Raw genomic sequence first — 55,393 nt, forward strand, 5'->3', positions numbered from 1 at the left:
TGACGTGAGGGGTGACCATCGCGGCCCAGCGGGCGGCGGTCTCGAGGTCCGGCGCGTCCAGGGCGACGGCGATCGGGGCGGGCGTCACGGTGGTCTCTCCTCGTGCGGGTGCGAGCGTCAAAGGGAACTCTCTTCGTGCAGGTGCCGGGCGGCGCTGCCCGGTGGGCGGTGGGCGAGGCCGACGGCGTCGGCCAGCCGCTGGAAGCCGCGTGCGCGCAGCAGGTCCTCGAGTTCGCGCTCGATGCGCAGGCACGCGTACGGGTCGTGGAACAGCGCGGTGCCGACGCCGACGGCGCAGGCTCCGGCGAGGATGAGCTGGAAGGCGTCGGCGCCGGTCATGACGCCGCCGACGCCGATGATGGGCGTGCCGGGCAGGGCGGAGTGGACCTGCCACACGCACCGTACGGCCAGCGGCAGGATGGCCGGGCCCGACAGCCCGCCGGTCACCGCGGCGAGGGCGGGCTTGAGCGTGACGGTGTCGATGCTCATCCCGAGCGGGTTGTTGATCATGGACAGGGCGTCGGCCCCGGCGTCCACGCAGGCGCGGGCGACGGCGGCGATGTCGGCCACGTCGGGCGCCAGCTTGGCGATGACGGGCACGTCGTAGCGCATCACCGAGCGCACGGAGGCGATGACCTCGGCCGCCGCGCCGCCTTCGCGGGCGAAGACGCGGCCGCGGTCCTCGATGTTGGGGCAGGACAGGTTGACCTCGACGGCGGTGACGCCGGGCGCGTCGGCGAGCCTGCGGGCCAGGGCGGCGTACTCGGCGACGGTGCCGCCGCCGATGGAGACGATGGTCTTGATGCCGCGCTGGGCCAGCCAGGGCAGTTCGCGTTCCAGGAAGGCGTCGACGCCGGGGCCCTGGAGGCCGACGGCGTTGAGCAGGCCGGCGGGCGTCTCGGCCATGCGTGGCGTGGGGCGTCCGGCGCGGGGCGCCATGGTGATGGAGCGGGTGACGAGCGCGCCGAGCCGGTGGAGGTCGAAGAACTGGGCGAGTTCGCGCCCGGAGGCGGCGCAGCCGGCCGCGGTGGTGATGGGGTTCGCTAGCTCGACATGTCCCAGAAAAGTCCGCATATCAACTGACATGTCGGGCTCCACCCCCGGGCGCGCCCAACGCGTCGAACGGGATCGTTCCCACGTCCTCGAAGCGCACGCGCTCCCCCCTGAACACCGGCCCCTCCGCGCACGCCCGCGTCATCCTCGTCACCCCGTCGTCGCCGATGACCGGCAGCACGCAGGTCATGCAGATGCCGATCCCGCACGCCATCGCCTCCTCCACCGCCACCTGCACCGGGATGTCGGCCTCCATGGCGACGGCGGTGACCGCGCGCAGCGTCTGCATCGGCCCGCAGGCGTAGACGACGTCGGCGCGGGTGCCGGCCACGACCGCTGGCAGCGCGTCGCTGACCGTGCCGCGCACGCCCAGCGAGCCGTCCTCGGTGGTGAGCGTGACCGTGGCCCGCTCGGCCATCCGCCTGGCCCGCATCGCGCCGAACACCCGGTCGGCCGAGGCCGCCCCGAGCACGAAGTCGACCCGGCAGCCCCGCTCGGCCAGCGCGTCGGCGAGCGGGAACAGTACGGCGGAGCCGTACTCGGAACCGACGAGCACGCAGTGGACGGGGTCGCGCGGCAGCGGGAACGGCCGCCCGAGCGGTCCCACGAGGTCGATCGTGTCGCGGGCGCGGCGCTCGGCGAGCCAGGCGGTGCCCGGCCCGCCGGCGCTGAAGACCAGCTCGACGGTGCCGCCGTACTCCGGCTTGACGTCGTGCACGTAGAAGGCGCGGCGCGTCACCATCGCGGTGTTCGCGCCGCCGACCGACACGGACACGAAGTGGCCGGGGCGGAAGCGCTCGGCGATGCCGGGCGCCACCACGGTCAGCGCATGATAGGCGTCGACCCGGCGCGTCGTCAGCACCGTGCCCGTCACCTGCACCGGAGTGCCGGCCAGTGTCGCTCACCTCCCGCGGGGGCTCACCCCCGAAGCGCTCGTGCGTGCTCCTGGAGGGACCGTACGCCAACATCGCCCCGCACCTTGGCCTGGATGCCCGCGGCGGCCGCGGCGAGTCCTTGGACCGTGGTGATGCACGGGATGCCGCGCAGCACCGCGGCGGTGCGGATGTCGTAGCCGTCCAGGCGCGGCCCGGACTGGCCTGGGCTGCCGAACGGGGTGTTGACGATCAGGTCCACCTCACCGTCCAGGATGCGCTGGACGATCGTGGGCTCACCTCCGGGTCCCGTGCCGTCGCTCTGCTTGCGCACGATCTTGGCATGGACACCGTTGCGGCGCAGCACCTCGGCGGTGCCCTCCGTGGCGAGGATCTCGAATCCGAGGTCGGCCAGCGCCCGCACCGGGAAGATCATCGCCCGCTTGTCGCGGTTGGCCACCGAGACGAACGCGCGGCCCTTGACGGGCAGTTCGCCGTACGCGGCGGCCTGCGACTTGGCGAAGGCGATGCCGAAGAACTCGTCGATGCCCATGACCTCGCCGGTCGAGCGCATCTCCGGGCCGAGCACGGTGTCGACGCCCCTGAACCGGTTGAACGGCAGCACCGCCTCCTTGACCGCGATCGAGGCGTCCAGCGGCAGCGTGCCGCCGTCGCCCTCGGCCGGCAGCATGCCCTCGTCGCGCAGTTCCTTCAGCGTGGCGCCGAGCATGACGCGGGCCGCCGCCTTCGCCAGCGGCACCGCCGTCGCCTTGGACACGAACGGCACGGTACGGCTGGCGCGCGGGTTGGCCTCCAGGACGTAGAGCACGCCGGCCGACATCGCGTACTGGACGTTGAGCAGCCCGCGCACCCCGACGCCGCGGGCGATGCCCTCGGTGGCGGCGCGGATGCGCTTGATGTCGGCCCCGCCGAGCGTGATCGGCGGCAGCGCGCACGCCGAGTCGCCGGAATGGATGCCGGCCTCCTCGATGTGCTCCATGACGCCGCCGAGGTAGAGCTCGTGGCCGTCGAAGAGCGCGTCCACGTCGATCTCGATGGCCTCGTCCAGGAACTTGTCGACCAGCACCGGGTGCCCGCCCTCCTGGGCCGACATGTAGGTGGTGAGGGTCTCGTCGTCGTAGACGATCGCCATGCCGGCCCCGCCCAGCACGTACGAGGGCCGCACCAGCACCGGGTAGCCGATCTCCTCGGCCACCGCCAGCGCCTCCGCCACGGTGGTGGCGGTGCCGTGCTTGGGCGCGGGCAGGTTCGCCTCGGCCAGGACGCGCCCGAACGCGCCGCGTTCCTCCGCCAGGTGGATCGACTCGGGAGAGGTGCCGACGACGGGCACGCCCGCGTCCTTGAGCGCCTGCGCGAGGCCCAGCGGCGTCTGCCCGCCGAGCTGTACGATGACGCCCGCGACCGGGCCGGTCTGCTGCTCGGCGTGGACGACCTCCAGGACGTCCTCCAGCGTCAGCGGCTCGAAGTAGAGCCGGTCGGAGGTGTCGTAGTCGGTCGAGACGGTCTCCGGGTTGCAGTTGACCATGACGGTCTCGAACCCGGCCCTGGACAGCTCGAAGCTGGCGTGCACGCAGGCGTAGTCGAACTCGATGCCCTGGCCGATGCGGTTGGGCCCGGAGCCGAGGATGAGGACCTTGGACCGCTCGCCGTAGGGGACCTCGTTCTCCTCGTCGTAGGTCGAGTAGAGGTAGGGCGTGGTCGCGGCGAACTCGGCCGCGCAGGTGTCGACGGTGTTGTAGACCGGGCGCAGGCCGAGCGCGTGGCGCAGGTCGCGCACGCGCGTCTCGTCGAGGCCGCGGATCTCGCCGATCTGGACGTCGGAGAAGCCGTGCCCCTTGGCCCGCTCCAGCGTCTCGCGGGTGAGCTCGGGCGCGGCGGCCAGCGCCGTCGCCTCCTCCTGCAGCAGGAAGAGCTGGTCGATGAACCACGGGTCCACGCGGGTGGCCTCGAAGAGCTCCTCCGCCGTGGCGCCCGCCCTGATGGCCTGCTGCATCGTGCGCAGCCGTCCGTCATGGGGGGTACGGCACGCGTCCAGCAGTTCCGCCTTGCCGGTGTACTCCCCGACCCAGGAGAACGACGAGCCCTTCTTCTCCAGCGACCGCAGCGCCTTCTGCAGCGCCTCGGTGAAGGAGCGGCCGATGGCCATGGCCTCGCCCACGGACTTCATGTGCGTGGTGAGCGTCTGGTCGGCCCCGCGGAACTTCTCGAAGGCGAAGCGCGGCACCTTGACCACGATGTAGTCGAGCGTCGGCTCGAAGGAGGCCGGGGTGACCCGGGTGATGTCGTTGGGGATCTCGTCGAGCGTGTAGCCGATGGCCAGCTTCGCGGCGATCTTCGCGATCGGGAAGCCGGTGGCCTTGGAGGCCAGGGCGCTCGACCGGGACACGCGCGGGTTCATCTCGATGACGATCATGCGGCCGCTGGCCGGGTCGACGGCGAACTGGATGTTGCAGCCGCCGGTGTCGACGCCGACCTCGCGGATGACCGCGATGGCCACGTCGCGCATGTTCTGGTACTCGCGGTCGGTGAGGGTCAGCGCGGGCGCGACGGTGACGCTGTCGCCGGTGTGGACGCCCATCGGGTCGATGTTCTCGATGGAGCAGACGATGACCACGTTGTCGTGCTTGTCGCGCATGACCTCGAGCTCGTACTCCTTCCAGCCGAGGATGGACTCCTCCAGGAGCACTTCGGTGGTCGGCGAGGCGTCGAGCCCGGCTCCGGCGATGCGGCGCAGGTCGGACTCGTCGTAGGCGAAGCCGGAGCCGACGCCGCCCATGGTGAACGAGGGCCGCACCACCAGCGGGTAGCCGAGCGTCCCCGCGGCGGCCAGGCAGTCGTCCATGGTGTGGCAGATCACCGACTCGGCGCTGGAGGCGTTGAGCCCCTGCTCGCGGGCGACCTTGGCGACGATCTCCTTGAACCGCTCGCGGTTCTCCCCCGCCTGGATCGCGTCGAAGTCGGCGCCGATCAGCTCGACCTCGTAGCGCTCCAGTACGCCCGCCTCGTGCAGGGCAACCGCGGTGTTGAGCGCGGTCTGCCCGCCGAGCGTCGGCAGCAGCGCGTCGGGCCGCTCCTTGGCGATGATCTTCTCGACGAACTCGGGGGTGATCGGCTCGACGTAGGTGGCGTCGGCGAACTCCGGGTCCGTCATGATCGTCGCGGGGTTCGAGTTGACCAGGATCACCCGGAACCCCTCTGCCCGCAGCACGCGGCAGGCCTGGGTGCCGGAGTAGTCGAACTCGCACGCCTGCCCGATCACGATCGGCCCCGAGCCGATGACCAAGACCGATTGGATGTCTGTTCTCTTAGGCACGCTGCATGACCTCGCAGAACTCGTCGAAGAGGTACGCGGCGTCATGCGGGCCCGCCGCGGCTTCCGGGTGGTACTGCACGCTGAAGGCGCGCCCGTCGAGCAGGCGCAGTCCTTCCACGCAACGGTCGTTGAGATTGACGTGACTGACCTCTGCCGGGCCGTACGGGGTGTCGAAGGCGCCGTCGAGCGGCGCCTCCACCGCGAAGCCGTGGTTGTGCGCGGAGATCTCCACTTTTCCGGTACGCACGTCCTGGACCGGCTGGTTCACCCCGCGGTGACCGTAGGCCAGCTTGTAGGTGCCGAGCCCGAGCGCGCGGCCGAACAGCTGGTTGCCGAAGCAGATGCCGAAGAACGGCACCCGCGCCTCCAGCACCCGCTTCAGCGCGCCGACGTCGGCGGTGGCGGGGTCGCCCGGCCCGTTGGAGAAGAAGACTCCGTCCGGCTCGACGGCCATGATCTGCTCGAAGGTGGCGGTCGCGGGCAGCACGTGCACCTCGCAGCCGCGCTCCGCCATGCGGTGCGGCGTCATGCCCTTGATGCCCAGGTCGACGGCGGCCACGGTGAACCGCTTCTCGCCCTGGGCGGGGATCACGTAGGTCTCACCGGTGGAGACCTGCTCGGCCAGGGAGGCTCCGGTCATCTGCGGGGCCTGCCGTACGCGCTCGACGAGCTCCTCGACCGGGACGGTGGGCGCGCTGAAGACGCCCGCCCGCATCGCGCCGCGCTCGCGCAGGTGGCGGGTGAGCGCGCGGGTGCCGCGCAGGGCGATGCCGACCACGCCCTGCTCCTTGAGGTAGGCGTCGAGGGAGCGGTCGGCGCGCCAGTTGGAGACCACGCGGGACGGCTCACGCACGACATATCCGGCGACCCACACCTTCGACGACTCGGGGTCCTCGTCGTTGACGCCGGTGTTGCCGATGTGCGGGGCGGTCATCGCGACGATCTGCCGGTGGTAGGAGGGGTCGGTGAGGGTCTCCTGGTAGCCGGTCATGCCGGTGTTGAAGACCATCTCGCCGAACGTCTCACCCTCGGCGCCGTAGGGGGTTCCATGGAAGACACGACCGTCCTCCAGGACAAGCACCGCGTTCACATGTGGCTCCCTGTGGTCGTGCGGAACGTCCTCGCTTCGCTGCGGTTTTCCGCCCCCATCCCCGGCTCCCTCCGGTCGCGCACAGGTAGAAACGTCCTCGCTTCGCTGCGGTTTTCCACCTGTGTCAAACCAGCTTCCCTTCCAGAACGGTGGGCTTGCCCCGGAGGAAGGTGGCGACGACCCGGCCCGGGAGGGTCATCCCCTCGTACGGGGTGTTGCGGCTCTTGGAGGCGAAGGCGCGCGGGTCGACCTCGGTGCGGGCGCCCGGGTCGTACAGGGTGATGTTGGCCGGGGCGCCGGCCTCGATCGGGTTGCCGTGGCCGGACAGGCGGCCGATCTCGGCGGGCTTGAGCGACATGCGCTCGGCCACGCCCGCCCAGTCGAGCAGGCCCGTGTCGACCATGGCCTCCTGGACGACGCTGAGCGCGGTCTCCAGGCCGATCATGCCCATGGCCGCCGCCGCCCACTCGGTCTCCTTGTCCTCGACCGGGTGCGGCGCGTGGTCGGTGGCGACGACGTCGATGGTGCCGTCGGCCAGGGCCGCGCGCAGCGCCTCGACGTCGGCGCGGGTACGCAGCGGCGGGTTGACCTTGTAGATCGGGTTGTAGGAGCCGTTGGGCGACTCCTCGACCAGTTCGTCGGTCAGCAGCAGGTGGTGCGGGGTGACCTCGGCGGTGACGTTCCAGCCCTTGGACTTGGCCCAGCGCAGGATCTCCACCGAACCGGCGGTGGAGACGTGGCAGATGTGCAGGCGGGAGCCGACGTGCGCGGCGAGCAGGCAGTCGCGGGCGATGATCGCCTCCTCGGCCACGGCGGGCCAGCCGGCCAGGCCGAGGCGGCCGGAGATGACGCCCTCGTTCATCTGGGCGCCGCCGGTGAGGCGGGGCTCCTGGGCGTGCTGGGCGACGACGCCGTCGAAGGCCTTGACGTACTCCAGCGCGCGGCGCATGAGCACCGCGTCGTCGACGCAGTGGCCGTCGTCGGAGAAGACCCGCACGCGGGCGGCGGAGTCGGCCATGGCGCCGAGCTCGGCCAGTTGCCTGCCCTCCAGGCCGACGGTGACGGCGCCCACGGGCTGCACGTCGCAGTAGCCGCCCTCCTGGCCGAGCCGGTAGACCTGCTCGACGACGCCGGCGGTGTCGGCGACGGGCGAGGTGTTGGCCATGGCGTGCACGGCGGTGTAGCCGCCGCGGGCGGCCGACTGGGTGCCGGTCAGGACGGTCTCGGCGTCCTCGCGGCCGGGCTCGCGCAGGTGGGTGTGCAGGTCGACCAGGCCGGGCAGCGCGATCGCGCCGCGGCCGTCGACGATCTCCTCGGTGCCCTGCAGCCCGGTGCCGATCTCGGTGATGGTTCCGCCGGAGACGCGAATGTCGGCGGGCTCGCCGCCCAGGACGCGGACGTTGCGAATGATCATGCGGACTCTCCCCCGAGGAGCAGGTACAGGACGGCCATGCGGGTGGTCACGCCGTTGGCGACCTGCTCGACGATGGTCGAGCGCGGGGAGTCCGCCACGTCGGCGGCGATCTCCATGCCCCGGTTCATCGGGCCGGGGTGCATCACGATGGCGTCGTCCGGCATCTTGGCGAAGCGGTCGCGGTCCAGGCCGTAGCGCCGGGAGTACTCGCGCTCGCTGGGGAAGTAGGCGGCGTTCATCCGCTCCTTCTGCACGCGGAGCATCATGACCACGTCCGACTTGGGCAGCACCGCGTCGAGGTCGTAGGAGACCTCGCAGGGCCAGGTGCCGACCGAGACCGGCAGCAGCGTGGGCGGGGCGACCAGCGTCACGTCGGCGCCGAGCGTGGCCAGCAGCAGCACGTTCGAGCGGGCCACGCGCGAGTGGAGCACGTCGCCCACGATGGTGATCTTGCGGCCTTCCAGCGAGCCGAGTCGGCGGCGCATGGAGAAGGCGTCGAGCAGGGCCTGCGTGGGGTGCTCGTGGGTGCCGTCGCCGGCGTTGACGACGCTGCCGCGCACCCAGTTGGCCAGGCGGTGCGGCGCGCCGGAGGCGCCGTGGCGGATGACGACCGCGTCGGCGCCCATAGCCTCCAGGGTCAGCGCGGTGTCCTTGAGCGACTCGCCCTTGGAGACGCTGGAGCCCTTGGCGGAGAAGTTGATGACGTCGGCCGACAGGCGCTTGGCCGCGGCCTCGAAGCTGATGCGGGTGCGGGTGGAGTCCTCGAAGAACAGGTTGACCACGGTACGGCCGCGCAGCGTCGGCAGCTTCTTGATGGACCGTTCCGAGACGGCCGCCAGTTCCTCGGCGGTGTCGAGGATGAGCAGCGCGTCGTCCTTGGACAGGTCCGCGGCGGAAATGAGGTGCTTGTTCACTTGATCAACTCCACTGCGTCGCGCCCGTCGATCTCGTCGAGGAAGACCTTGACCTTCTCGCTCTTGGCGGTCGGCAGGTTCTTCCCGACGTAGTCGGCGCGGATGGGGAGCTCGCGGTGACCCCTGTCGACCAGCGTGGCGAGCTGCACGGCCGTCGGGCGGCCCAGGTCGTTGAGCGCGTCGAGCGCGGCGCGGACGGTGCGGCCGGAGTAGAGCACGTCGTCGACGAGCACGACGGTCCTGCCGTCGACGCCGTCCGGCGGAAGCTCGGTGTGGCCGAGGGGGCGGGCGGGCTTGAGCCGCAGATCGTCGCGGTACATCGTGATGTCGATCGAGCCGACGGGGATCTTCACGCCTTCGAACTGCTCGATCCGCTCACCGAGCCGGCGGGCCAGAGTCACGCCGCGGGTCGGGATGCCGAGGAGGACGACGCCGTCGGCGCCCTTGGTGCGCTCGAGGATCTCGTGCGCGATTCGGGTCAGCGCCCGGTGGATGTCCGGGCCTTCGAGAACGGCCCTTGATTCGGACATGGGAAATCATCACCACCTTCCCCGCCTCACGGGACGGGACTTAAAAGGGTGTCGGTCGGGACACACAGTACCAGGCGCCACCAGCCACGATGCGGCGCCCCCTCGGCGCGTTAGCCTGATCGCGCACACCATGTAGTCGGGGGGGTCACATTGGGTGCTCAGCTACGCCTGATCAGGCAGCGGATCAAGTCCGTGAAGTCGACCGCGAAGATCACACGAGCTCAGGAGTTGATCGCCTCGTCGCGGGTGGGCAAGGCCCGCGACCGCGCCGACGCGGCGCAGCCGTACGCGCGGGAGATCTCCGCGGCGGTCTCGGCGCTCGTCAGCCACCACATGAAGATGAACCACGCGCTGCTGAACGAGCGGCCGGACACCTCGCGGGTGGCGGTGCTGGTGCTGACCAGCGACCGGGGGTTCGCCGGCGGCTACAACCACAACGTCATCAAGAACGGCCAGGCCCTGCACGCCATGTTCGAGGCGCAGGGCAAGGAGCCGGTCTTCTATGTGGTGGGCCGCAAGGGGGTCGACTGGTTCCGCTTCCGCGGCCGGGAGATGGCCGGGCACTGGGCGGGGATGAGCGGGCAGCCGGGTTACGACACCGCCGCCGAGATCGGCAAGACGCTCATCTCGGCGTTCGACATGCCGACCAGGGACGGCGGCGTGGGCGAGGTGCACGTGGTCTACACGGAGTTCGTCACGATGCTGACGCAGGCGCCGCGCGTCACCAGAATCCTGCCACTGCAGGTGGAGGAGGTCGAGGGCGAGGCGGGGACGGCCTCGGGGCCGCCCAAGGCGCCCTACGAGTTCGATCCCTCGCCGGAGGCGGTGCTGGACGAGATGCTGCAGAAGTACGTGCGCTCGCGGATCTGGTACATGCTGTTGTCGTCGGCGGCGGCCGAGCACGCGGCCCGCCGTACCGCGATGATGGCGGCGACCGAGAACGCGCACGAACTCATCGAGAAGCTCACGCGCGAGGCCAACGAGGCGCGGCAGGCGGAGATCACGACGGAGATCACCGAGATCGTCGGCGGCGCGGAGGCGCTCAAGCACTCCTGACGGATTTGGCACAATCGGACAAAGCATTATAAAACCTCCTTCAAGGTCTCTTGGGGGAGGTTTCATCATGGCGCTGTCCGCGCGCGAGCAAACGGTCCTGGACGCGATCGCCCGCCAGATCGCGGTGGAGGACCCGGCGCTGGTCAAGGACCTCTCCGAGCACGGCAGCGGGGTCGTGACCGCCGAGCGCATCCCCCAGGCCTGGGACGCCTGGCCCGTGGCGCTGATCGCACTCTGCCTCGCGGTCTTCACGGTCGTGCTGCTGCTGAGCGGTTCACCGTCCGATCTGCCGCACGCCGTGATCAGGTAATTTCCGGACAAGGCCCCGTGTCAGCACTCTGAGTGCCGGGCACGTCACCGTGAGTCGCACGCGTTCCGCCTGCGGCTTTCCGCGGACCGACGTGCACGGGGGCACCGCATGGGGGAACCACGACCGCCCGAGGGCGGTGTCACGACCGCGATTCCCACCGAGACCGCTCCCGGCTCCGGCGGGCTCGGGCTCGGCTCGGCCATCGCGCTCATCATCGGCAACGTCGTCGGCACCGGGATCTTCCTGCTGCCGGCCTCGCTGGCCGCCTTCGGCACCGTCAGCCTCGTCGCCATGGTCGTGGTCACGATCGGCGCCATCGCCATGGCCATGGTCTTCGGCAAGCTCGGCGAGCGCATCCCCGCCGGCGGTGGCCCCTACGCCTACGCGCGCAGCGCCTTCGGCGAGTTCGCCGGCTTCTGGAACGCCTGGTCGTTCTGGCTGACGGCGTGGATCGGCAACGCCGCGATCGCCGTCGCCTGGGTCGGCTACGTCCAGTACTTCGCCCAGCAGGTATTCGGCCTGGACTGGAACGGCGTGCCCATCGCCATCGGGCTGGTCGGCCTGTGGATCCCGGCGGTCGTCAACCTGATGGGCGCCAGGAACATGGCCGCCTTCCAGCTCGTCACCACGATCCTGAAGTTCGCCCCGCTGCTGTTCGTCGGCGTCATCGGGCTCTTCTTCATCCAGGGCGCCAACTTCGGCGCGTTCAACGCCACCGACGGCAACTGGGTCGGCGCCATCTCGATGGCGGGCGCCGTCGCCCTGTTCATCTACTCCGGCGTCGAGAGCGTGTCCATCGCCGCCGAGAAGATCAGGAACCCCGAGCGCAACATCGGCAGGGCCAGCGTCATCGGCGTGCTCGCCTGCGCGGTACTCTACATCCTGAGCACCGTCGCCGTCATGGGCACCGTGCCGCACGAGCGCCTGGTCAACTCCACGGCGCCGTTCGCCGACGCGCTCAACAACATGTTCGGCGGCTCGGCCGGCGGCATCCTCATGGCCGCCTGCGCGATCGTCTCCGGCATCGGCGCGCTGAACGGCTGGACCATGCTGGTGGCCGAGATGCCGCTGGCCGCGGCCAAGGACGGCATGTTCCCGCCGGTCTTCGGCAGGGTCTCGCGCCGGGGCGTACCGGCCGCGGGCATTCTGGCCGGCACCATCCTGACCTCGGTGATGCTGCTGGTCGGCTACGCCTCGGAGAACGCCTTCAACACCATCGTGCTGCTGGCCTCCTTCACCACGGTCATCCCGTACTTCTTCTCCGCCGCCGCCCAGATCTTCTGGCTGGCCACCGGAGGGCGCCTGGTCGACAAGCGCCGCCTGGCCAGGGACATGATCATCGCGGTGATCGCGCTGCTGTTCGCGTTCTGGATGGCCTTCGGCTCCGGCGCCGAGGCGGTGCTCGGCGGGACGCTCATGCTCCTCGTGGGTGTTCCGGTCTACATCTGGGTCAAGTCCAAGAGGGGCGAGTACGGCCCGCGTGACGCCCGCGTTTCCTGAGGGGATAGAGAAGAAATGACCTTTCACGTCGATTCCGAGGTGGGCAGGCTCCACCAGGTGATGCTGCACAAGCCCGAGCTGGCCCTGAAGCGCCTCACACCCACCAACAAGGACGAGTTCCTCTTCGACGACGTCCTGTGGGTGCAGCGGGCGCTGGAGGAGCACGAGGAGTGGCAGCAGGTCCTGCGCGACCGCGGCATCACCGTCTACATGCTGGCCGACCTCCTGCGCGAGACCCTCGACATCCCCGAGGCGCGCAAGCACGTGCTGGAGCACGTGGTCGACGAGCGCTGGATCGGCCCGCTGGCCGTGGACGCCGTGCGCAACGTCCTGGACGCCATGCCCTCGGCCGAGCTCCAGCAGTTCCTCACCGGCGGCATCACCAAGGGCGAGCTGATGGAGCGCGGGGTCGACCCCAAGAGCGTCGCCTACCACGTGCTGGACGAGTCCGACTTCGTCCTGCCGCCGCTGCCCAACCACCTGTTCACCCGCGACACCTCCTGCTGGATCTACAACGGCGTCTCGATCAACGCCATGAAGAAGAAGGCCCGCCAGGCCGAGACGATCAACCTGGAGGCCGTCTACCGCTACCACCCGGTCTTCGCCGCCGGGTTCCGCCGCCCCGAGGCGGGCGGCTTCAACGTGTGGATGCCCGGCACCGCGGTCGCCCCGGCCACGATGGAGGGCGGGGACGTGCTGGTCATCGGGCGCGGGGCCGTACTCATCGGCATGAGCGAGCGCACCCAGCCGCAGGCGGTCGAGATGCTCGCGCGCAACCTCTTCAAGCACAACGGCGCCAAGAAGATCGTGGCGCTCAACATGCCGAAGGCCCGCGCCTTCATGCACCTCGACACGGTGATGACCAACGTGGACGTCGGCGTGTTCACCAAGTACGCCGGCCTCGGCATGCTGCCCTCCTACACGATCGAGCCCGGCGACAACGACAAGGAGCTCAAGGTCACCGACCACCGCCCCGAGGACATGCACAAGGCGATCGCCCGCGCCCTGGACCTGGACGACATCAAGGTCCTGACCGCCCACCAGGACGTCTACGCCGCCGAGCGGGAGCAGTGGGACGACGGCTGCAACGTGCTGGCCATCGAGCCCGGCGTGGTCGTCGCCTACGAGCGCAACACCACCACCAACAACTTCCTCCGCTCGGAGGGCATCGAAGTGATCACCATCAGGGGCAGCGAGCTCGGCAGGGGGCGCGGTGGCCCGCGCTGCATGAGCTGCCCGCTGGAACGCGACGGCATCTGACCTTTCAGGTTCTCGGGGGGAACTTCATGGCATTCAACCTGCGCGGGCGCAGCTTTCTCAAAGAACTGGACTTCACGCCAGAGGAGTTCGGGTTCCTGCTGCGCCTGGCGGCCGACCTGAAGGCGGCCAAGTACGCCGGCGTCGAACAGCAGCGGCTCAAGGGCAAGAACATCGCCCTGATCTTCGAGAAGTCCTCGACCCGCACCCGGTGCGCGTTCGAGGTGGCCGCCCACGACCAGGGCGCGCACGTCACCTACCTGGACCCGTCCGGCTCGCAGATGGGGCACAAGGAGTCGGTCAAGGACACCGCCCGGGTGCTCGGCCGGATGTTCGACGGCATCGAGTACCGGGGCAGCGCCCAGTCCAACGTGGAGGAGCTGGCCCTGTACTCGGGCGTACCGGTGTGGAACGGGCTCACCGACGAGTGGCATCCCACGCAGATGCTCGCCGACATGCTCACCATGAAGGAGCACAGCGACAAGCCGCTGCACGACATCTCCTTCGCCTACCTCGGCGACGCCCGCAACAACATGGGCAACTCGCTGCTGGTCACCGGCGCGATGTTCGGCATGGACGTACGGCTGGTCGCCCCCAAGGCGCTGCAGCCCGACCGGCAGATGGTCGTCAAGCCGGCCAAGGACCTCGCCAAGCAGACCGGGGCCACGGTCACCATCACCGACGACGTGGCCAAGGGCGTCAAGGGCGTCGACTACCTCTACACCGACGTCTGGGTGTCGATGGGCGAGCCCAAGGAGGTCTGGGACGAGCGGATCAAGCTGCTGAAGCCGTACCAGATCAACGACAAGGTGGTGAAGGCCACCGGCAACCCCAAGGTGAAGTTCATGCACTGTCTGCCGGCCTTCCACAACCGGGAGACGAAGGTCGGCGAGGACATCTACGAGAAGACCGGCCTGGACGCGCTGGAGGTGACCGAGAGCGTCTTCGAGTCGCCGCGCTCGATCGTCTTCGACGAGGCCGAGAACCGCCTGCACACGATCAAGGCCATCATGGTGGCCACCCTCGGGGACTGACCGCGATGCGCGTCATCGTCGCCCTCGGGGGCAACGCGCTGCTCAAGCGCGGGGACCGGCCGGACGCCGACACCCAGATCGCCAACGTCAACATCGCGGTGAAGACGCTGGCCAAGCTGGCGGAAGAGCACGAGCTGATCATCACCCACGGCAACGGCCCCCAGGTCGGGATGCTGGCGCTGGAGAGCGCCGCCGACACCAGCCTGACCCGGGCCTACTCCTTCGACACGCTCGGCGCCGAGACCCAGGGCATGATCGGCTACTGGATGCTGCAGGCCCTGCAGAACGCCCTGCCCGGCCGGCAGGTCATGGCGCTGGTCACCCAGACGCTCGTCTCGGCGGTCGACCCGGCCTTCGACAACCCGACCAAGTTCGTCGGCCAGGTCTACGAGCAGGCCGAGGCCGAGAAGCTGGCCAGGGAGAACGGCTGGGTGGTCCGGCAGGACGGCCCGTACTGGCGCCGCGTGGTGCCTTCTCCCGCGCCGCAGCGCGTGGTGGAGACCCGGCTGATCCGCAAGGCCGTACGCGACGGCGTCGTGGTGGTCTGCGCGGGCGGCGGCGGCATCCCGGTCGTCCGCGACGCCCAGGGCCGGCTGTCGGGGGTCGAGGCCGTCATCGACAAGGACCTGACCGCGTCGATGCTGGCCGAGGCGCTGGACTGCGACGCGTTCCTGATCCTCACCGACGTGCCGAGGGTCATGAAGGACTTCGGCACGCCGCAGCAGAGCGAGATCGGGCATACCACTCCGTACGAACTGCGCTCCATCGACTTCCCCGCCGGCTCGATGGGGCCGAAGGTGGAAGCCGTGTGCAGGTTCGTGGAGACCACAGGTGACATGGCCGCGATCGGCAAACTCGACCAGGCCGTCGAGATCCTCAAGGGGAAGGCGGGCACGATCATCACGCCGAGCGCCACCTGGCCGTTGACGAGCACGCTTTAGTCGCATCGGGGCCGGTGGCCCCTTCTTTGGGGAGGTGCCGGTGGCACTGACACAGTTGTTCCGCATCAAGCCGACGGACGAGATCGTCTCGGAGGCCGGCCGGGGCGAGGGCGGCGAGCTACGGCGCACGATGGGCCTGTGGCAGCTGACCCTCTTCAGCGTCGGCGCCACGCTCGGCACGGGCATCTTCGTCATCCTCGGCCAGGCCGTGCCGAAGGCGGGCCCGGCGGTGGTGCTGGCGTTCGTGCTGGCCGCCATCACGGCCCTGTTCTCCGCGCTGAGCTACGCCGAGCTGGCCGGGACCATCCCGGTGTCCGGCTCGTCCTACTCCTACGCCTACGCCACGCTCGGCGAGATCGTGGCCTGGGTCTGCGGCTGGTGTCTCATGCTGGAGTACGCCGTGTCGGTCGCGGCCGTGGCCGTCGGCTGGGGCGAGTACCTCAACACGTTCCTGCAGGGGCTGTTCGGCTGGCAGCTGCCCGCCGCGATCACCCACTCCCCCGGCGACAAGGGCGGCGTCGTCAACGTGACCGCCATCCTCATCGTGCTGCTGGCCACCTGGCTGCTGCTCGGCGGCTCCTCCGAGTCGGCCACCGCCAACGTGGTCTTCGTGCTCATCAAGGTCGCGGTGCTGGCGTTCTTCTGCGTGGTGGCGTTCACCGCCTTCCAGTCGAAGAACTTCACCCCGTTCGCCCCGCTGGGCGTCCTGGGCATCACCGCCGCCGCCTCGCAGGTCTTCTTCTCCTATATCGGCTTCGACGCCGCCTCCACCGCCGGTGAGGAGGCCAAGAACCCCAAGCGCGACCTGCCGCTGGCGATCATCTTCTCCCTGGTGATCGTGACGGCGATCTACGTCCTGGTCGCGGTGGCCGCCATCGGCGCCATGCCGTGGACCGACTTCGACCCCGAGAACACCGAGGCCAGCCTCGCCGTCATCGTCGACATGGCCACCGGCGCCACCTGGCCGGGCCTGGTCGTCTCCTTCGGCGCCGTCATCGCCATCGCCAGCGTCGTGCTCACCGTCATGTACGGCCAGACCCGCATCCTGTTCGCGATGTCGCGCGACGGGCTGATCCCCAAGGTGTTCCAGAAGGTCAACCCGCGCCGCCAGGTCCCGGTCGCCAACACGCTGATCGTGACGTTGTTCATCAGCGTCCTGGCCGGGCTCATCCCGCTCGGGCAACTGGCCGAGGCCACCAGCATCGGCACCCTGTTCGCGTTCGCGATCGTCAACGTCGGCGTGATCGTGCTCCGCCGTACCCGGCCCGACCTGCCGCGCAACTTCAAGACGCCGCTGTTCCCGATCACGCCGATCCTCGGCGTGATCATGTGCGTGGTCGTGATGGCGGGCCTGCAGGGCGTCACGTGGCTGGCGTTCGCGCTGTGGATGGCCGTCGGTTTCATCTGCTATTTCCTGTACGGCTACCGCCACTCCAGGCTCCGCACGGAGGTGCCCCGATGAAGATCGAGAACGTGCTGACCGGCTTCATCGCCGAGCCCCGTGGACGTGACGGGCTGGCGCTCGCCGTACTCCTGGCCAGGCAGGCCAGGGCGAAACTGACGGTCGCGACCGTGCAGCCGCCCGCCTGGAACACGCCGGGACCCGCCAAGGCCGACGAGAGCGCCTGGCGCGCCTACCTGCGCGAGCAGTCGGACGCGACGCTGGAGCAGGCCCGCGAGCTGGCCGGTGACGAGGCGGACTACGTCGTCCACACCAACAAGGGCAGCGGGCGCGGCCTGGTGGAGCTGGCCCGCAAGCGCGAGGCGGACGTGGTCGTGATCGGCTCGGCGCCCTCGGGCGCCAAGGGCCGCATCTCCCTGGGCAGCACCGCCGACCAGTTGCTGCACTCCTCGTCGGTCCCGGTACTGCTGGCGCCCAAGGGCTGGTCGGAGGAGCCTCCGGCCGAGTTCGAACGCCTCACGGTCGCCTACCGGCGCGGTCCAGGCTGCGACCACGCGGTCGCCGAGGCGGCGCGGGCGGCGGTGAGCCTGGACGTGCCGCTGCGGCTGGTCACGCTGGTCCTCAGCAGCGGCAGGAAGGCGAAGATCGAGCAGGAGATGTCCGAACGGCTGCGCGAGCAGGCGGCGGCGGACCTGAAGGCGGCCGCGCGCGGGCAGCGCCGCAGGCTGCAGGTGGACGTGGAGATCCTGGAGGGCAGGAACGTGGCCCAGGCCCTGGGCGCGGCCACGTGGCTGGACGGCGAGCTGATCATCTGCGCGTCAAGTAGTTCCGGGCCGCTGCGCCGGGTCTTTCTGGGCGACACCTCCATCAAAATCGTCAAGGCTGCGACATGCCCCGTGATGATCCTGACTCGAGAGCCATAGCTGGATATCCCTCGTCAAACTATGACGAAGTACTGTTATCAACGGGACAAGAGGTGCGTTTGAGGCGATCCATACCGGACCGGATTCGGCATCTTTTTTCCAATCAGCTTGACCTTCGGCTTAACCCCCTTTACCGTCACTGTGCGTAACCACTTTGCGCGGCGTTCTGGGGTAAACCCGGGGCCATGGCTACCGATGGTGCCGAGCTTGGCACCAGACCCCCCGGTGGCCGGGTCAATCGTCGCAAAGGCGCACAATCTACTGAGAGCAGTACATAACACGAGCCGGGGGGCCACAACGATGCCGTCTGAGTACGCAAAGTCGCTGGGTGCACGACTCCGCGCGATCCGCACCCAGCAGGGGCTTTCCCTGCACGGAGTCGAGGAGAAGTCGCGCGGACGCTGGAAAGCCGTGGTCGTAGGCTCCTATGAGCGCGGCGACCGGGCCGTCACGGTGCAGAAGCTTGCCGAGCTTGCCGACTTCTACGGGGTACCGGTGTCCGAGCTGCTGCCGGGCGGCGCCGCCCCCAGCCCTCTCGGCCCGACACCCAAGCTTGTGATCGACCTCGAGCGTCTGGCCACGCTGCCGAAGGAGAAGGCCGGGGCACTCGCCCGGTACGCGGCGACGATCCAGTCGCAGCGCGGTGACTACAACGGCAAGGTGCTCTCGATCCGGCAGGAGGACCTGCGCTCCCTTGCCGTGATCTATGACAAGTCGCCGAGTGAGCTGACCGAGGAACTGATCAGCTGGGGCGTACTCGACGCCGAGGCCCGGCGGGCGGTCGAGTCGTTCTGACCTAGTTCGTGAGGAGGGCGCGCCTGAACACCTCAGGCGCGCCTTTCGCGCTTCCCCGGGCCTTTGTGGTGTCCGTGTGGTCCTGCGGGGTCTCAGCGGCTCTTCAGGCGTCGCATCCAGCAGGAACCCGCACGCTCGCGGACACGCAGGCTCAGGGACACATCGCCCTGACCCACAGACCCTGTAGGGCACGCCTCGGCGAAGCGCACAAGCTCGGCGGCAGGGCGCTCGGCCTCGGTCGGGACTTTAGGACCACATCGGTCGAGGCGCACAGGCTTGCCGGCGGCACTTGGGTCGTGAGGGTGCCGTGTGATTGGGCTGGTTGTGCGCTTGGCCGGTCAACGGGGCGCCGTTGCGGCGGGTACCACGTCCGACGTGAGAAGCGATCCCCACGATCGGCGCCCGCTCACGACGGCGGGTGGCGTGGGGGCGGCTGTGCCGTAACGGATGAAAACCTCGACACCCACCGACGCTGCCAGGGGGTTTCGACGGCGCGGGGATGATGGTGGGCGCGGGTCCAGGCGATCGCGTCGGCGGGGGCGAGGCCGGACAGCACAGCCAGGCACGACAGGACCGTGCCGGTGCGGCCCACTCCGCCCCCACAGGCGACCTCGGCACGTTCGCCCGCCTGGAGCCGTTCGTGCAGGGCTCGGATCAGGCGGACCGCTTCGCCCGTGTCGCGTGGCAGCAGGAAGTCCGGCCAGTCGATCCAGTCGTGTGGCCAGGTGTGTTCGTGCTTGCGTCGCAGCTTGGAGGTGCCGAGATAGAGGCCGTAGCCGGGGTCCGGCCCCTCGGGTGCGGGGTTACGCAGCCCGCGCCCACGCACCCAGCCCCCGTCCGGCAGTCGGATCGCGCCGGTGAGTCGATCGTTCATCCGGCGACGATAGACCCGGCCCGGCCGTGGCGGCCCGTCCCGGACGCTGCGGCCGGTGCGGTCAACGACATCGGTGACCGCACCGACCAGGCATGAAGATGCTCACCCCAGGCCAGATCGGCCCACAGCGAAACCACCGAGCCCTGCCCGGCACACCAGGCTTCGGCCACATCCGCCAACCGTCACCGCATGCCCAGCGCGGCGTCGCCTGCCCGATGGTGTGCCGTCACCGGGCAGGCTACGCCTCCTGATGGCGGGCGGTCGCCGCCAGGCGCCAGGTGCCGGATGATGCGCTGTGGCCAGCGGGCAGACGGTGCCGGATGGCGTGCTGTCGCCGCCGGGTGGTGCGCTGTCGTTGGGCAGGGTCGCAGGTGATGAGGGTGGTCGCTGGTGCCTCTGGGCATGCGACTGCCGCCCTGCGCGGGGCGCTGTTGTCCTGGGCGGCTTGGGTGGGCGGTGGGTGGCTCGTTGGTCAGGCGATCCGCTTAGCCGGGGATTGTCGCCTGGGGCAGGTGTGGGCGCCCGGGGCGGACCGGGGCGCGCTGGGGTGGTGGTTGGGGGGTGCCCCCTCGCCGGTAGTGGGAGCCGGCATGGGGGAAGGCCATGCCGTGGTGGCTCGTGCTAGCCGGCGAGGGGGATGTCCATGGGGAGTTGGGGCTGGGCGGGGACGCCCAGGAGGGACTCGGCCGTGGTGACGAACGTCTCGGCCTCGGCCAGGAGTTCGTCGGCGTCGGCCGAGGTGATGCCGCGGACCACGCCCGCCTCGGCAGCGGCGCGCTTGGCGGCGCTCTGCGCGAAGTAGGCGGCCCACGGGGCAAGGTCGGGTTCGGCTTCGGGCAGGAGCTCCCAGGCGCTGCGCAGGCGGCGTCTGCGGCCCTCCATCGGCCTCGGGTGGGCGGCCAGGATCGCGGCGGACGCTCTCAGCGCCGCCATGTGGGCCGCCACATATCGTGTCGCCGGGGTGCGGGCCGTCATCGCCTCAGCCAGGCAGGCACGTGCATCCGCCAGGTGTGCCCGCACCGCGGGCGACAGCCGGGGGCCGGTGTTGTCTGTCTGCCGTCGGGACATCTTGCGCGCCTCCTTGGGGTTATGGGGGCTGCCGGCGTTTCCACCGGTGGTGCTAACAATTTCAGAGCCCACCGACATTTCCGCCGGGCGGCCGGACGAGGAGCTTCCCCTCACCCCGTCCGGCCGGGACGCGCCCACTCGTCTCCGCCGACGACGAGGACACGCCCTTCGCCCGTGGACCCTGATCGCGGACCTCCGCCATGGGGGAGGCGGTTCGCCCGCGACCAGGACCTGCAGACGCGAGCCGCGAGCCCCGCGTCCAGCATCGAACATAATTTCGATCACCTTGGATGTCAACCGATTCTGCGAACACGGGTTCGATCAGCGACCGGCGGAGGCGGTCACACTGGGGGATCGTGCTCTTTCCGGCCCACAGCCCAACCACGAGGCGGGATCCGCCCTTCAGGGGTTCACCCCACAGGGTCGAAGAACTGCACTGCGCACGGCGAAGAAGAGCCGCGCCACAACCTTCTAAGCACGTCACCCGCGAGCCGGCCGGCCACGAACGCCCGAGCGAAGCACCGCGCCAAGGGTGGATCTTCGGGAGCAACAACCGTTGGTGATCGTTTGCCCGGGGTTGGGGAACGCTTTACCGGACGTAGGGGTGAGACCCGGAGGATCTGGCACGCAATTACCGACAATAGGAGCATTGCGTGCGATTCCCCCTTCGAGGCGCGGTCATCGCCGCGGCCATAGCCTTCCTCAGCGGGACCCAAGCCTTCGCCGATACGCGGGCCGCCGAACCCCCTACGACGGACTCGGCCTCCGGCCGCAGGTCCGTCGACGTGCAGTTGCTGTCCCTCACGGATTTCCACGGCTACATCCGTCCCCACGCCGACGCCGGCAACGGCACCATCAAGGACGCCCAGGGCAACACCATCGTGGTGGGCGGCGCGCCGTACATCGCGACGCATCTGAACAACCTGCGCCAGGGCAGGCGCAACACCGTCACCTTCACCACGGGAGACAGCTTCAGCGGCTGGCCGCCGGAGGTGGCCAGGCTGGCCGACGAGCCGACGATCGAGTTCCTGAACAAGATCGGCGTGGACTTCTCGGCCGTGGGCAACCATGAGCTGGACATCTCGCTGGAGTTCCTGCGCGACCACATGGGCCGTGGCAAGTGCTTCGGGCAGCGCGGCCTGGACAGCTGTTTCACCGACTCCGACGGGCGCCGTTTCCGCGGCGCGCGCTTCGACTTCTCCGCGGCCAACGTGACGCGCAAGGGCAGCACGCGGCCGGTGCTCAAGCCCTATGTGATCAAGTACTTCCAGGGCGTGCCGGTCGGGTTCATCAACCTGACGACCACGACGACGGTGGACGGCTCGACCTCGTTCCAGCCGTCGCTGGACAACCTGCCGCTGGTGGAGACGGCCGACAAGTACGTGGCCGAGCTCAAGCGGCGCGGCGTCGAGGCGATCGTGGCCAACGTCCACGAGGGCGGTACGGCCGGCGACGTCTACGACAGGTGCAACGCCAACCCCACCGGCCCGGTCATCGACTTCGCCCGGCAGGCCTCCGCCGAGATCGACGCGATCGTGACGGGCCACTGGCACGCGCCGTTCAACTGCTCGATCCCCGACCCGGAGGGCAACCCGCGCCCGGTCGTCGAGGCCGCCTTCCACGGCAAGCTGATCAACGAGATCAACCTGAAGATCGACCGCCGCACCCGCGAGGTGATCCGCTCGGCCACGGTCTCCACGAACCACCCGGTCACCAGGGACGTCCCCGCCGACCCGGCGATGGTCAAGCTGGTCGACCACTGGGTTGCCGCCGAGAAGGGCGTCTCCGCCCGCCAGGTCGGTACGATCACCGGCGACCTGACCAGGACCCGCGACGCCGACGGCGAGAGCACGCTCGGCAACGTGCTCGCCGACGCCGAGCGCGCCGACAGTGCCGACGCCGACCTGGCCATGGTGGCGGTGGCGCCGGTGAAGGGCTCGAACTCGTTGCGCGGCGACCTGCGCTTCGCCAAGGGCGCGGATCCGGCCGACGGTGACGGCAAGGTGCTGTTCGGCGAGGCGTGGAACACCTGGGGCTACGCCAACCCGGTGGTCACCGCGACCGTCAAGGGCAGCCAGATCGACCAGGCGCTTGAGCAGCAGTGGCAGACGCAGCCCAACGGGACAGTGCGCTTCGCCCCGCTGGCCGTATCAGGAAATGTCCGCTTCTCGTATGACGTGAGCAAGCCGGTCGGCGAGCGCGTCGAGAACGTGCTCATCGACGGCAAGCCGCTCGACCCGGCCCGCGGCTACCGACTCGCCACCCTGGCCTACACCCTGATCGGCGCCGACGGTTACAGCGCCTTCGCCGGGTACACCGACGCGGTCCGCGGCAGCCGGGACTACGAGGCCTTCCGCGCTTTCCTCGCGAAGGGCCCCGTCTCCCCGCCCGCCCTGGACCGCGCCGTCGCCGTGAACGCCGCTTCCTGACTCGTGCTCAGACGCTGATCGCGCCCGAAGGGCACTGCTGTACGGCCCGCCGTACCAGAGCCTCCTGCCCTTCCGGAACGGGTGAGACGAGCACCACGACGGTGCCCTCCTCCTCGCTCTGGTCGAACACCTCGGGCGCGGTCAGCGCGCACATGCCGGCTCCGATGCAGACGTCCGTGTCCGCTTTGATCTCCATACCTACCTCTCTACCAGGTCACGGGGAGGCGGTGCACACCATAGATGGCCATGTCCGAGCGCATCGGCACCTCCGAGGGCGCGCACGCCAGCCGTAGCCCGGGGAAGCGCCGCAGCAGCGCGGGGAAGGCGATGCGCATCTCGATCCTGGCCAGTTGCTGGCCGAGGCACTGGTGGATGCCGTGCCCGAAGGTCAGGTGGCCGGCGGTGGCGCGGGTGAGGTCGAGCCGGTCGGGCGCCTCGAAGTGGGCGGGGTCGCGGTTGGCCGAGGACAGCGAGATCGTGACCGACTCCCCCGCCTTGATCCGGTGGCCCTCGATCTCGACGTCCTCCAGCGCCGCCCTGATCGGGCCGGCGTGGATGATCGTGAGGTAGCGGAGCAGTTCCTCGACCCCGTTGTCCACCGCCGACGGGTCGTCGCGCATGAGCGCGAGCTGGACGGGGTTGGTGAGCAGGGCGTAGGTGCCGAGGCCGAGCATGTTCGCGGTGGTCTCGTGGCCGGCGATGAGCAGCAGGAACGCCACGCCGAGCAGTTCGTCGTCCTCCAGGTCGAGCAGCCCGCTGAGCAGCGCCTCGTCGGGCTGGGCGCGCTTCTTCGCGATGAGCCCGTACAGGTAGCCGGCCAGATCCTGGTAGGCGGCGATCAGCGCGTCGGCCTCGCCGTCGAACGACAGCAGCGTGGCCGAGTCGCGCTGGAAGGTCTCCCTGTCCTCATACGGCACGCCGAGCAGCTCGCAGATGACCAGCGACGGAATCGGCAGCGCGAAGTCCTTGACCAGGTCGGCCGGCGCCGTCATGGCGTCGAGCCGCTCCTCGGTGATCTCGGCGATCCGCGGCTCCAGCCCCTTCATCCGCCGGACCGTGAACTGGCCGGTCAGCAGCTTGCGGAAGCGGGTGTGGTCGGGCGGGTCCATCCGCAGGAACATCCCCGGCTGCGGCTTGCTGTCCGGCATCTGCTTCTTGAACTTCTCCGCGATCGCCGCTCGCGACGGGATGGCCTGGTGCTGGAGCTCCATGCGGTTGCTGAAACGGTTGTCGGCGAGGATGGCGCGGGCGGCGCCGTATCCGGTGACGAGCCAGCCCTCGTGGCCGTCCGGGTAGGTCATGCGGTGCACGGAACCCTGCTCGCGCAGGACGCCGAACTCGTCGGGCGGGTCGAGCGGCCGCTGCCGCCGCATGGGAAAGGTTGTCATGAGTCCAGAAAACCTCAATTGATGTAATTTTTCAATGGATGCAAATCATAAGGCAGTGTAGAGTTTCGCCATGACGGGGCTACGCGAGCGCAAGAAGGTGCGCACCAGGCACGCGCTGATCGAGGCTGCGCTCCGGCTCTTCGCCGAGAAGGGCTACGAGGAGACCACGCTGGCCGAGATCGCCGCGGCGGCCGACGTGTCGACACGCACGTTCTTCAGCTACTTCGACAGCAAGGAAGACGTGCTCTTCCATGACGGCGGCCTGCGGCTGGAGACCGTGCTCGACATGGTCAGGCAGCGCCGCCCCGGCGAGCCGATCGGCGAGCTTCTGCTGCGGGTGACCGAGACCAGCCTGAACTGGACCGCCAAGGAGGACCTCGCGCTCGACCTGAGCCCCGAGCGGGCCCACCTGATCATGAGCGTGCCCGCCCTGCAGGCCAAGGCGCTGCACCTGCTGTTCGACAGCCAGCTGCGGCTGGCCAAGGCGCTGCACGAGGCCTACGCGGACGAGCTCGACCTCCTGGAGGCGGCCACGATCGTCGGCTCGCTGGTGGGGGCGGCCAAGCTGACTGTGATGGCGGCCATGGACCGGGGCGACTCGCTGGAGGAGGTCTGGCAGGCCGCCCGCACCGCCGCCGCCGTGACCATCAGCCGGTTGAGCTAACCGGGGCCCAGGCCGATGAGGGCCATGATCGTGACCGCCGCCGCGGCGCGCGCCCACGACTCGGGGGGCAGCGGCTCGACGATCAGCGGGCAGCCGCCCGCCGCGCCGAACGCCTGCGGACCGTAGGCGGCGCGCAGATCCCTCTCCAGTACGCCCACGCTGTCCCCGGTGACCACGACCTTCTCGGGCCCGAACATGTTGACCATGGCCGCGATGCCCCGCCCCACCGCCCGTCCGGCCGCGGCGAACGACTCCAGCGCCGCCCGCTCGCCCGCCTGAGCCAGGGCGATGGCGCCGGGCAGGTCCAGGGCGGCCCGACCGGTCGCGGCGCGGATCCGGGCCACGACGGCGGGCTCGGCGGCGATCGCCTGGACGCAGCCCCGGCCGCCGCAGTGGCAGCGCGGGCCGGCGTCGTCCACCGGGACGTGGCCGATCTCGCCGGCCACGCCGTACCCTCCCTCGACCAGCGTGCCGTTGACCACGAGCCCGCAGCCGACCCCCTCGCCCACCGTCACCAGCGCGAACGAGCGGGTGCCCGCTCCCTCCCCGAACCACTGCTCGGCGACGGTCAGCGCCCTCACGTCGTTCTCGACGGTGGCCGGCAGGCCGGTCGCCTCGCGCACGAGCGCCGCGAGCGGCACGTCGCGCCAGCCCGGGTACGGCCCGCGCCGCACCGTGCCGGAGCGCCGGTCCACCTCCCCCGGCACCGCCACCCCCACCCGCCGCACCAGGGCGCCGGGCGCGCCCACGACGGCGACGGCACGGGCGATGGCGGCGACCGCGGCGGCCACGTCCGCGCCGGGCAGGGGAACCCGGTGCGCCGCCCGCACCCCGGCCCGCAGGTCCGCCAGCACCACGACCAGTTCCCCCGCCCGCAGCCACACCCCGGCGAAGAACTCCCGATCGGCCCGTACGGCCAGCGGCGCCGCCGGCCGCCCCGACCCGGCCAAGGCCGGCCCGACGGGCAGTTCGTCCAGGTATCCGGCGGCCAGGATGGGCCTGACCACCTTGGTGACGGCCGCCGTCGACAATCCCGTGACCCGCGACACCTCGGTCCTGGAGATCGGCCCGCGGGTGAGCACGGTGGCGAAGACGGCGGTGGCCGCGGGCGTCAGCGTGACGCGGTCCATGCGACTCAGACCCGCACCGGCAGGCCCGTCTCGATGGACGTGTTGGCCGCGATGCCGATTCCGGCGGCGCGGATGCCGTCGGTGTAGTCGGCGCGGCGGCCGAGCGGGTCGGGGGCCGGGGTGCCGAACAGGTCGTCGAGCAGGAGCCGGTCGCCGCCGCCGTGCCCGCCGGAGCCGGTCGGGATCTCGATCTCCTCGGCGGGTTCCCAGTGGCGCTGCAGGACGAGGCGCTCGCCGCGTACCCGGCCCTCGGTGAGCCGTCTGGCGCCCTTGCCGAGCTTGGCGGCCGAGTCCGGGTCGGCCCATTCGCGTTCGACGACGTCGAGTTCGATCCGGCCGAGCGTGCCGTTGAGCGCGACCCGGTAGCCCTCCCAGGGCGCGTGCGCGTGCAGCGAGTAGGTCAGCAGCGCCCGGGAGTCGTAGCGGACGAGCACCGCCATGTTGTCCTCGATGGTGACGCCGGGGGCGAAGACGTCCTGGTCGCGGTGGTAGCCGTCCTCGTGCTCGGCCTGGAGGTAGAGGGTTTCGAGGCGGGGGTCGGCGGCGAGGTCGATGGAGAAGCGGTCGGCGCCGATGAGGCCGGAGTCCCGGCTGCGGGGCGGGCGCGGGCCGGGAGCGTTGGCGGGGCCGTAGAAGCGCAGGTCGCCTTGCGCGTAGACGGTCCGCGGATCGGCGGCCAGCCACCAGTTGACCAGGTCGAAGTGGTGGCCGGACTTGTGCACGAGCAGGCCGCCGGAGTTGGCCTTGTCGCGGTGCCAGCGGCGGAAGTAGTCGGCGCCGTGCATGGTGTCGAGCAGCCATTCGAAGTGCACGGAGGTGACCTCGCCGATGGCGCCCTCGGCGAGCAGGCGCTTGACCGCGGAGTTGCGCGGCGAGTAGCGGTAGTTGAAGGTGATCGTCACGTCGCCGGCGGCCTTGGCGATGGCCCGGCAGCCCTCGGCCGTGGTGGCGAGGGGCTTCTCGACGATGACGGCGCAGCCGCGCTCCAGGGCGGCGACGGCGTAGACGTGGTGGGTGCGGTCGGGGCTGGTGACGATGACGACGTCGGGGCGCGCCCGGTCGAGCATCTGGCCGAAGTCCCGGTAGGCGGGCACGTCGGCGCCGTAGGAGGCCATGCGGGAGGCGTTGGTGTCGCAGAAGGCGACCAGGTCGCCCGTGTGGCTCCAGTCGCCCCTCAGGGCGTTGACGTACATCCCGGCGCGGTGTCCGAGTCCGACGATGGCGTAGCGGCGGGTCAAGGCTGCTCCTTGCGCAGGCGGATGAGGGCGCTGGCGTAGTCGTCGCTGGGGAAGGGGGGCAGCAGGCCGCGTGAGGTCAGCAGCACGCCGTGGTGGACGGCGCCGGTGTCCTCGTCGCGGTAGCGGGCGTCGGGGTCGAGCCCGGAAAGGCGCAGGGGCACGCCGGGCGCGCCGAACGCGCCGCGGCGCCTGAAGGCGAGCACGACGACCCGGTCGCCGAGCGTGTACTGCACGGCCTCGCGCAGCCGGTGCAGCTCGCCGTGCTGGACGACCGGGCGGATGTCCTTGTAGACGGCGACCAGCTCGGCGGCCTCGTCGAGCTCCCGCTCGCTCCAGTTCGGCAGGTCGCCGCCGAGTCCGAGCACGCCGGCCATGGCCACGTGGAAGCGGAAGGCGAGCGGCACGCGCCGGCCGGTGATCGGGTTGGGGCTGTCGGTGACCCAGGCGGCCATGGCGCCGGCCGGGTAGATCTGGGTGAAGCCGTGCTGGATGGACAGGCGGTCGGCGGCGTCGGTGTTGTCGGAGGTCCAGACCTGGTCGGTGCGGGCCATGATGCCGAGGTCGGTACGCCCGCCGCCGCCCGAGCAGGCCTCCACGCGCAGGTGCGGATGGTCGGCGCGCAGCCGGTCGAGGATGGAGTAGACGGCCCGCACGTGGCCGACCAGCAGGTCGCCCGGGCCGGCCTGGGTGAAGGTGCGGTTGCAGTCCCACTTGAGGAAGTCGATGGCGTGCTCGCTGACCAGCCGGTGCAGCCACTTGTGCGCCCAGTCGGCCACCTCGGGGCGGGAGAAGTCGAGCAGGAGCTGGTGGCGCAGCTCGGTGCGCGGCCGTCCCGGCATGTGCACGACCCAGTCGGGGTGCTCGCGGTAGAGGTCGCTGTCGGGGTTGACCATCTCGGGCTCCACCCACAGCCCGAACTTCATGCCGAGCCGGTGAACCTCCTCGACGAGCGGCGTCAGCCCGTGCGGGAAACGTTCGGGATTGGGCCACCAGTCGCCGAGCCCGGCCCGGTCGCTGGTGCGCCCGCCGAACCAGGCGTCGTCCATGACGAACACCTCCGCGCCGACCCGGGCGGCCAGCGCCGCCATGCGCTTCTGGCTCTCCTCGCCGACGTGGAAGCCGACGGCCTCCCACGAGTTGTAGAGCAGGGGCCGCAGCTCGCCGGCGGCCGGACGGACGTGCTCGTTGACATACCGATGCCAGGTACGGCTGGCGCCCCCGAACCCGCCGTCGGAGTAGAGCCCGGCGAAGACCGGCGTGCTCCACGCGGTCCCCTGCCAGGACACCCCTTCGTGGCCGAACCCGCCGGTCCAGCCGGTGCGCCCGGAAGGGGTCCGGCCGAGCGTGACGCGCCAGCTCCCGCTCCAGGCCAGGGCGGCGCTCCAGACCTCGCCGTGCTCCTCGCCCGCCTCGCCGGCGTCCACCATGACCCAGGGGTTGGCCTGGTGGCTGGTGATGCCGCGCCGGCTGGTCAGCACGGTCTCGCCGACGGGCAGCTCCACGCGGCGCACGGAGTTCTCGGCGGCCCATCCGCCGCTGGCGTGGCTGAGCCGGTATCCGGGCAGCGGGGGCAGGTTCCAGGCGGCCGAGTCGCAGCGCAGCAGCGTGACGGGCTCCTCCGAGCGGATCTCCGTCCAGCGCTCGACGACGTCGCAGCCCGCGCGCACGCGGTAGTGCAGCGCCACCTCCACCGGGTGGGCGCGGTCGCGCATCAGGATCGTCAGGTGGCCGTCCTCGATCTCGTGCCCGGTGTGCTGCCACTCGACGCCGGTGTCGCCGTTGGCGAAGCGGATCTGCAGGGAGGCAGCGCCGTAGCGGGCGCCGGCCTCGGTGAGGAGTTCCTCGGCCACGCCGGACTCGTCGAAACTGCTGGCCCTGAACGGCACGGCCCCGGGCAGCCCGGCGGCCTGCTCGGGTGTGAGCCTCGGCCCCCAGTGCAGGCAGGCGGGCACGTCGTCGTCGGTGAGCCCGATGACGTAGCTGGTGCGTGGAGTGGTGAGCGACCAGCGGCGTCGCGCGGGATCGAAAGCGATGAGGCTCATGATCTGGAGCCTAGGCACGGCCTCTCGCGAATTCAATTCTTGACGAAGTTAATTACTGCTACTATGCGGCCATGCTGGATCCCTCGCGCGGGCGGGCGGCGACGATCACGAGCCCGGCCTCCGCCACCGTCTTCACCATGGTCCTGACGCAGGGTCCGGTCTCCCGCGTGGAGATCGCCAGGCGCACCGGCCTGTCGTCGGCGGCCGTCACCAAGGCGGCCAGGCCGTTCATCGACGCGGGATATCTCTTCGAGATGGCGGCCACCGAGCGTACCGGCCCCGGCGCGGGCCGCCCGGCCAGCCCCCTGGCCATCCACCCCGACCGGGAGTTCTTCGTCGGGGTGAAGATCACCGACGACGACCTCATCGGCGTCGTCACCGACCTGCGCGCCCAGGTCGTCGAGGAGGCCCACCGGCCGCTGACCGCGCGCACGCCCGAGCACGTGGTGACGGAGCTCAAAGCGCTCGCCGACGAACTGCTCGGCCGCGCGCCCGGCTACCGCGAGCGCTGCCACTCCCTCGGCCTGGCCATCTCCGGCGACGTCGACAAGAACACCGGGCTGGTGCGCTACTCCCCCTTCCTGCGCTGGCACGAGGTGCCGCTCGGCGAGCTGGCCGGGGCCGCGACCGGCCTGACCGTCACCGTGGAGAACGACGTCAAGGCGCTCACCGTGGCAGAGCACTGGTTCGGCGAAGGCGTGGGCGCCTCGTCGTTCGCGCTGGTCACGGTCGGGCTCGGCATCGGCTGCGCGGTCGTCGTGGACGATCGCCTGGTGGCCGGGGCGCGCGGCGTGGCCGGCGAGATCGGGCACGTGCCGGTCGGCGGCGACAGCCCTCCGTGCCACTGCGGCGGTCACGGCTGCGTGGAGGCCATCGCGGGCACTCCGGCCGTCGTCGCGGCGGCCCGCGCGGCGCTGGGCGACGACACGCTGACGCTCGACGGCGCCATGGCCGCGGCGCGCTCGGGCTCACCGGCCGCCATGGCGGTCTTCGCCCGCGCGGGCGAGGCGATCGGACGGGCGATGGCGGCCATGGCCAACCTCATCGGCCCAGAGCGCATCATCGTCAGCGGCGACATGCCGGGCCTGGCCGCCTACGAGCTGTTCGAGGACCAGCTCCGCACGGCCTTCACCCAGCAGGCCTTCGGCGCGGCGGCCGACTGCCGCCTGATCCTGCGGCCCTCGCCGTTCGAGCAGTGGGCCCGCGGCGCCGCCGCGGTGGCCATCCAGACCCTCTTCACCCTCCAGGAGAGATGAGTGACCGCGACCATCTGGCAGCCCCACGACACCGCCGCGGCCTCGGGCGTGGTGGAGATCCCCCTGGGCCTCGGCGGCCTGGTGGCCCAGGCGAGCGCGGTGGCGGCGGACGCCGCCGGCGCGCCCGTCGAGCTGGCGTGGGAGGTCGTGCCCACCGGCGACGGCGTGGTGGAGGTGCGGGTGACACCCGGGGCGCCGGCGGCGGTGCGCGTGGCGTGGCGGGTGCCGTGCGTGGACGTGACCGCGTTCTGGGTGCCCGACAGCGGCGAGCACCGGGGCCTGCCGCCGTTCTGGCGCCGCCCGCGTCAGACCTCGCTGGAGAAGGGCGCGCCGGTGGGCGCGCTGATCGGGGCGGGCGACGTGTCGGTGTGCACGTACGCGGTGGCCGAGGTCGTGCGGCCGGTGCTGATCCGCACCGGCGTGGTCGAGGAGACGGGTGACTTCGGCTTCTGGGCCGAGCACCGGGCCGCCCCGGGGGCCGGCCTCGTGCTGCGGCTCGACCTCAGCGGCCGGCACTTCGCCGACACGCTGGCCGGCGTCGCCGCCTGGTGGTCGGCCGGGCGCGGCGCGCGGGAGGTGCCGCGCGCCGCGCGGATGCCCGCCTACTCCACCTGGTACGCCATGCAGCAGCACGTGAGCGCCGAAAGCGTGGAACGCCAGGCGGCGGCGGCCGCCGCCCTGGGCTGCGAGGCGATCATCGTGGACGACGGCTGGCACAGCGACGACCGGGGCCGGGGCTACGGCTACGTGGGCGAGTGGCTCCCCTCCCCCACCGCATTCCCCGACATGTCCGGACACGTCGCCAAGGTCCGTGCCCACGGCCTCGCCTACCTGCTCTGGTACGCGCTCCCCTTCGTCGGCCGCCACACCCCGCTCTGGGACCAGGTCCAGGACTACAGCCTCACCTACAAGCCCCACATGAACGCCGTCGTCGTCGACCCCCGCTACCCCCACATCCGCGACCTGCTCACCGACAACCTCGCCCGCGCCGTCGAGGAGTGGGGCATGGACGGGCTCAAGATCGACTTCATCGACCAGTTCGCCGTCGAGGACCCGCCGGAGCCCGGCCCCGAGGCCGACTGCGCCACCGTCAACGAGGGCGTGCGCCTCCTGCTGGCCGAGCTGGGCGCGCGCCTGCCCGCGGGCGCGCCGATCGAGCTGCGGCAGCCGTACGTCAGCCCGGGGCTCTGGGGGCAGGCCGCGATGGTGCGCGCCTCCGACTGCCCGCTCAGCGCGCTGCACAACCGCCAGCGCACGATCGACCTGCGCCTGGTCGCGGGGCCGCTGGCCGTACACGCGGACATGATGATGTGGCACCCGGCGGAGAGCGCCGAGCGCGTCGCCGTGCAGCTGATCAACGTGTTGTTCGCGGTGCCGCAGATCTCCGTGGACCTCACCGCGCAGAGCGCCGCGCAGACGGCGGCGCTGCGCTTCTGGCTGGCGTTCGTGAAGGAGCACGCCGAGGTGCTGCAGCGTGGACGGCTGCGGCCGTCGCGGCCCGACCTGCAGTATCCGCTGGTCACCGCGCGGGGCGACGGCGTGGTGATCGCCGCGCGCTACGCGCCGGTGCCGGTCGCGGCGCCCTCGTCGGGCACGCTGTGGCTGGCCAACGCCGACGACGACACCGCCGTCCTGCTCACCTCCGCCCTCGCCGGTACGGCCCGCGCCACCGTCTACGACTGCCGCGGCGAGGTCGTGGGCCGGGGCGCGCACGCGTTCGAGGCCGCCGGCACGCACCAGATCACGGTGCCCACCGGCGGCCTGCTGGAGCTGGTCAGATCTGGATGACCGACAGCACGTTGCCGGCCGGGTCGGTGAACCACGCGATCGGCGGCCCGCCGGCCCGCATGACGCCGTTGGCCTCCTGCTCGAAACCCGGGTAGCGGGCGAACTCCACGCCGCGATCGCCGAGCTGCTCGACGGCTTTGTCGATGTCGTCGACGGGGAAGTTCAGGATGGTGTAGCCGGCGGGCTCGTGCGCCTCGCCCTTGGGATAGACGAGGATGTCACGATCACCGGCGATGTGCAGGGTGAGCATCCCGTTCTCCTCCGAGACCCGCAGGCCGAGCACGCCCTCGTAGAACGCCTTGGCCTTGGGCACGTCGTCGACGGAGAATCCGCTGAACGCCTTGGTCTGGCCGAACATCACTTCGCCTCCATTTCCGCGCGGTGCTCGGGGCTGAGCTGGATGATCTGGACGTAGTTGCCGTCGGGGTCGATCGCGGTGGCGAACAGGCTGCCGTCGCGGTCCTCCAGCGGAGCCAGCCAGGTCACCCCGAGGCCCTCCATGCGGGCGGTGACCTCTCTCGCATTGTCCACCTGGAAGTTGAGGATCATCCTGGCGGGCTCGGGGTTCTTGCCGCTCACGTCGGCGCGCCGGTCGAAGAGCACGCCGAACGTGCCGAAGCGCAGGTAGCGGTAGTCGCCGAGGTCGGCCGTCTCGGCCGGCTCCAGCGCCGCGGCGTACCAGTCGCTGAGCCGGACCGGGTCGGTGCTGGCCAGCAGCATGCTGTCCAGGGCGGGGCTGGTCATGTCTTCCTCCGGGGTCGTGGGTCGCTTTCCTATGCAGACCCCGGAGGAAGCCGGAACTCATCGGTGGCGGTCGAGGAACTGTGCCTGATAGAGCGAGGGCGGTAGCAGGCCGGGCCGGTTGTCGCCCTCGATGTAGCCCGCGGGCTGGGCGAACGGGCCGTCGCCGGTGATCGTCCCGCGGCAGCCGATGGCGTAGTTCTGGGCCGTGGGCGGCTTCTGGACGATCAGCCTGCTGGTGGACACGTCGCAGTTCCAGGCGACGGAATGGGCCGCCGACCAGCCGTGCGAGGTGCCGTAGCGGCCGCGGTTGTACAGGCCGAGCGTGTAGTCGTAGTGCGGGTCGAGGTCGCGGTGGCCGTCGAAGAGCAGGCCCTGCGACCAGCGGCGGTGGCCCTCGCTGGAGTTGAGCGCGTACTCCGAGACGCCGCGCAGGAACACGATGCCGGAGACCGTGCTGTGGCCGTTGGAGACGAAGGCGTGCCTGGCCTTGTAGGCGTAGCAGTCCTTGAACAGGATCTGCTGCGAGTAGGTGTAGGTGTTGAAGTTGTAGCGGCGGCTGCCGGTGACGATGCTGACCGGGTCGACGGCGCGGCAGTTCTGGATGGTGGCGCGGGTGGTCTCCTGGGTGGCGAAGCCGGCCTGGGTGAAGTGCAGGGCGGTGCAGTCGCGTACCCAGGCGTCCTCGCAGCGCAGCAGGTAGATCGCGTTGTAGGCGTGGTTCTCGTCCTGCTCGGGATCGCCCGTGTACTCGATGTCGACGCGCAGGCGCTCCACGCCGACCTCGGTGACCAGCCCGGCCCGGTCCCAGGTGTAGAGGAAGGACGGGCTGTGGGCGCGGTCGAGGTGGTTGTAGAGGGGCACGTCGACCGTCACGACGTCCCCGGAGACGTCGGTGACGTAGCGGTTGAAGTACAGCGGGTGCTCGCCCACCTTCCACGGCGGGCCGACGTCGTGCCCGCCGTGGTCGATCGCCTTCAGCCACTCCTCGGTGCAGGGGTGGGTGATGACGACGTTGTGCCCGGCCCGCAGCGCGCCCGGGTCGGCGACCCGGAACTCGCGCGCGCCGACCTGCACGAAGTCGCTCGTGATGCCGGTACGGGTGCCGGGAACCTCACCCCGCCAGCCGCCGCCCGCGACGCCGCCGACCACGATGACGTTGCGGTCCTTGGGCGTGTTGCCGGTGGCCTTGATGATCGTGTCCGACGCGGGGTCGGCCCCGTCGCCCGTGCCGCGCAGTACGAGGCCGTCGGCGCGCACGTACAGGGTGCCCGCGACCGGATAGAGGCCGGGCAGCAACAGCAGCGCGCCACGCCGCCGCCGGGGCAGCGCCGCCACCTCGTCGAGCGCGGCCTGGATGTGCGCGGTGTTGTCGCCCTCGACGGGCCTGATCACCTTGACCACGCGCACATGCGGGATGGGCCGCTCGCCGCCCCGGTAGCCCGCGTGGCTGAAGTCCGGGACGCGGTTGCCCTCGGCGTCGGCGGTGTAGACGAGGCGGCCGCGGCGGTCGTAGCGCACGAGGGCGGACTGCCAGAGGGCGCCCGCCCGTGCGGGGGCTGTGCCCGCGGCGGCGGCGAACGCCAGCGCGCCGCCGGCGGCCAGTAACCCGCGCCTGGTGAGATCCATGCTCCGCTCCTACCTGATGACGATCTTGTCGAGCTCGGGCGTCCTGGCGGTGAGGTTGAAGAAGCGGATGTTGTTGACGCCCGCGATCAGCGGCACCTGGACGGTCGTCGTGGTGATCTTGTCGGGGGTGCCGGTCATGGGCACTTCGACGGAGTCGGCGCCGTTCACGCTGACGCGGAAGGACTGGGTGCCGTTGACGACGGCGTGGACGGTCATCTCCTTGGTCGCGGTGGTCTCGGAGAGGATGCCCTTGACCGTGGTGTAGTCGTAGGTGTTGCCGCCGATGAGGATGGTCTTGAGCCCGCCGGAGCAGATCTTGCAGTAGACGGGTTCCGCCGCGCCCTCGAAGAGCGTGCCCTTGCGCTCGGCCTCGTACGCGGCCGGGTCGGGCGCCGGCAGCCGGACCGGCGGGTTGACCGGCCCCAGCGTCCACGCCTTGAGGTCCCTGACCAGCATGTGGGTGTCCTGCAGGCCGGTGCTGCGGATGCTGCGGTAGATGCCCCACTTCGGACGGTTGTACTGCTCTTCCGTCCAGTAGAAGTCGATGTCGTCGATCCGCTGGTCCACCAGCGTGCGGTGGCCGTCCTTCAGCACCCAGCGCATGTAGCCCTTGTCGCTGGACTTGATCTCGATGGTGGTGGTGACCCACTTGTTCTGGATCGCCTCCAGGTCGTAGGAGGCGAAGCCGTGCGTGGCGTTGTCGGCCAGCGTCCAGTAGCGGGCCTCGATCTTCTGCACGCCGCTCTTGATCGGCAGGGAGAGCTGGGCGACCGGGGTGCCGATGTCGGAGGTCTTGAGCTGCCAGATGTGGCTGAAGCTGGAGGTGGCGTCCAGGGTGTCGGGAATGTACATCTGCCAGCTGATCCGCCAGGTCTCGTCCTTGCGCATCTCCAGGGCGCGGCCCCGGCCGTCGCGCATGCCGCGTACCTCGTTGCGCTGGCGGTCGGAGCCGTCGCGGTCCACGGTGTGCATGTCGAAGCGCCAGGCGTTCCTGCCGGCGGAGACGTGCGGCATGCCGTCGGCGTGCGAGCCGCGCCGGTCGTCCTCCAGCGCCTCGAAGGCGTTGACGCCGTCGCGCGACGGGCTGGGGTTCCAGCGCAGTTCCCAGCGATCGCCCGCGGCCTGCGCCGCGGACGGGGTGAAGGCGGCCACCAGCACGAGCGCCACCGCGAGCTGCCTGATCATCGAATCTCTCCCACGGCGTAGACGTTTCCGGTCTGCACGGTCTGGTCCTGGGTGCCGGTGTTGGTCTCGGCGAGCATGCGGACCGGGTCCTTGCCGCCCTCGATCACGTTGCCCTTCTGGAGCTTGGTGTCGGTCCAGATGTACTGTCCCTGCCGCCAGTTCCGGCCGCGGTCGAGGGTGAAGGCGGTGATGCCCGGCTCGCTGCCCCTGGTGGTGTAGACCCGGAGCGTGTGGGGGCCGGTCTTCTCGCTGTCGAGCAGGCCGTACTCCTGGGTGAGGCGGGTGAAGTCCCACGAGCGGCCGTTCCAGCGGCCCGCGGTCAGCCACGCGCGCTGTCCGCCGGTCTGGTTGTCGTAGAAGACGATCACCGGCTTGCCGTCGGCCATGACCTGGACCGAGTGGGTGAAGCCGGTGCCGTGCAGCAGTTCCCTGTTGCTGCGCCAGACGATCGCCTTGTCCAGCATCTCGGCCTGGTCGAGCTGGGTGCCCAGGTCCTCGCCCGTGACCGTGGAGAAGTGCCGGGTGGCCGGGTCGAAGACGGCGTAGAACACGTCGTGGATCTGGGTGCCGTGGCCGTGGACGTCGGGCTTGCCGCCGCCCGCCATCGTCCAGAGCATGTGGAAGCGGCCGCCGTACTCGGTCATCTCGGCGACGTAGACCTCGTTCATGTTGTCCGCGCGCTCGGAACCGAGGATGTACGGGTGGCCGGTCAGCTCGCCCGAGCTCTTCCAGGTCACGCCGTCGTCGGTGGACATGAGGTACTGCATCGGCCGGTCGTCGACGAAGGCCGTCTTGTCGTCCTCCTTGAGCGTGTCGCGGAAGAAGACGTAGACGTCGCCGTTGCGGGCCTTCAGCGCCATCGGGTAGGAGGCGTAGTAGGGCGCGACGTCACCGAGGCCGCGGTCGCTCCACGTTCCGTCGGCCGCCCGCGTGGCCAGGCGCAGCGGCGAGTTGTGCGCGCCGTGGAAGACCAGCAGCTTGCCGTCGTCGGCCTGGACCATGACCGGGTAGTTGTGCTTGTCCTTGAAGGAGGAGCCGATCTTGACCGGCGTGCTCCAGCGGCCGCCCTTGTGGTCGTAGTCCTGGAAGTAGGCGTCGGAGTCCTTGCCCATCCAGGAGACATAGGTCCGGTCCGCCTTGCGGTCGTACAGGCCCGCGCCCATCGGGCGGCGGTCGCTGTGGACGCGGGCGTGGGTGGCGGTGGTCTGCGCGACGAGCGTGCCGCCCCTGTCGTGCTGGGGTTCGGCCCGCGCGTTGGTGAAGACACCGAGGGCGAGGGCGGCCGCCGCCGTGGCGGCGCCGATCCGGGTGGGGTGCACGGGTCCTCTTTCCGGTCATGACGGCCGGCGCGGGGCCAGCCGTAAGGTGAAACCGCCGTTGGCGGCCACGGGGATGTCGAGCTTGGCGCCCGGGGCGACCTCGGCCTCCTCGGCCGCGACGCCGTCCGCGAGGAAGTCGAGCGCGACCGTGATCACGCGGGGTTCGCCCGCCGTGCCGCAGGCCACGTACCAGACCTCGCCGTCGCGGCGGGCCAGTACGAGGTGGTCGGCCGGGTCGCCGGACAGCAGGCGGGTCTCGTCCCAGGCGACGGGGACCCGGGCGAGCAGGCGCCGGGCTTCGGGGCGCGCGCCGTACGCCTCGATGCTGTCGGCGAAGTGCTGCACCCCGGACTCGAACAGGACGGCGAGCGCGAGCTCGAAGCCGGCCGAGATGCTCCGCACGGCGCTGAAGGTGACGGGGGTGAAGTCCATCGGGCCCTGTACGTTGCGGGTGCAGGCCAGCGACAGGTAGTGCGCAGGCGGGTAGAGCGGTTCCTTGCCGGGTTTCGGCTTGATCCACTCGGCGCCCTTGACCGCCTCGGCGGTCATGAAGTGCGGCCAGGTGCGCTCGGTGCCGCGCGGGATCGTGCCGCCGTGGAAGACGACCATCAGCTCCAGCCTCGCGGTGGCCTCCAGGATGGAGTCGAACCAGCGCATGCGGTCCTGGCCGTCGGACTCGGTGAAGTCGATCTTCACGCCGACTGCGCCCCACTCCTTCCAGAGGGCGAGCTTCTCGCGATGCTCCAGCGGGGTGTCAACGTGCTGCCAGTGCGACCAGAGCCAGATGCCGACGCCGCGCTCGCGGGCGTAGGCGATGAGCTCGGGCATCCACTCCTTGTTCCATCCGGCGTCGGCCAGCACGTACGGCCAGCCCATCCCGGCGGCGAAGTCCACCCAGACCTTCTGGGCCTCCAGGTCGCGGGTGGAGGGGCCGTCCGACCACCAGGACCAGGCGGCGGCGCCCGGCTTGACCCAGGAGGCGTCGGGCACCTTGGACGGCTCGGCCAGGCTGGTCACCAGGTCGCCGGCGACGATGGCGGCGAGGTCGCCGACGATCGCCGTACGCCAGGGCGTGACCAGCGGGGAGGCGGCGGTGACGTACGGGTCGGGCAGGTCGAGGCGGAAGGCGGTGCCGTCGAAGGCGAGGCGGGTGCCGGCGTAGCCGCTGTCCAGGTTCGACTCGGTGACCAGCATCCAGCTCTCGCCGATCTGGAACAGCGACGGGTAGCCGTACAGGATCGGCTCGGCCCGCTCGACGGTGGTGTGGTGGTGGATCTCCTCGTAGTCGCAGCGGCCGTTCTCGTAGGGCAGGAGGATGGCGCGGGCCGCCGCCGGCACCACATACTCCGAAATTTCATCGCAAATCGTGACGGGGCCGGTCCAGCTGACCCGATACCGGTACGCCACGCCGCCCGACCCCACCCGCACCTGGAGTTCCAGGCCTGGGCTGAAGGAGAGGGTCCATTCGGTGGCGGTGTAGCGGTGCGCCCGGCTCTTGCCGGTCACGGTCTCGTAGGTCTCGTCGACGGCCCGGCTGGTGATCCCCTCGAACGCCAGGCCGCGGGTCAGGTCGGCGTGGGCGGCCTTCAGGCCCAGCCGGGACGGGCTGACGACCACCCGGCCGGCGTGCCGTACCTCCCATGAAAGCTCGCCGTCAGGCGAGAGCTCGATCACTGCTTCCAGATCGTCGGCAGCACAGGTCCATTTGGGCACGAAAGCCTCCATGGCTAGCTCACAGTGCGCCCGAGCCTAGGTTGCAAGCGATTGCAATTCAATTCTTGACGAAGTTAATTACCAGGTCTACGGTACGGCCATGCCCCTGAGTCATCGGACCTTTGCGGCGAGACTGACCGTGAGGCCTGTGTGCGCCCGGCACCTCAACCCTCCGACCGCCAGTGCGGCCATCGAGATCTTCCTCTGAAAGAGGTCATCCATGGACATGAACCGCCGCCGGATGCTGGCCCTCGCCGTGGCCGCCGCGTCCATGCCCGTCATCGCCGCCTGCGGAGGCGACACGCGCCAGCAGAAGCAGGCCGCCGCGCCGGTCAAGACGGGCATCCAGACCATCGACCCCAACCGGCCGGGCAACGACACCTGGCCGTTCGAGGAGGCCGAGAAGCTCTACAACTCGCTGCAGTGGCCGAAGTCGGACGTGGCCGACCCCGCGGCCAAGGTGACGATCACCATCGCCTCCACCTCGGACGTCATCGCCGAGGTGCGCAACATGCAGTTCGACTACTTCTTCAAGAAGCGCCACCCGAACATCGAGATCAAGCGCGAGACCTCGACCTTCGACGGCTTCCTCACCAAGTACATGGCCCAGGCCGCGGGCGGCTCCCTGCCCGACGTCATGTACAACCACTACTCCTGGACCCAGAACTTCATCTCCAACAACATCGTCGCCCCACTGGAGGACTTCATCGCCAGGTCCCCCGACTTCGCCAGGGACGACCTGCCCAAGGCCGGGCTCGCCTACTTCGAGCGCGACGGCAAGCTGTACGGCCTGCCCACCGACATGGCACCCAAGCTGCTCTTCTTCAACAAGGACATCTTCGACAAGGCCGGCCTGAAGTACCCGGACGAGACCTGGACCTTCGAGAAGATGATCGAGACCGCGAAGAAGCTCAAGAGCGGCTCCGGCGCCACGAAGATCTTCGGTTTCTCGCCGACCCCGAAGCCCGCCCCCGACCTGTCGACGGTCTTCCTGATGCCGTACGGCGGGCGGTTCCTCTCCCCCGACGAGACCCAGGTCCAGGTCAACTCCCCCGAGGCGGTCAAGACGCTCGGCATGTGGCTCGACCTGCTGCTCAAGGACGGCGTCACGCCGAGCCTGGCCGAGGAGCTCCTGCTGGAGAAGGTCGACCCGTGGAAGTCCGGCCACGCCGCCATGCACATCAACGGCGCCTGGATCATGACGGAACTGGCCAAGCAGAAGGCGTTCAAGTGGGGCGCCACGCACGTGCCGAAGGGCCCGCAGGGCCGCTTCTCCCCCGCCGTCGGCAGCGCCCTGGTCATCACCGAGGCCTCCCAGCAGAAGGAGGCGGCGTGGCTCTACATCTACGAGTACCTGTCGTCCTCCGGCTACCAGTTCCGCCGCATCAGCGCCCCGGCGCGCCAGTCGGCGTGGCTGCCCAACGCCGAGGCGCTCGGCATCCCGAAGGAAACGGCGGAACTGGTCAAGGAGATCCTCGCCGACTACGCCACCAGTGACGGCGTGCTGCGCCTGCCGGCCACCAAGAAGGCGGTCGACACGGCCAAGCCCATCTGGGAGCGCGCGATGCTCGGCAAGATCGACGCCAAGGCGGCGCTGGACGAGATCGCCGCCAAGGTCGGCCCGCTGCTCGCCGAGAACAAGATCGCGTGATGGCCACGCTCGCCCAGCGCGAGGCGCGGCGCTTCCACCTGTTCGTCTCGCCGTGGCTGCTGGGGTTCATCCTGTTCACGGCCGGCCCGATCATCGCGGCCATCGTCATCAGCTTCATGGAGTGGAACCTGCTGAAAGCGCCTCAGTGGGTGGGCCTGGCCAACTACGAGCGCATGTTCGGCGACCCCGAGTTCTGGGAGTCGATCGAGAACACCGTCCAGTACGGGGTCGGCTACGTCGCGCTCGGCGTCACGTTCACGTTCGTGATGGCGCTGCTGCTCAACCAGCCGCTGCGCTTCCAGGGCCTGTTCCGCACCGTCATGTACATGCCGTCCGTGGTCTCCGGGCTGGCGACGGCGCTGCTGTGGCTGAACATCCTGCACCCCGACTACGGCCTGATCAACAAGGTCCTGGCCACGGTCGGCATCACCGGCCCCGGCTGGCTGGCCTCGCAGGAGTGGGCCATCCCGGCACTGGTGCTCATGGCGGTGTGGGGCGCCGGCAACACCATCGTCATCTACCTGGCCGGGCTTCAGGGCATCCCGAAGTCGCTCTACGAGGCGGCCGAGATCGACGGCGCCGGCTGGTGGCGGCGCTTCTGGAGCGTCACCGTGCCGATGATGTCGCCGGTCATCTTCTTCAACGTGGTCACCGGCTTCATCGGCGCCCTGCAGGGCTACGTGCTCATCCTGGCCATGACCGAGGGCGGGCCCGGCAACGCCACGATGGTGCTCGGCCTCTACATCTACCGGCACGCCTTCGTCTACTTCGACATGGGGTACGCCGCGGCGCTCTCGTGGGCCATGTTCGCCATCATCATCGCCGTCACCGCCATCCAGTTCGCCCTGGCCAGGCGCTGGGTGCACTACGAGTTCAAGTGAGGTCCCGATGCTGCTGAAACGAGCGGAGCCGAGGACCCTCACCCCGGCGCAGACCGAGCGGATCCGGCGGGCGCAGCGGGCGGGCGCGTACGTGCTGCTCATCGCGAGCACCGTCGTGTTCGTGCTGCCGTTCCTGTGGATGATCACGACGTCGCTGAAGTCGGACGCGGAGAACCTCGCCTTCCCGCCGCAGTGGCTGCCCGACTCCTTCCACTGGGAGAACTACTCGCGCGGCTGGTTCGGGTCGCTGGACTACACACGGTTCATGCTCAACACCGTGCTGATCACGGCGCTGTCGATGGCGGGCAACCTGATCTCGTGCGTCCTGCCGGCCTACGCGTTCGCGCGGATGCGGGCGCGGGCGGCCACGCTGATGTTCGGGGCGCTGCTGGCCACCATGATGATCCCGCGCGAGATCACGCTGGTGCCGAAGTTCATCCTGTTCTCCAAGATCGGCTGGGTGGACACGTACCTGCCGCTGATCGTGCCGGAGTTCTTCGGGGTCGCGCTCTACATCTTCCTGCTGCGGCAGTTCTTCACCACGATCCCGCAGGAGCTCATCGACGCCGCCCGCATCGACGGCGCCTCCGAGCTGCGAATCCTGTGGCGGATCATGCTGCCGCTGTCGAAGCCGGCGCTGGCGGCCATCTGCCTGTTCTCCTTCGTGGGCAACTGGAACCAGTACCTGGAGTCGGTCATCTACATCAGGACGACCGAGAAGTTCACGCTGCCCATGGGGCTCGGGCTGTTCACCGACCAGTTCGCCACGCAGTACAACCAGATGATGGCCGTGGCCCTGATCGCCATGATGCCCATCGTGATCATCTTCTTCATCGCCCAGAAGACCTTCATCAGGGGCGTCACTCTGACCGGAATCGCAGGAAGGTAGTACGTGGACTATCGACGGTGCGGGCGCAGCGGGCTGCTGCTGCCCGCTGTCTCCCTCGGGCTCTGGCACAACTTCGGCGACGGCCGTACGCCGGAGAGCCAGCGCGCGATCGTGCGCGCGGCCCTCGACCTCGGCATCACCCACTTCGACCTCGCCGACCGGTACGGCCCGCCGCTCGGCGCCGCCGAGCGCACGTTCGGCTCGATCTTCCAGCTCGACCTGCGCGGCATGCGGGACGAGATCGTGGTCACCACCAAGGGCGGCAACCCCATGTGGGACGGCCCCTACGGCAAGGGCAACTCCCGCAAGCACCTGCTGGCCACCCTGGACCAGTCGCTCGGCCGCCTCGGCCTGGACCACGTCGACATCTACTATCTGCACCGCGACGACCGGGACACCCCGCTGGAGGAGCAGGCCGCGGCCCTGGACCACATGGTCCGCACCGGCAGGGCGCTGTACGTGGGCGTGTCGAACTTCTCCCCCGGCCGCACGGAGGCCATCTCCGGGCTGCTGCGCTCCCTGGGCACGCCGCTGCTGGTGCACCAGCCCGTCTACTCGCTGCTGCGGCGCGACATCGAGGAGGAACTGCTCGGGGTGCTGGAGCGGGAGGGCGTGGGCTGCGTGGTGTATTCGCCGCTGGCCCAGGGGTTGCTGACGGACCGGTATCTGGCGGGCATCCCGTCGGACTCGCGGGCGGCGGAGGGGCGGTTCCTGACGGCTGACCGGGTGACGGAGGAGGTGCTGTCCTTCGTACGGCAATTGTCGGAAATTTCATCTGATCGTGGGCAATCGGTGGCGCAGCTGGCCCTCGCCTGGGCGCTGCGCGACGAGCGGATCACCTCCGTGCTCGTCGGCGCCTCCAGCCCCGAGCAGCTCGCGGCCAACGCCGCCGCCGTGGACCGCCTCGGCTTCACCGCCGACGAACTGTCCGCCATCGAGCGGGCGGCCAAGGAGAGCGGCGTCCTCGGCTGACGGCGTTCCCACAGACCGCGTGCGCGCCCGGTGCCAGAGGCGCGCACGCACCCTTCTCCGCAAAGGAGCCCCCCATGCGCAGGAGCACGCTGGCCGAGCACGGCGACGGGATCTCGTTACCCGGCTACCGGGTCGAGTCCGGCGGCGTCTCCACCCTGCCCCCCGGGCAGATCAGCCACAACCGGGGCCCGCACACCCATCCCGACCCCGAGATCTTCCTCATTCTGTCCGGCACGGGCCGGATCCACCTCGACGGCGAGGTGTCCGGTTTCGCCGCCGGGGACGTGCTCATCGTCGAGGCCGGCGAGGACCACCACCTGGAGGCCGTCACCGAGGTCGTCACCACCTGGCTCCACCTGGAACCCGCCCCGTGACCCTGCCCCACCTGCCCGAGCTGGGGCTGGGCGGCGGCCCGCTCGGCAACTACCTGCGTCCCATCAGCGACGGGCAGGCCCGCGCGGTCGTGGACGCCGCCTGGGAGTCGGGCATCCGCTACTTCGACACCGCCCCCTACTACGGGCTCGGCCTGGCCGAACGCCGTCTCGGCGCGGCGCTGCGCGACCGGCCCCGGTCGGAGTACGTGCTGTCGACCAAGGTGGGCCGGCTGATCCGGCCGGGCCCCGGCGGCCCTGGGATCTTCGCCGTGGCCGACGACCGGCACGCCGTCTGGGACTTCTCCCGCGACGGCGTCCTGCGCAGCCTGGAGGAGTCGCTGGAACGGCTCGGCACCGGCCATGTCGACATCCTGCTCGTCCACGACCCCGACCATCACTGGCCCCAGGCCCTCGACGAGGCGTTCGCGACGCTGGCCGACCTGCGCGCGCAGGGAGTGGTGAAGGCGATCGGCGTCGGCATGAACCAGCCCGCGATGCTCGCCGCCTTCGTCAGGAACGCCGATCCCGACGTGCTGCTGGCCGCCAACCAGTGCACGCTGCTGCGCCGTACCGCCTTCGATGAGCTTCTGCCGCTGTGCGCCGAGCGGGGCGTCCCGGTGGTGGCGGCCAGCCTGTTCCACCGCGGCCTGCTGGCCGAGCCGCCCGCCGATCCGCCGCCGGAGGTCCGGCCGATCGTGGACGCCTGCGCCGCGTACGGGGTGCCGGTGGCCGGGGCCGCGATGCGTTTCCCGCTGCGCCATCCGGCCGTGCGCTCGATCCTCATCGGGGCCCACACTCCGGCCCAGGTGCTGGCCAACGTGGCGGACTTCCGTACCCCGGTCCCCGAGGGGTTGTGGGCCGCGCTCTAGGAGGCCTGGACGACGGCGGCCAGCTCGGCGCCGAGCGGGTAGGGACGCTCGGCGGGCAGCAGCCCGGTGACGTCCCGCTTGGCCCGCAGCGCCGCGTGCACGGCCTTGACCTGCGGGGTGATGTCGCGGATACCGGTGATCCACTCGTCGGCGTAGCGGGTGACGGCCTCGCCGGACAGCCCGATCTGGATCGAGCGGTGGGGCAGCGGGTTGTGGTGCACGTCGCGCTCAGGGTCCCACTGCACCCGCACCGGCCTGCCGCGTACCTCCGCGCCGCCGTGGTGGCTCAGCGACGCGTTGGCCAGCGCCCACGCGAAGCCGTCGCGGCTGATGTCAACGGCCAGCACGCGGGCCTGGCCGGGCTTGGTGGCATAGCCGCAGCGGTACATCATCCAGAGGAACGACGGCTTGATCCACGTCATCCGCTCGCGTTTGAAGGGCGCCACGAACCGCTGCGCCGCGACCGCCGCAACGGCGATGGCCGGGTCGTAGGCCTGGTAGACGGTGATCGTCTCCTCGGTGTAGACGGCACGGATCTGCCGATAGGGCACGTTCATCCGCCCAGCGTGGCGAAGGCGGCGTCCACCCCGCAACGCGATTTACCCGTGTCTGTCGACACGCGGGCCGCCCGATCGTGTAAAGGGAGAGGACCGCCGCAGAAAGGGAGACCTGCCATGACGTTCACCGACGAGGAGCGCGCCTACCTGCGCTCCCAGTCCCTCGCCCGCCTCGCCACGCTCGACGCCGGCGACCAGCCCGACGTGATGCCGGTCGCCTACGAGTTCGACGGCACGTACTTCTGGGTCGGCGGCGGCCAGAGCGTGGTGGACACCCGCAAGTTCCGCAACGTCGCCGCCGGACGCGCCAAGGTCGCGCTGGTGGTCGATGACATGCCGTCTTCCGACCCGTTCGTCGCGCGCGGCATCCGCGTGTACGGCGTGGCCGAGCAGCCCTTCGAACGCACCGGCATGGTCGGGCCCGGCGTGTACCTGCGCATCACGCCCACGATCTCCTGGAGCTGGAATCTGGCCGGCGAGCCGGTCGGCGAGAGCTGGTACCCGTCCCGCCGCGCCGTACATCAGCCCTGAGCCTCCTTGAGCTTGGCCGCGGCCAGGCGGGCCGCGCGCCGGCTCAGCGCCGGGTCGAAGGTGCCGAAGTAGCCGTCGCTCACGACCAGCGTGACGACCTGGCCGACCCGCATGAGCACGACGTCCTGGGCGTGGATCGGGCGGGCGAACTCCTGGGGATGGTCGCTGTAGCGGATCGCGTACACCCAGGTGCCCACGCGCCCGACGGACAGCCGCTTGATGCCCTCCTTGCGCTTCTTGGTGCTCTTGTCCACCCCGGCGCAGTCACGCGCCATCGCCTTGCCCGCCGCCTGCCAGGAGGCCAGCCCTGCCGGGGTGGCGCCGAGCGCGAACTGCCGCAGCCCGGACGGCTTGCCCCGCTTGTCGATGAAGGCGGCCGCCTTGCTCCTGAGCAGCGGCTTCAGCCTGTCTATCGCCGTCCGGCAGGCCTTGGTGTGCGCGGAGTCCTTGTCGAGCGCCTCACGCGGGCGCTTGACGTTGTCGGCGTAGCCGTCACCCAGGTCCTCGGGGGTGAGGACGGCCTCGGCGAGCTGGGCGGGGGCCGGAGGCTTGGCCAGTGCGGGCGTAGCCGACAGCACCATGGCGGCGACGCCGCCTAAGATCACGAAACGCATGGCATCGGAGCCTAGTGTCCTAGGGTGGGCGGCATGACGCGAAGCTGGACCGACGCCGACGTCGGGAGGGTGAGCGAGCGGGTGGCGGAGCTGGCCGCCGGGCTGCCGGGGGTGGTGGTCGAGGAGTCGTTCGGCCACGTCGCCTGCCGGCTGGGCAGCAAGCGCCTCGCCTGGGTGCTGGTCGACCACCACGGCGACGGGCGGCTCGCGCTGTGCGTGAAGGCGCCGCCCGGGGAACTGGAGACGCTGCTCGCCACCGACCCCGAGCGTTACTTCACCCCGCAGTACGTCAGGGGCTGGGTGGGCGTCGAGCTGCACGAGGTGGAGCCCGACTGGCGGGAGGTGGCGTCCCTGCTGGAGCAGGCCTGGCGCATGATCGCCGGCAGGGCCGCCGTCGCCGCCTACGACGCGTCCAGGCGCCGGTAGCCCTCGCCGAACACCCAGGGGTCGGCCTCGCACTCGGCCAGGAAGTCCCCGGGGAAGCCGGCCTCGAAGCCGGCCGCCGCCTCCAGCCTCGTGAGCGCCTCCCCGTCCAGCACGACCTCGGCCGCGCCCAGGTTGTCGGCCAGTTGCCGGGCGTCGCGGGCGCCGACGATCGGGTGCACGAACGGGTGCCGCGCCCGCGTCCACGCGATCGCCACCTGCGACGGGCTCGCGCCCACCTCCCCCGCGACCTCCCGCACCGCCCGCGCCACGGCGTGATCGCGGTCGCCGAGCGTCGCGGGATCCACCCGGGTGGGCCCCTCCGCCCCCTCGCCGCCGCTGAACTTGCCCGACAGCACGCCCCCGGCCAGCGGCCCCCACGCCGCCACGCTGAGTCCGAGCTCGCCCGCCATCGGCAGCAGTTCCCGCTCGACGTCCCTCTTGAGCAGGCTGTACGGCACCTGCACCCCCGCGAACGGCGTCCACCCGCGCCACTCCGCCAGCGTGTTGGCCCGGCTCACCACCCACGCGGGCGCATCCGAGATCCCCACGTACAGCACCTTCCCCGCGCGCACCGCGTCGTCCAGCGCCCGCATCGTCTCCTCCAGCGGGGTGCGCCGGTCCCACAGATGCACCCAGAGCAGGTCCACATAGTCGGTACGCAGCCGCCTGAGGCTCCGCTCCAGCGAGTGCACGAGGTTCTTGCGGTGGTTGCCCGCCGCGTTCGGATCCGTCTGGTCACGGGAGATCGAGTACTTGGTGGCCAGGACGAGCCGCTCGCGCCGCCCGGCCAGCAGTTCGCCGAGGACGCCCTCGCTCTCGCCGTAGGCCGAGGCCGTGTCGATCACGTTGCCGCCCGCGCCCTCGTAGGCGTCGAGCATCGCGCGGTGCTCCTTGCCCGCGCCGCCCTCGTAGAAGCCCATCGCGCCGAAGAACAACTCCGACACCCGCAGCCCGGTACGCCCCAGCAGCCGGTACCTCATGCCGCCACCTCCCTGGCGGCGAAGTCGCCCTCGATGCCCCAGGCGAGGATCCGCCGCGGCAGGATCAGCATCCACGCCTCCTCGAACGGGAACGGCGCCGCGAGCCGCTCCCCCACCTCCACGCCGCCCTCGTCGAAGGTCCGCGCCACGCCCCTGATCTCGATGCCCCGCGGAGACCACGGCTCCACCGAAGCCAGGTCGTCCACCACGAACGCGACGTCCGGGTGCCGCCGGGCGTCGCGGAACTTCTTGCTGCGAGCCATGCCCGAGCCCGCGACGCCGCCCACGATCAGCCCGCCCGAGCCGGGATCGTAGATCACCCCGACGGGGCGCACCGACGGCCTGCCGTCGGCTCCGGTCGTGGCCAGGCGGCCGAGGGGCTGGCTGGTCAGGTAGGCGATCTCGCCCGGTGTGAATGCGCTCATGGGGACGAGACTGCCGGGCCGTACACGGGAGAGGGAGACCGCCGCAAGCCTGGCTCCCGCAGGGCCACCCTCTACACTCGGGCCATGGGTAACAACGAGCTGGGGGCGTTCCTGCGCGCCCGGCGCGAGGCGGTGCCACCCGAGGCGGTCGGATTCCCGTCGGGAACGCGCCGCCGCACCCCCGGCCTGCGCCGCGCCGAACTGGCCACGGTCGCGGGCGTCAGCGTCGACTACCTCACGCGTCTCGAACAGGGCCGCGACCGGCGCCCGTCCACCGAGATCCTCACCGCGCTCGCCGACGCGCTGTCACTCTCGCCCGACGAACGCATCCACCTGCACCGGCTGCACAAAGCGGATGCCGGCGGCGTCTGCGCGGGCGCCCCGCCGCTCTCCCGCACGCTGCGCCCCACGGTGGAGGCGATGCTGGCCCGCCTGGCCCACACCCCCGCCGTCGTCGTCAACCAGCTCACCGAGATCCTGGCCCACACTCCCGCGTACGCCCGCCTGCTCGGCCCCTTCGGCCTGCTCGACGACGACCCGCCGAACCTGGCCCGCTACCTGTTCACCGACCCCCGCGCCCGCGACGCCTTCCCCGGCTGGACGGAGGTGGCCGCCGAACGCGCCGCCGACCTGCGCGCCAGCGCCGCGCTGGGCGACCAGCACGCGGCGCACCTGGCCGGCGAACTGTCCCTGACGGCCGGAGCCACCTTCACCCGGCCCTACGCGAACGCGATGCTCCCCGCCCGCATCGGCACCGAACGATGGGCGCACCCGGAAGGCGAACTCCTGCTCGCCTACGAGACCCTCACGCTGGCGGGCACCGACGACCAGCGCCTGATCGTCTACGTCCCGGCCGACGAGGCGACCACGACCCTGCTGGCCGAGCCCACCCGTACCAGCCTGTCGTAGGACACCCCGCCCGGAGCGATTCACGCTCCGGACGGGGCGTCAGCGATGCTCAGCCTTGAACGGCTGGTGCTAGAGCCCGAACGGCGCCGCGTACCGGATGGTTCCGGACGGCAGCCCCTCACCGGGCACGAGCGCCATCGCCATCAGCGCCTCGTCGGGCACCTCGAACGTGACCCCGATCCCGTGCTCGGACGCGCGCCCGAACCCGAACCTCGGGTAGTACTCCGGATGCCCGAGGACGACGACGAACCGCTCGCCCATGGCGGCCGCGGCCCGCAGCACGGCCCGCGTGGCGGCCGACCCGGCGCCGGTCTTCTGCCGGTCGGGCCGCACCGAGACCGGCCCCAGGCACAGCGCCGGCGTGTCCCCGATGTGGCACCGGGTGAGCAGCGCGTGGCCGACCGGCCGGTCGTCACCGTCGACCGCGACGACGGACAGCCCGTCGATCCAGGCGGAGTCGGTGCGGAGCGCGTCGAGGAGATCCGCTTCCAGCGGGGTCTCGAACGCCCCCAGAACGATCTCCCGGACAACGGGGACGTCGGCGGTGGTCTCGGCGCGCGTGATCCACTCAGAAGGTGAAGACATGATGGATGAAGATCCGTTTCGTGATGAGTTGACGATGTCCTCCGGCGGGCTCACGCACCCGGCCGGTCAGAACGGCGCGGATCAGGCCATCGTCCGGGACGTGAGGATGCTCCGGACGCTGCGCACGACAGTGGCCCCTGGCGCGGTCATCAACTCACCTCCCTTCTCTCCGTCTCTCCATTTCGATCGTCCACCTTACCAGCTCTGGAACCTCCTCGCCCCGCGTGAGGAGGACGAGGAGGCGTGAGTCAGCCGGCCGCGCGCTGCATGATCTCCCGCTCGGTGAGTGGATCGGCCGGGTGATGGCTCAGGCAGTGCGGTGCACGGATCAGAGCTTCAGGGATGCCTGTACTCGCCGCGTAGAACTGTCCGGCCTCCAGGCGCCCGACCCGGTCGGCTCGGCCGCCGCGAGCCTGTGCCAGCGACCTGACCACCGCGATCTGCGTGGGACTGTTCATCCTGCCGATGAACTGGGTGGTGGCGTTGCCCGCGATCTGGTTGTGCAGGCCACGCGGCATCTGGGTGGCGAAGACGAGGCCGAGGCCGTACTTTCTCGCCTGTGACGCCAAGGTCAGGGTGCTGGCCAGCGCCTCGGTCTTGGATCCGGCGGGCACGAGGGACTGCGCCTCGTCCATGACGTAGAGACCGATCAGGGGACGGCCGCGGGCGGGATTCCGCTTGATCCAGGTGAACAGGGAGTTCTGGAGCCCGCTGACGAATCCCGGCCTCGCGTCGTCGCTGAGACCGATGAAGCTGATGACCGAGACACGCGCCCGCTTGCCCGTCGACGGCGTGAGCAAGCGCGCGGGATCCACGGCCTCACCCCCGCCCGCGAACAGCGGATCGTTGATCATCGCCGCGGTCAGGAGCTGTCCCAGTTCGGCGGCGATCTGATCCGCTTTGTCGATCTGGCTGGCCTCGAACGGCAGCGAGGCGAGCATGCCGAGGAAGGCGGTGAAGTCGGCACCGCCGGAACGCGCGAAATGCTCGAGTGCCTGGCGGAGCACCGCCTTCGCCTTGCGTGCCTTGGCGCTCGCCCCCTCGGCGTTCGCCCGGGGAGCGAGCGTCTCCACGGCCAGGCCGAGCGCCGAGTTCAGCTCGTCGCGGTCGTCGAGGACGGCAGCGAAGTCCGGCAGCGGCTGAAAGCTCAGCGGACGACCCTGTGAACGGCCAGGCGTCCACACCACGATCTCTGCCTCGGTGAAGTAGCGGGCGGCCTTGGCCGCGTCGTTCTCACTCCATCCCGGCGGTGTGGCAGGCCAGGGCTCACCGAGCCTGGCGAGGTCGTTGTTCGGATCAAGCACGATGGACGACACGCCGTGCAGCGCGCATTCCTCCACGAGCCTGCGCAGGAACACGGTCTTGCCGGATCCGGATCCGGCGAAGACCGCCGTGTGGCGCGTCAGGGTGCTGAGCTGCACCACGAGATCGGTGCCGGTGTCCAGCCGCCTGCCGACGGTGATTCCGGCGGCGGCCGTGGGCAGTGCCGTTGCTTCCGGCTCTGGTTCCTCGGGCAGTTCCTGGACCGCTGCTTCGAGGAGGCCGCCCAGGAGTTCGGTACCGCTCGCCGGGCGCCGGGCACGCAACCACGCGTCGAACGCCGGATCTCGATCACCCTCCATCTGCCTCAGGGCGTCGAAGACCCGTAGGTCGTCAGCGCGCAAGGGCAGTGACCGCCCGCCGCACTCCTCGAGCCGCGCCAGCCGCGCCCTGGTGGTCGGGCCGTCCGACCAGGCCTGGTTGCGCAGGACGACGAAACACCGATCGGGGGTCTCCGGGCTGAGCCCGGATGCCTCGATGCCATCGGTGAGCCGTTTGAGCGCGGCGATGTGGTGCCGTGCGCCGATCACCCGGAACGTCCAGTGCCGCTGCTCCTCCGACTCCGGGTCCAGCGCCTGACGCAATCGCGCGTGCAGGTTCGGTCTACGACCGGGCAGAGGATCGACGGAGAAGACGCGGCCTGCCTCGCCCTGCTCCGTGATCCAGGCATTAAGGCCGGCGCCCAGCAGCGGAGGCGCGAGTTCGTCCTCATGCTCGGGATCGAACGCGTCCGACACGTCAGCCGTGGCACGCAGTTCGGCGAACCGGGTGTCGAGTCGTGCGAGGTGGCTCTCGGGGACGACAGGTTCGGCGTCTGCGGGGAGTGGGCTTGTATGACCCGGTTCGTCCTGGTCGAAACGCTCCAACAGGCCGACCGCGCCTTCAGCCCGGCATGCCTCGACATGCTCGCTGATACGGCGCAGCAGCGTTCTGGGCGTGTTGCCGGGCGCGGTGTCGAACGCCGACGGAACGATCGGCCAGAGCGGGTGAGGCGGTGTGAACCCGGACTTCGCGAAGGCCTCGGCCAGCCGGCGTTCGACCAGGCTCGTGGCAATCTCCGGGCTGGCGATCGTGGTGAGGATCAGCGAGGTGCGGAACCTGTCCTGCGCCGTTCCGATGGCCCGGTCTTTGATCAAGGTCCACGACGACGGGAGGCAGGCCACCAAGCAAAGCGTTCGCTGAGTGGCGTGCCGCAGCGCCATGAGACCGCCCGCGATCTGGTCGATCACGTCCTTGCGCGGCTCCCCGCCCGGCGACGTGGTCGCGATCTCCGCCCCCTCGCTCGTTCGCGAGTGCTCGAGGAGGGCGTCGATCTGATCGACCGCGATGACGGTAGGGCCGGTGAGGGCGAGGATCATCGACAGTTCGATGGCGATGTCGTGCGGGCTCTTGACCTGCCTGCTCATCCCCCATGCTTGGCGATCTCCTTCTTCCGCCTCCGCGGCGGACATCAGATGATCGTGGCCGACGTCCAGAGCCTGGCCTGACGCGACCGCGTAGAGCGCCATCGCGCGGATCGTGTCCCGGCACCGCAGCAACCGGCGTTCCTTGGCGACCAGGCCATCCACGAGCACGTCGAGGTCTGCGCGCGTCAGAGGCGCTTCACCGTCGAGCGCAGTCCGCATCCGCATGTCGGCCCCGGCGAGGGTGGACAGGGCACGGAGCGCCACCATCGCCTGTACCGGAGCTCCCAGGCCGCCTGCGGAGCGGCCTAGGTCCTCGACCATCGCCCTTGTCGTCTGGCGCCAGAAGTCCTCTCCCGCGCTGAAGTCGACCAGGAAGAAGTAGCCGCCCGCCTGCGCGATCCGGCCCCGGACCCAACCGAGGAGGTGGGTCTTGCCGGCGCCGCCCTCTCCTTGGATCACCACGCCGAGCGGGCTCGTCCCCGAGGAGATCGACGCGTCGTCGATACCGTCGAGGATCAGGCGCTCCGCTCGCGGATGCATGCCGTCGACGTGGAACGGCGGCGGGTTCCAGGCGTGCTCGGCCGTGGCCGCCCAGTCGAGGACGCTGGAAACAGCGTGCAGCGCCCGCATCTCGGCTTCGCTCATGGCGCCTCGATCGCCAGCAGGTGCTTGCTCACGCCACCCACGAGGACGGCCGCTTCCCTGTCCTCGTCGCCGAGGGTCTTCTGATCGGCTTCCGGGACCAGATGGACACCCGGGAGGCGTTCCAGCTCGCGCAACGCCGCGTCGACGTTGTCACGAGGCGCGTCACCGAGGAGCGGCCGCAGCCGGCTGAGCAACACCCAGTCCTGTGGCTCGCGGGCAAGCTGCCAGTACGCGCTCCGGATCGCCCCGCCCAGGTCGTCCGCGGACGAAGCGTCCGGCCTGGCCGTGACGACGAACTCCGCGAGGCTCAGGTCCGTCGCGTCCAGGTACCCCTTGATGGTGGCGAGAACGCCGTAGAGCGTACGACCCAGCGGACCGCCGCGTGCCGGGGCTGAGCCGGCCAGCTCCGCGACACACCACGCCCACCCGTCTTCGGTGAGTGTGTGATGGTAAGCCCTGCCCAGCTTCTCGCTCTCCACCAGCTCGAGCTTGTTCAGGCGGCGCCGGGATTCGCCGTCGAGCGCGTTTCCGACGTGGTCCCGCAGTTCGGGGTTGGACGCCGACCCACCCAGCGTCATCAGGCCAAGAAGCAGGGCACGCTCCTGGGCTCGGGAAACGGCGTTCTCCATGATCAGCTCTCCTCGAATGGGGTGTTGGCCAGTTGGGTGAAGCTGGTCGCCTTCAGTTCGAGACGGCCATTGACCTCCATGAGCGTGCCGTGAGCACGCACGGTTGTTCTGTTCCTGTGGGCCTCGACGGCCACGTCGTAGGCCGCCTCGTCGGGCAGGCGCACCCATATCGATCGGCGGGGATCACCGTGCTGGATCGTCACCTCGCCGTGGACGTGCACGCGGAACCGGTCCTGCCCTCCGTTGTCGAACAGCGTGCCGATGAGGCCGGTGACCGAGGCGGTGTCGCGACGCAGGCGTCTCAGCCGGTGCGCGACCCGGCGGAGCAATGTCCCGGTCTCGGCTTCGAAGACCACGGTGCGCGCGGGCACCTCCGAGGGCACCGCACGCGCCCATCGGAACCCGACCTCGAATCTGGTTCCGGGGTCGGTGCCCGCGAAGCGCGCGAGCGCGAGGCAGAGGTCCGCCGACACCCCGTCACGCACCAGATCGTCGAAGACGCTGATGTCGCCGTTCCTGCGCACGGTGGCCGCGGCCTCCTGCAGGAGCACCGCCGCGCGTTGGAGCAGGAACAAGGTACGGCGGGCCAGCAAGGGATCACCGGTCTCGTAGCCGTCCAGAGGGATGCGGACCGTGAGAAGATCGCCCGTCGGTACGATCGGCCCGACTCTGACCCGGGCCAGCAGGTCCCGGACCTCCTTGGGCGCCGCGCCCTCGAACACCGGCCGAGGACCCGTGAGTGCGGCCCGCGCCGCCGCGCTCAAGACCGATTGGGCGCCTGTGAGCGCCGTCACCGCGTCCAGCAGGGCGAATTGCCCGTCCAAGGGCACAACGGGAGCCCGGTACCACTGGACGTCGGCCATGGGTGCGGCGATGTCGGATGCGATTTCCTCGCGGGCGCGGCCTTCCACGCGAGCCAGCAGGTTGAGGATCTCCCTGATCCGCCGCGCCCCGTCGCCGAGGCCGTCCGCGCCCGGCAGCAGTATCTCGTGATCGCCTTCGTGCACCCAGACGGTTGCACCCCGCCACACCTGCACCTGGCGTGCCCAGCCGGCCGCGGCGAGATAGCTGCCGATGTCGGCGATCGAGAGGTCAGTGGTCACGCGGCCGGCCCGGCGGGTGCGCCGACGAGCTCGCGCAGGGCACGAACGGTGAGGACGTTGCCGAGTGGTACCCCGACGGCCGGGTACCGCTTCGTGCTCGCGGACGCGATGGGCTCGTCGCCCTCGAAGCCCCGGTAGTAGCAGAGCCTGCTCAGGGTCAGCCCCTCGGTTTCCACTCGCGCGTAACGATCGATGTCCGGAGGGACCACCACGATGAACAGATACCGGGGCACGAGGAACGGCCCGGCGACAAGCTTGTTGTACTGCACTTCGTTCAAGCCTCGAAAGTGCAGGTCCGGACCCTTGCACACAGGGGCTGACCAGGACTTGACCTGTACCTCGATCGCGGGCGACGCGATGTATCCGGTCCTTCCCGGATAGCGGAAGCCGAGATCGATCCCGTCATGGTCAAGGTCATCCTTGTAGACCAGGAGCCCAGCCGCAGAGGCGAGGGCCCGTACATAGTCTTCGGCGAACTTGCCCTGGTGGTTCCGTCGCTCGAGCACGGCGTCCCCTCACTTGTCGACCGGCCAATCCTGCGCACGCTCGACTATCTCCGAACAGTCGCCTCAGAGGGATGAGTTTCCCTCATTGGTGATGTAGCCGTCTTCCTGATCGAAGGATTAGGTAGACTTCATCTACGTAGATGTCATCTACATAAATGGAGGCCAGCTTGAGCGGCTTCATCGGCAGGACCGCGGAGCTGTCGTTGCTCACGAAGCGGCTCAGGCGGGTACG

At 70.3% G+C, this 55,393-nt stretch carries 54 protein-coding genes (2 of these 54 cut by a window edge); 24 read left to right on the forward strand and 30 right to left on the reverse strand.

Annotated features, from left to right (window positions below):
* The 8 genes from pyrF to pyrR form a co-directional block, all read right to left on the reverse strand.
* Positions 1-88, reverse strand: the 5' portion of a protein-coding gene (gene pyrF / locus ACFWYW_RS06470; protein WP_379616479.1) for an orotidine-5'-phosphate decarboxylase. 605 nt of this gene lie to the left of the window's left edge; only the first 88 of its 693 coding nucleotides appear in the window; the start codon lies at positions 86-88; its stop codon lies off the left edge, out of view.
* 29 nt (positions 89-117) lie between these two features.
* Positions 118-1,086 carry a dihydroorotate dehydrogenase gene (locus ACFWYW_RS06475; protein WP_184960638.1) on the reverse strand — a complete coding sequence of 323 codons (969 nt, stop codon included), beginning with the start codon at positions 1,084-1,086 and terminating at the stop codon, positions 118-120.
* Positions 1,076-1,948 carry a dihydroorotate dehydrogenase electron transfer subunit gene (locus ACFWYW_RS06480; protein WP_379616737.1) on the reverse strand — a complete coding sequence of 291 codons (873 nt, stop codon included), beginning with the start codon at positions 1,946-1,948 and terminating at the stop codon, positions 1,076-1,078. The genes ACFWYW_RS06475 and ACFWYW_RS06480 overlap by 11 nt, the downstream gene beginning before the upstream one ends.
* 23 nt (positions 1,949-1,971) lie before the next feature.
* Positions 1,972-5,259 (reverse strand): carbamoyl-phosphate synthase large subunit, encoded by a 3,288-nt coding sequence (gene carB, locus ACFWYW_RS06485; RefSeq protein ID WP_379616476.1) that lies wholly within the window; start codon positions 5,257-5,259, stop codon positions 1,972-1,974.
* The gene (gene carA / locus ACFWYW_RS06490) at positions 5,252-6,349 is read right to left on the reverse strand and encodes a glutamine-hydrolyzing carbamoyl-phosphate synthase small subunit (RefSeq protein WP_379640921.1); all 1,098 of its coding nucleotides are present in this window, start codon (positions 6,347-6,349) and stop codon (positions 5,252-5,254) included. The genes carB and carA overlap by 8 nt, the downstream gene beginning before the upstream one ends.
* A 124-nt stretch (positions 6,350-6,473) precedes the next feature.
* Entirely contained in the window at positions 6,474-7,763 is a 1,290-nt protein-coding gene (locus tag ACFWYW_RS06495) for a dihydroorotase (RefSeq protein ID WP_379616472.1), read from the reverse strand.
* Complete coding sequence (locus tag ACFWYW_RS06500) at positions 7,760-8,677, reverse strand: aspartate carbamoyltransferase catalytic subunit (RefSeq protein ID WP_379616470.1); 918 nt, start codon at positions 8,675-8,677, stop codon at positions 7,760-7,762. The genes ACFWYW_RS06495 and ACFWYW_RS06500 overlap by 4 nt, the downstream gene beginning before the upstream one ends.
* Entirely contained in the window at positions 8,674-9,207 is a 534-nt protein-coding gene (gene pyrR, locus ACFWYW_RS06505; RefSeq protein WP_184960632.1) for a bifunctional pyr operon transcriptional regulator/uracil phosphoribosyltransferase PyrR, read from the reverse strand. Before pyrR ends, ACFWYW_RS06500 begins: the two co-directional genes overlap by 4 nt.
* Before the next feature lie 150 nt (positions 9,208-9,357).
* Here pyrR and ACFWYW_RS06510 point away from each other — a divergent pair, with 150 nt between their 5' ends.
* From ACFWYW_RS06510 to ACFWYW_RS06550, 9 genes are all read left to right on the forward strand, one after another.
* A complete protein-coding gene (locus ACFWYW_RS06510; protein ID WP_379621367.1) occupies positions 9,358-10,263 on the forward strand; it encodes a F0F1 ATP synthase subunit gamma in 906 nt (301 codons plus the stop codon).
* Between the two features lie 67 nt (positions 10,264-10,330).
* On the forward strand, positions 10,331-10,573 hold the full coding sequence (locus ACFWYW_RS06515; protein WP_379621369.1) for a DUF3040 domain-containing protein: 243 nt from the start codon (positions 10,331-10,333) through the stop codon (positions 10,571-10,573).
* A gap of 108 nt (positions 10,574-10,681) precedes the next feature.
* Positions 10,682-12,073, forward strand: coding sequence for an amino acid permease (locus ACFWYW_RS06520; RefSeq protein ID WP_379621371.1), 1,392 nt, complete (start codon positions 10,682-10,684; stop codon positions 12,071-12,073).
* A gap of 15 nt (positions 12,074-12,088) precedes the next feature.
* Positions 12,089-13,333: an arginine deiminase gene (locus ACFWYW_RS06525; RefSeq protein ID WP_379621373.1), complete on the forward strand. Its 1,245-nt coding sequence runs from the start codon at positions 12,089-12,091 to the stop codon at positions 13,331-13,333.
* A gap of 26 nt (positions 13,334-13,359) precedes the next feature.
* A complete protein-coding gene (gene argF / locus ACFWYW_RS06530; RefSeq protein ID WP_379621375.1) occupies positions 13,360-14,364 on the forward strand; it encodes an ornithine carbamoyltransferase in 1,005 nt (334 codons plus the stop codon).
* A 5-nt stretch (positions 14,365-14,369) separates the two neighbouring features.
* On the forward strand, positions 14,370-15,305 hold the full coding sequence (arcC, locus tag ACFWYW_RS06535) for a carbamate kinase (RefSeq protein WP_379621377.1): 936 nt from the start codon (positions 14,370-14,372) through the stop codon (positions 15,303-15,305).
* A gap of 40 nt (positions 15,306-15,345) precedes the next feature.
* Positions 15,346-16,767, forward strand: a complete 1,422-nt coding sequence (locus ACFWYW_RS06540; RefSeq protein WP_379621379.1) for an amino acid permease — start codon at positions 15,346-15,348, stop codon at positions 16,765-16,767.
* A complete protein-coding gene (locus tag ACFWYW_RS06545; RefSeq protein ID WP_379621381.1) occupies positions 16,764-17,630 on the forward strand; it encodes a universal stress protein in 867 nt (288 codons plus the stop codon). The genes ACFWYW_RS06540 and ACFWYW_RS06545 overlap by 4 nt, the downstream gene beginning before the upstream one ends.
* Positions 17,631-17,930: 300 nt before the next feature.
* Positions 17,931-18,425, forward strand: coding sequence for a transcriptional regulator (locus ACFWYW_RS06550; protein ID WP_026214021.1), 495 nt, complete (start codon positions 17,931-17,933; stop codon positions 18,423-18,425).
* Positions 18,426-18,831: 406 nt separating this feature from the next.
* Here the strand turns inward: ACFWYW_RS06550 and ACFWYW_RS06555 are convergent, their stop codons facing one another.
* Together ACFWYW_RS06555 and ACFWYW_RS06560 are read right to left on the reverse strand one after the other, a co-directional pair.
* The gene (locus ACFWYW_RS06555) at positions 18,832-19,299 is read right to left on the reverse strand and encodes a protein-tyrosine phosphatase family protein (RefSeq protein WP_379621383.1); all 468 of its coding nucleotides are present in this window, start codon (positions 19,297-19,299) and stop codon (positions 18,832-18,834) included.
* 621 nt (positions 19,300-19,920) lie between these two features.
* Entirely contained in the window at positions 19,921-20,367 is a 447-nt protein-coding gene (locus tag ACFWYW_RS06560) for an SAV_6107 family HEPN domain-containing protein (protein ID WP_379621385.1), read from the reverse strand.
* A gap of 653 nt (positions 20,368-21,020) precedes the next feature.
* Between ACFWYW_RS06560 and ACFWYW_RS06565 the strand changes: the two genes are divergently transcribed.
* Entirely contained in the window at positions 21,021-22,796 is a 1,776-nt protein-coding gene (locus ACFWYW_RS06565; RefSeq protein WP_379621387.1) for a bifunctional metallophosphatase/5'-nucleotidase, read from the forward strand.
* Positions 22,797-22,803: 7 nt separating this feature from the next.
* Here the strand turns inward: ACFWYW_RS06565 and ACFWYW_RS06570 are convergent, their stop codons facing one another.
* Together ACFWYW_RS06570 and ACFWYW_RS06575 are read right to left on the reverse strand one after the other, a co-directional pair.
* Positions 22,804-22,992 carry a ferredoxin gene (locus ACFWYW_RS06570; protein WP_184960620.1) on the reverse strand — a complete coding sequence of 63 codons (189 nt, stop codon included), beginning with the start codon at positions 22,990-22,992 and terminating at the stop codon, positions 22,804-22,806.
* 10 nt (positions 22,993-23,002) lie between these two features.
* Positions 23,003-24,184, reverse strand: coding sequence for a cytochrome P450 (locus ACFWYW_RS06575; RefSeq protein ID WP_379621389.1), 1,182 nt, complete (start codon positions 24,182-24,184; stop codon positions 23,003-23,005).
* A 70-nt stretch (positions 24,185-24,254) separates the two neighbouring features.
* On the opposite strand from ACFWYW_RS06575, the gene ACFWYW_RS06580 reads away from it, so the two are divergent.
* Positions 24,255-24,848, forward strand: coding sequence for a TetR/AcrR family transcriptional regulator (locus ACFWYW_RS06580; protein WP_379621391.1), 594 nt, complete (start codon positions 24,255-24,257; stop codon positions 24,846-24,848).
* On the opposite strand, the gene ACFWYW_RS06585 is transcribed toward ACFWYW_RS06580, so the two are convergent.
* From ACFWYW_RS06585 to ACFWYW_RS06595, 3 genes are read right to left on the reverse strand one after another with little or no spacing between them, the layout of a single operon-like run.
* Positions 24,845-25,978, reverse strand: coding sequence for an ROK family protein (locus ACFWYW_RS06585; protein ID WP_379621393.1), 1,134 nt, complete (start codon positions 25,976-25,978; stop codon positions 24,845-24,847). The genes ACFWYW_RS06580 and ACFWYW_RS06585 overlap by 4 nt on opposite strands.
* A 5-nt stretch (positions 25,979-25,983) precedes the next feature.
* Complete coding sequence (locus ACFWYW_RS06590) at positions 25,984-27,216, reverse strand: Gfo/Idh/MocA family protein (protein WP_379621395.1); 1,233 nt, start codon at positions 27,214-27,216, stop codon at positions 25,984-25,986.
* Positions 27,213-29,258: an alpha-galactosidase gene (locus ACFWYW_RS06595; protein ID WP_379621397.1), complete on the reverse strand. Its 2,046-nt coding sequence runs from the start codon at positions 29,256-29,258 to the stop codon at positions 27,213-27,215. The genes ACFWYW_RS06590 and ACFWYW_RS06595 overlap by 4 nt, the downstream gene beginning before the upstream one ends.
* A gap of 71 nt (positions 29,259-29,329) precedes the next feature.
* Between ACFWYW_RS06595 and ACFWYW_RS06600 the strand changes: the two genes are divergently transcribed.
* Both ACFWYW_RS06600 and ACFWYW_RS06605 read left to right on the forward strand, forming a co-directional pair.
* Complete coding sequence (locus ACFWYW_RS06600; protein ID WP_379621399.1) at positions 29,330-30,514, forward strand: ROK family protein; 1,185 nt, start codon at positions 29,330-29,332, stop codon at positions 30,512-30,514.
* On the forward strand, positions 30,515-32,302 hold the full coding sequence (locus ACFWYW_RS06605) for a glycoside hydrolase family 36 protein (RefSeq protein WP_379640922.1): 1,788 nt from the start codon (positions 30,515-30,517) through the stop codon (positions 32,300-32,302).
* Here the strand turns inward: ACFWYW_RS06605 and ACFWYW_RS06610 are convergent.
* From ACFWYW_RS06610 to ACFWYW_RS06635, 6 genes are read right to left on the reverse strand one after another with little or no spacing between them, the layout of a single operon-like run.
* On the reverse strand, positions 32,289-32,660 hold the full coding sequence (locus tag ACFWYW_RS06610; RefSeq protein WP_379621403.1) for a VOC family protein: 372 nt from the start codon (positions 32,658-32,660) through the stop codon (positions 32,289-32,291). The genes ACFWYW_RS06605 and ACFWYW_RS06610 overlap by 14 nt on opposite strands.
* Positions 32,660-33,046: a VOC family protein gene (locus tag ACFWYW_RS06615; protein ID WP_379621405.1), complete on the reverse strand. Its 387-nt coding sequence runs from the start codon at positions 33,044-33,046 to the stop codon at positions 32,660-32,662. The genes ACFWYW_RS06610 and ACFWYW_RS06615 overlap by 1 nt, the downstream gene beginning before the upstream one ends.
* Positions 33,047-33,103: 57 nt before the next feature.
* Positions 33,104-34,672, reverse strand: a complete 1,569-nt coding sequence (locus ACFWYW_RS06620) for a right-handed parallel beta-helix repeat-containing protein (protein ID WP_379621407.1) — start codon at positions 34,670-34,672, stop codon at positions 33,104-33,106.
* A 9-nt stretch (positions 34,673-34,681) separates the two neighbouring features.
* Entirely contained in the window at positions 34,682-35,857 is a 1,176-nt protein-coding gene (locus ACFWYW_RS06625; protein ID WP_379621409.1) for a hypothetical protein, read from the reverse strand.
* Entirely contained in the window at positions 35,854-37,176 is a 1,323-nt protein-coding gene (locus ACFWYW_RS06630; RefSeq protein ID WP_379621411.1) for a BNR-4 repeat-containing protein, read from the reverse strand. The genes ACFWYW_RS06625 and ACFWYW_RS06630 overlap by 4 nt, the downstream gene beginning before the upstream one ends.
* A 15-nt stretch (positions 37,177-37,191) precedes the next feature.
* Positions 37,192-38,889, reverse strand: a complete 1,698-nt coding sequence (locus tag ACFWYW_RS06635; protein ID WP_379621413.1) for a glycoside hydrolase family 97 catalytic domain-containing protein — start codon at positions 38,887-38,889, stop codon at positions 37,192-37,194.
* Positions 38,890-39,109: 220 nt separating this feature from the next.
* Here ACFWYW_RS06635 and ACFWYW_RS06640 point away from each other — a divergent pair, with 220 nt between their 5' ends.
* From ACFWYW_RS06640 to ACFWYW_RS06665, 6 genes are all read left to right on the forward strand, one after another.
* Positions 39,110-40,540, forward strand: a complete 1,431-nt coding sequence (locus ACFWYW_RS06640) for an ABC transporter substrate-binding protein (RefSeq protein ID WP_379621415.1) — start codon at positions 39,110-39,112, stop codon at positions 40,538-40,540.
* Positions 40,540-41,421 carry a carbohydrate ABC transporter permease gene (locus ACFWYW_RS06645; RefSeq protein WP_184960606.1) on the forward strand — a complete coding sequence of 294 codons (882 nt, stop codon included), beginning with the start codon at positions 40,540-40,542 and terminating at the stop codon, positions 41,419-41,421. The genes ACFWYW_RS06640 and ACFWYW_RS06645 overlap by 1 nt, the downstream gene beginning before the upstream one ends.
* A 7-nt stretch (positions 41,422-41,428) precedes the next feature.
* Entirely contained in the window at positions 41,429-42,310 is an 882-nt protein-coding gene (locus ACFWYW_RS06650; protein ID WP_379621418.1) for a carbohydrate ABC transporter permease, read from the forward strand.
* Positions 42,311-42,313: 3 nt separating this feature from the next.
* On the forward strand, positions 42,314-43,282 hold the full coding sequence (locus ACFWYW_RS06655) for an aldo/keto reductase (RefSeq protein ID WP_379621420.1): 969 nt from the start codon (positions 42,314-42,316) through the stop codon (positions 43,280-43,282).
* 74 nt (positions 43,283-43,356) lie between these two features.
* A complete protein-coding gene (locus ACFWYW_RS06660) occupies positions 43,357-43,656 on the forward strand; it encodes a cupin domain-containing protein (RefSeq protein ID WP_184960603.1) in 300 nt (99 codons plus the stop codon).
* The gene (locus tag ACFWYW_RS06665) at positions 43,653-44,525 is read left to right on the forward strand and encodes an aldo/keto reductase (protein ID WP_379621423.1); all 873 of its coding nucleotides are present in this window, start codon (positions 43,653-43,655) and stop codon (positions 44,523-44,525) included. Before ACFWYW_RS06660 ends, ACFWYW_RS06665 begins: the two co-directional genes overlap by 4 nt.
* Here the strand turns inward: ACFWYW_RS06665 and ACFWYW_RS06670 are convergent.
* Positions 44,522-45,082, reverse strand: coding sequence for a DUF4291 domain-containing protein (locus ACFWYW_RS06670; RefSeq protein ID WP_379621425.1), 561 nt, complete (start codon positions 45,080-45,082; stop codon positions 44,522-44,524). The two genes, ACFWYW_RS06665 and ACFWYW_RS06670, sit on opposite strands and share 4 nt — an antisense overlap.
* A gap of 117 nt (positions 45,083-45,199) precedes the next feature.
* On the opposite strand from ACFWYW_RS06670, the gene ACFWYW_RS06675 reads away from it, so the two are divergent.
* The gene (locus ACFWYW_RS06675) at positions 45,200-45,613 is read left to right on the forward strand and encodes a PPOX class F420-dependent oxidoreductase (RefSeq protein ID WP_379621427.1); all 414 of its coding nucleotides are present in this window, start codon (positions 45,200-45,202) and stop codon (positions 45,611-45,613) included.
* On the opposite strand, the gene ACFWYW_RS06680 is transcribed toward ACFWYW_RS06675, so the two are convergent.
* Positions 45,604-46,227, reverse strand: a complete 624-nt coding sequence (locus ACFWYW_RS06680) for a hypothetical protein (protein WP_379621429.1) — start codon at positions 46,225-46,227, stop codon at positions 45,604-45,606. The genes ACFWYW_RS06675 and ACFWYW_RS06680 overlap by 10 nt on opposite strands.
* A 33-nt stretch (positions 46,228-46,260) precedes the next feature.
* Here ACFWYW_RS06680 and ACFWYW_RS06685 point away from each other — a divergent pair, with 33 nt between their 5' ends.
* Positions 46,261-46,653 carry an MmcQ/YjbR family DNA-binding protein gene (locus tag ACFWYW_RS06685; protein ID WP_379621431.1) on the forward strand — a complete coding sequence of 131 codons (393 nt, stop codon included), beginning with the start codon at positions 46,261-46,263 and terminating at the stop codon, positions 46,651-46,653.
* Here ACFWYW_RS06685 and ACFWYW_RS06690 read toward each other — a convergent pair.
* Together ACFWYW_RS06690 and ACFWYW_RS06695 are read right to left on the reverse strand one after the other, a co-directional pair.
* Positions 46,629-47,633, reverse strand: coding sequence for an aldo/keto reductase (locus tag ACFWYW_RS06690; RefSeq protein WP_379621433.1), 1,005 nt, complete (start codon positions 47,631-47,633; stop codon positions 46,629-46,631). The genes ACFWYW_RS06685 and ACFWYW_RS06690 overlap by 25 nt on opposite strands.
* On the reverse strand, positions 47,630-48,058 hold the full coding sequence (locus ACFWYW_RS06695; protein ID WP_379621435.1) for a PPOX class F420-dependent oxidoreductase: 429 nt from the start codon (positions 48,056-48,058) through the stop codon (positions 47,630-47,632). Before ACFWYW_RS06695 ends, ACFWYW_RS06690 begins: the two co-directional genes overlap by 4 nt.
* Before the next feature lie 84 nt (positions 48,059-48,142).
* On the opposite strand from ACFWYW_RS06695, the gene ACFWYW_RS06700 reads away from it, so the two are divergent.
* Positions 48,143-48,967, forward strand: coding sequence for a helix-turn-helix transcriptional regulator (locus ACFWYW_RS06700; protein WP_379621437.1), 825 nt, complete (start codon positions 48,143-48,145; stop codon positions 48,965-48,967).
* 69 nt (positions 48,968-49,036) lie between these two features.
* Here ACFWYW_RS06700 and ACFWYW_RS06705 read toward each other — a convergent pair whose 3' ends face one another.
* Positions 49,037-49,552, reverse strand: a complete 516-nt coding sequence (locus tag ACFWYW_RS06705) for a GNAT family N-acetyltransferase (protein WP_379621439.1) — start codon at positions 49,550-49,552, stop codon at positions 49,037-49,039.
* Between ACFWYW_RS06705 and ACFWYW_RS06710 the strand changes: the two genes are divergently transcribed.
* Positions 49,551-49,799 (forward strand): hypothetical protein, encoded by a 249-nt coding sequence (locus ACFWYW_RS06710; protein ID WP_379621441.1) that lies wholly within the window; start codon positions 49,551-49,553, stop codon positions 49,797-49,799. The two genes, ACFWYW_RS06705 and ACFWYW_RS06710, sit on opposite strands and share 2 nt — an antisense overlap.
* A 1-nt stretch (position 49,800) precedes the next feature.
* Here the strand turns inward: ACFWYW_RS06710 and ACFWYW_RS06715 are convergent, their stop codons facing one another.
* From ACFWYW_RS06715 to ACFWYW_RS06730, 4 genes are read right to left on the reverse strand one after another with little or no spacing between them, the layout of a single operon-like run.
* Positions 49,801-52,923, reverse strand: coding sequence for a helicase HerA domain-containing protein (locus tag ACFWYW_RS06715; RefSeq protein WP_379640924.1), 3,123 nt, complete (start codon positions 52,921-52,923; stop codon positions 49,801-49,803).
* Positions 52,920-53,552, reverse strand: a complete 633-nt coding sequence (locus tag ACFWYW_RS06720; RefSeq protein WP_379621447.1) for a hypothetical protein — start codon at positions 53,550-53,552, stop codon at positions 52,920-52,922. The genes ACFWYW_RS06715 and ACFWYW_RS06720 overlap by 4 nt, the downstream gene beginning before the upstream one ends.
* A gap of 2 nt (positions 53,553-53,554) precedes the next feature.
* Positions 53,555-54,655, reverse strand: coding sequence for a hypothetical protein (locus ACFWYW_RS06725; RefSeq protein WP_379621449.1), 1,101 nt, complete (start codon positions 54,653-54,655; stop codon positions 53,555-53,557).
* Positions 54,652-55,161, reverse strand: coding sequence for a DUF4365 domain-containing protein (locus tag ACFWYW_RS06730; RefSeq protein ID WP_379621451.1), 510 nt, complete (start codon positions 55,159-55,161; stop codon positions 54,652-54,654). Before ACFWYW_RS06730 ends, ACFWYW_RS06725 begins: the two co-directional genes overlap by 4 nt.
* A 167-nt stretch (positions 55,162-55,328) precedes the next feature.
* On the opposite strand from ACFWYW_RS06730, the gene ACFWYW_RS06735 reads away from it, so the two are divergent.
* Positions 55,329-55,393, forward strand: the 5' end (the start) of a protein-coding gene (locus tag ACFWYW_RS06735) for an ATP-binding protein (RefSeq protein ID WP_379621453.1). 1,384 nt of this gene lie beyond the right edge of the window; 65 of the gene's 1,449 nt are visible here — the first part of the coding sequence; the start codon lies at positions 55,329-55,331; its stop codon lies off the right edge, out of view.

Source organism: Nonomuraea sp. NPDC059023 (assembly GCF_042740095.1).
Taxonomy (GTDB): Bacteria; Actinomycetota; Actinomycetes; order Streptosporangiales; family Streptosporangiaceae; genus Nonomuraea.

What these genes read in the sequence shown, in the direction of transcription:
- ACFWYW_RS06620 (WP_379621407.1), bottom strand. Translation starts at nt 34,672, where the DNA reads ATGGATCTCACCAGGCGCGGGTTACTGGCCGCCGGCGGCGCGCTGGCG.
- ACFWYW_RS06610 (WP_379621403.1), bottom strand. Translation starts at nt 32,660, where the DNA reads ATGTTCGGCCAGACCAAGGCGTTCAGCGGATTCTCCGTCGACGACGTG.
- ACFWYW_RS06600 (WP_379621399.1), top strand. Translation starts at nt 29,330, where the DNA reads ATGCTGGATCCCTCGCGCGGGCGGGCGGCGACGATCACGAGCCCGGCC.
- ACFWYW_RS06650 (WP_379621418.1), top strand. Translation starts at nt 41,429, where the DNA reads ATGCTGCTGAAACGAGCGGAGCCGAGGACCCTCACCCCGGCGCAGACC.
- ACFWYW_RS06495 (WP_379616472.1), bottom strand. Translation starts at nt 7,763, where the DNA reads ATGATCATTCGCAACGTCCGCGTCCTGGGCGGCGAGCCCGCCGACATT.
- ACFWYW_RS06515 (WP_379621369.1), top strand. Translation starts at nt 10,331, where the DNA reads ATGGCGCTGTCCGCGCGCGAGCAAACGGTCCTGGACGCGATCGCCCGC.
- argF (WP_379621375.1), top strand. Translation starts at nt 13,360, where the DNA reads ATGGCATTCAACCTGCGCGGGCGCAGCTTTCTCAAAGAACTGGACTTC.
- ACFWYW_RS06625 (WP_379621409.1), bottom strand. Translation starts at nt 35,857, where the DNA reads ATGATCAGGCAGCTCGCGGTGGCGCTCGTGCTGGTGGCCGCCTTCACC.
- ACFWYW_RS06670 (WP_379621425.1), bottom strand. Translation starts at nt 45,082, where the DNA reads ATGAACGTGCCCTATCGGCAGATCCGTGCCGTCTACACCGAGGAGACG.
- arcC (WP_379621377.1), top strand. Translation starts at nt 14,370, where the DNA reads ATGCGCGTCATCGTCGCCCTCGGGGGCAACGCGCTGCTCAAGCGCGGG.
- ACFWYW_RS06685 (WP_379621431.1), top strand. Translation starts at nt 46,261, where the DNA reads ATGACGCGAAGCTGGACCGACGCCGACGTCGGGAGGGTGAGCGAGCGG.
- ACFWYW_RS06595 (WP_379621397.1), bottom strand. Translation starts at nt 29,258, where the DNA reads ATGAGCCTCATCGCTTTCGATCCCGCGCGACGCCGCTGGTCGCTCACC.
- ACFWYW_RS06695 (WP_379621435.1), bottom strand. Translation starts at nt 48,058, where the DNA reads ATGAGCGCATTCACACCGGGCGAGATCGCCTACCTGACCAGCCAGCCC.
- ACFWYW_RS06520 (WP_379621371.1), top strand. Translation starts at nt 10,682, where the DNA reads ATGGGGGAACCACGACCGCCCGAGGGCGGTGTCACGACCGCGATTCCC.
- ACFWYW_RS06710 (WP_379621441.1), top strand. Translation starts at nt 49,551, where the DNA reads ATGATGGATGAAGATCCGTTTCGTGATGAGTTGACGATGTCCTCCGGC.
- ACFWYW_RS06570 (WP_184960620.1), bottom strand. Translation starts at nt 22,992, where the DNA reads ATGGAGATCAAAGCGGACACGGACGTCTGCATCGGAGCCGGCATGTGC.
- ACFWYW_RS06580 (WP_379621391.1), top strand. Translation starts at nt 24,255, where the DNA reads ATGACGGGGCTACGCGAGCGCAAGAAGGTGCGCACCAGGCACGCGCTG.
- ACFWYW_RS06560 (WP_379621385.1), bottom strand. Translation starts at nt 20,367, where the DNA reads ATGTCCCGACGGCAGACAGACAACACCGGCCCCCGGCTGTCGCCCGCG.
- ACFWYW_RS06690 (WP_379621433.1), bottom strand. Translation starts at nt 47,633, where the DNA reads ATGAGGTACCGGCTGCTGGGGCGTACCGGGCTGCGGGTGTCGGAGTTG.
- ACFWYW_RS06700 (WP_379621437.1), top strand. Translation starts at nt 48,143, where the DNA reads ATGGGTAACAACGAGCTGGGGGCGTTCCTGCGCGCCCGGCGCGAGGCG.
- pyrR (WP_184960632.1), bottom strand. Translation starts at nt 9,207, where the DNA reads ATGTCCGAATCAAGGGCCGTTCTCGAAGGCCCGGACATCCACCGGGCG.
- ACFWYW_RS06680 (WP_379621429.1), bottom strand. Translation starts at nt 46,227, where the DNA reads ATGCGTTTCGTGATCTTAGGCGGCGTCGCCGCCATGGTGCTGTCGGCT.
- ACFWYW_RS06585 (WP_379621393.1), bottom strand. Translation starts at nt 25,978, where the DNA reads ATGGACCGCGTCACGCTGACGCCCGCGGCCACCGCCGTCTTCGCCACC.
- ACFWYW_RS06550 (WP_026214021.1), top strand. Translation starts at nt 17,931, where the DNA reads ATGCCGTCTGAGTACGCAAAGTCGCTGGGTGCACGACTCCGCGCGATC.
- ACFWYW_RS06525 (WP_379621373.1), top strand. Translation starts at nt 12,089, where the DNA reads ATGACCTTTCACGTCGATTCCGAGGTGGGCAGGCTCCACCAGGTGATG.
- ACFWYW_RS06475 (WP_184960638.1), bottom strand. Translation starts at nt 1,086, where the DNA reads ATGTCAGTTGATATGCGGACTTTTCTGGGACATGTCGAGCTAGCGAAC.
- ACFWYW_RS06615 (WP_379621405.1), bottom strand. Translation starts at nt 33,046, where the DNA reads ATGACCAGCCCCGCCCTGGACAGCATGCTGCTGGCCAGCACCGACCCG.
- ACFWYW_RS06720 (WP_379621447.1), bottom strand. Translation starts at nt 53,552, where the DNA reads ATGGAGAACGCCGTTTCCCGAGCCCAGGAGCGTGCCCTGCTTCTTGGC.
- ACFWYW_RS06575 (WP_379621389.1), bottom strand. Translation starts at nt 24,184, where the DNA reads ATGACAACCTTTCCCATGCGGCGGCAGCGGCCGCTCGACCCGCCCGAC.
- ACFWYW_RS06545 (WP_379621381.1), top strand. Translation starts at nt 16,764, where the DNA reads ATGAAGATCGAGAACGTGCTGACCGGCTTCATCGCCGAGCCCCGTGGA.
- ACFWYW_RS06660 (WP_184960603.1), top strand. Translation starts at nt 43,357, where the DNA reads ATGCGCAGGAGCACGCTGGCCGAGCACGGCGACGGGATCTCGTTACCC.
- ACFWYW_RS06645 (WP_184960606.1), top strand. Translation starts at nt 40,540, where the DNA reads ATGGCCACGCTCGCCCAGCGCGAGGCGCGGCGCTTCCACCTGTTCGTC.
- ACFWYW_RS06705 (WP_379621439.1), bottom strand. Translation starts at nt 49,552, where the DNA reads ATGTCTTCACCTTCTGAGTGGATCACGCGCGCCGAGACCACCGCCGAC.
- ACFWYW_RS06555 (WP_379621383.1), bottom strand. Translation starts at nt 19,299, where the DNA reads ATGAACGATCGACTCACCGGCGCGATCCGACTGCCGGACGGGGGCTGG.
- ACFWYW_RS06715 (WP_379640924.1), bottom strand. Translation starts at nt 52,923, where the DNA reads ATGAGCGAAGCCGAGATGCGGGCGCTGCACGCTGTTTCCAGCGTCCTC.
- ACFWYW_RS06675 (WP_379621427.1), top strand. Translation starts at nt 45,200, where the DNA reads ATGACGTTCACCGACGAGGAGCGCGCCTACCTGCGCTCCCAGTCCCTC.
- ACFWYW_RS06640 (WP_379621415.1), top strand. Translation starts at nt 39,110, where the DNA reads ATGGACATGAACCGCCGCCGGATGCTGGCCCTCGCCGTGGCCGCCGCG.